The organism is Marinobacter sp. ELB17 (assembly GCF_000169375.1).
Classification (GTDB): Bacteria; Pseudomonadota; Gammaproteobacteria; order Pseudomonadales; family Oleiphilaceae; genus Marinobacter.
In genome coordinates this window covers 1-57,671 of record NZ_AAXY01000024.1, presented here as the reverse complement: position 1 = coordinate 57,671, position 57,671 = coordinate 1, and the positions used below count along the sequence as shown (strand labels likewise).

Genomic DNA, 57,671 nt, shown 5'->3' with positions numbered 1-57,671 from the left:
AGCGTCCAGGTCGAGCTCCCCATGGCTGTAGCCGAAGCTGCCATAGGTAACACCGCTGCCGCCAAGACCATCACGGTAGTCAAAAATAAGCGTAAGCGGAACGACGTTACTGGATTTGTCACTGCGCGTATCGGTCGCACCCTGTTTATCCAGAAGCTTCTTGTACTGATAGGTGCTGGCCAACGTAAGGTTGGCTTTTTGCAAACGAATCAGCGGGTAAGAAAGGCCTGCGCTTTTGATGTCGGCGGTACCGGTGGCGTCGAGGTTGGCAAACTCCTTGGTGAGTTCGTAGCTTGTGCGGGCATAGCCAAGATTACCGCGCAGACCTGATGAACCAATAGGTAAGCCGTAGCCAAGATTGCCCATCCACTGGCCTTGGTTACTTACGTTACCCCGCACAAAAATCTGATCGCCCAACATGAACGGGCTGTCCCATTGCAGATCCGCAAAAGCTCGGTATTCACCGGTATAGCGATTGCCATGATTGTCCCATCCAGCTGGCCGCGAAAGGTGGGTCCTGGTGCAACATCAACAACCAAGTCGCCAGTACCGGCTTCCTGGCCGGGCCGAATCAGAGGTACAATTTGCATTCCTGGTTGATCGGACAGGATCAAGGTAGTGCGCTCAAGGGCTGCGGTTTCAATCACAGCCCCGGGTGCCAGTGTCGCCAGGAAGAGCTGGGCGGCGGGTGAAAACCGGGCATCGCCCGTGGTGCTGACATTGCTATAGCGGCCCTCAACAAGGGCAATCTGGAAAACCCCATCAGCGAACCTTTGTTCCGGCACCAGAGCACGAGCGAACGGATAGCCTTCTGCCCGGTAATGCTCGCTAATGCGTTGGGCCAGGCCTTGCAGGCCGGCTAGGTCGTAAGGCTGGCTGGTCACATCACCGAGCACATCAGAAAGCGCTTCGCCGGTGAAAATGCTATTACCTGTAAAACTGACCGCTTTCAGCGATACCTTTGCCCCGCCGGGAAGTACCGTGGCACTCAATGGCGTTGCGATTTGAATGTTGGGACTGGCCTTGGGTAATGATGGCACTTCCCGCTCCTGTTGCAGCAACTGACCTACGTCAGGCGCAATTTGAGCAAAAGTGGGCAAGGCAAACAATGCCCGTTCCTGCCACTGTGAAGCGGCTTTTGAGGATGTTGATGTCTATCCCGCTGTAGGTACCCGCATTAATGAAATCAGTCACCGTGTTGCCACCGTATTGGAAGCTGTAGTCGGTTCCCAACGTCCAACCGTTATAGGTGGCGCCAAAGATGGACGATTCGCTCCAGTAGTCGTTCAGGAGGTAGCCGTTACCCTTATAAACGTAAGTACCTCCCAAAGCGGAAAGTGTGTAGTTGAGCGGCGTAATCGGCCCTGCCGTGATCAGCCACAAGGGCGAACCATTCGCCAGTTTTAGGCGCGGGTAGTAGTTACTGCCGGTGTCTGCAACATCTTCGGCGATATCCCAGCCTGCAGCACTGAAAGTGGCGAGCTGGTTCATCTCGGCAGTGCTTTTTCCAGTGACGTTGGTCAGAGTAATGGTGCCACTTTGAGAGCCAATGCCGCTGCTGGCATCCTTGCCACTGGTTTGGGTGTCCCAGAAGCTGTCGCTAATGCTGGCGCCCTCGACAGCTCCGACAAAGCCTCCGACATTGTTGACCATGCCTGTACCCGTGCCAGTGTTGTTCCCCACTAAACCACCCCTGCTGTTATCAATGGCTGTGACAACCCCTGCTGAATAGCTTCGGGATATGGTTCCATTGTTCTGTCCAACCAACCCACCAAAAATATCTTGTAGGAACATATCTGTAACAGATACAGTGCTGTAGCTGTCTGTCACAGTTCCCTGATTAACGCCAACCAGTCCGCCCAGGCGATTACCACCGCGTAAGCTCCCAGTCGAGTAGCTATTTTGAATGGTGCCCCCAGACGCGTTCCAACCGATCAATCCACACCCAAAATGTGCCACCAAAAGTACTACCCTTGGTGTAACTTGCGCTCACGGTTCCTTGGTTGGCGCCGGCCAATGAGTCAACACGCCCGCTCCCTGAAATGTTGCTCTCAATAAGGCCCAGGTTTTGAACCATGGCGCCTGCTCCCAAAAAACCAAAGAGACCGACGTATTCCCCTCGGTTAATGCTCAGACCAGTAATTGTGTGGCCTAGCCCATCAAGGCTGCCACTGAATCTGTTGTTGTTATCCCCGATCGGCAAAAAGCCAGCGCCCCCGTTCCAGCCGCTGGTAGCGCTGGCATCGATGTTGGAACCCAGCACGTAGTTGCCGCCGAGATCACCGTTGATCCCTTGCAGGTCTGTTCTGGTGGTGGAGCTTGCTATACCGAGGCTGGTGATAACCTTCCAAGGCGTTGCAACGCCGTCGCTACCTAGTTTAGTAACGAAGTTGTCGCCCGCTTCCAGGTTGATCGTTCCGCCACCCAAGCTGTAGCTGGCAGAGTTACCACTGGCCACTGCATCTTGGCCATAGTCGAGCTGCACTTGAGCATCTACATTTTGCGCCGTGATATTGGCGTTAATTTTGATGTTGCGGTGTGCCGAGAGGGTTAATTTGGTAGCGGCGCTCCAGCTGACAGCGTCGTTAACGAAAATGTCGCCGTTGGTACCTGTTCCTCCATTAGCGCAAGTCGCACCTACACAATGGGTGCCGCCAGCGCTGGTTTGAATGGTTACTGCATTACTGGCCAGCGCCTCACCTAGCACCGCACCAGTGATGTTGCCGCCGCTGGCAGCCACAGAGAAGTCTTCCGGGTCTATCAGTCATTGCCCGTTCTGACCGGCAGTCGCGGCCGTTGTGACATGCACAGTGTCATTGATTGTGACCGTGAGCGCCGATGTTTCAATAAAGCCGCCATTGCCATTTTCTGGGGTGCTGGCATCCAGTGTGCCAGCTACTTCCACCTTGCCAAGGGCCATATCACCCATCAGGTAAATCTCGCCCTTAGCTCCCGTAGACAGCGCGCGTGCCTCGGTTATACCGGTGTGGTTGATCACGCTTGCGGCCAAGTCGCCTGCTGCTTTGGCGGTGAGATACACCAGACCACCGTTGGCACGAACGGCTCCGCCTTGCTCTATCAGGGTGTTGAGCGCGCCCTCCTGCACTTCCAGTTTTACCGGGCCACCCAGGTTTAACCGCACGGTTCTTCCCGCGCCCATGAGCACGTTGCCTTGCGGGGCAGTGATACTGCCGGTGTTTTCAATACGGGCGGCTATTAGCGCCACGCTGCCATCGTTGGCGGTGGTAATAAGGCCCTCGTTTTTTACGCCGGCAGTGCTGTTGCCGCTGAAGAGATAGTTGCCGTTCATGAAATCTTCGGCTCGGATGTCTAATGTACTAGCCACAAGGCTGCCTACGTTGACCTGAGCGGTGGGCGAGAACAGTACGCCATTGGGGTTGACTAAAAACAACTGGCCATTGGCATTTAAGGCACCCTGAATCACAGAAACATCGCTGCCAAGCACGCGGTTGAGCGCAATGCTACTAGCAGAGGGCTGCAAAAAGTTGTGCGCCTATGGAGAAACTCTGCCAGTCAGCGGCCATGCGCTCGCTGTTTTGGGTGATCGTCAGGGTGTTGCCAGACTGTGTAATCGCGCCGCTGCCGCCGACGATTTGCCCGCCTTTGGGGAGCGGTTGGGCTTGAGCCAGGGCCGGCGAGCGCGAAAGCGGTGGTCAATGCCGAGAGGCGAGGCGACCCGGTTTACTGACGTGCCTTGCGCCCGTTATGTCCAGGGCCTTGAGCAGTGACGGTTTCAGGTACGGTCTGCCAAACAAGGGGTGAAGCGTTCCAAACAACTCGAAAGATAGGGTTCTTGGCACAGAGCCTCGGAAGGATGTCAGAAAATCGGTCGTACGTCGGCAGACGGATAGTTGATATAGCACTAGAAATAAGCGGCGCTACGGTTCAGGCACTTATCATATTTGAGTTTGTAGAAATCTACCTAGGAATATTGAGCCGGCCTTAAATCGCTTCACGGGGGCATCTTCATGGCAGCAATTTGCTCATTATCTTCACGTGTTATTGAGTTGTATGAAATTCGGAGCACCGCCGCTATGGTTCGTCGACATTTTCTAAAATTCAGAATCAAAAAAAAAGCGAGGACTCTCATTCCCGCCGTTTTTATTTAAAAATTTCTTTATTTATCAGCCAGATGGGGAGCCATTACCTGTTCTAGCTTATAACCTGTCAAGCGGCTGATGGTGCGCCACAAGTACCAGAAAATGAGCATCATCATTACCATAGAAGGAATGGCAATCATCGGATAGCTGACCAGCGTCATTCTCCCCAGTTCCTCGTTGAACGCTTGGGTGCCGGCGTCACTGGTCACAATCCAGCGTGCAAGCACGTAGTTCATGATGGATGAGAACAGAAAAGTAGCGGCAAAAAAGTAGCTGGCGTTCAGCAACCGGGCTTCAAATTCTGCGACTTTGCCTTTCTCTATCAACGTTTGGTGAATCTTATCCACGTCCAGCACGTTGGGGTTGTACAGCAAGGTGCGCACCAGTGGGTAACGGGTGCGTGTAGACACCAGCACTGCCAGACCAATCACCGCAGGCACCGCGGCTTCTTTGATGGCCAGCCAGCCGGCGTCCAGTTCCAGCAAGCCAATGCCGCCGGTGAGGGTTACACTGATTATCCCCAATAGGGCGATAAAGTTCTTTTTTCCATAGCGAATTAATTCAAACAGACCCCATCCCAGGGGGAACGCCAGGCCAATAATCAGCGCATTTACGCTGCCCAGGTATTCATCGCCGCTGAACTTCATCAGAATAACGGAAGGGATAACAATACTGACCAGCAGGTCTATCCAGGGCCTGGGTTTGTGATCGGATACAGCGGAAGTATTCGGTGACGTCATGATTCTGCCTGGTTGATGAAACGGCGACGAGGCTGGCAAAGTTACGCGAGCCTCACTGGGCACTGAGCGCAGTATACGAGAAATAAGGGCACCTAAGTAAATACGCCGAGCCTGGCACGGTCGATTCAATTTCTGGTGACTAACAGACACAAAAAAGCCGGGCGCGTGGCCCGGCTTATCAGCGTAAGCGAGTGCGGATTAGGCGCCAGCTTCTTTCAAACACTGCTCCAAAATGGCCAAACCTTCATTCAGTACCTCGTCTTCGATGGTAACCGGCATCAGAAAGCGCAGCGTGTTGCCGTACAAACCACAGCCAAGCAAAATCAAACCTTTGGCTTTGGCGAGTTTGGTAATGGCTGCGACCAACTCTGGCATGGGTTTACGGGTGTCTTTATTTTCCACCAACTCAAACGCAGCCATGGCGCCGAGGGTACGCACATTGTCGACGTGGGCAAACTGCTCCTGCCACTGGCTAAAGCGTTGGTTCAGTTTTTCGCCCAGGCGCTGGCTTTTGCCCAGAATATCCTCTGTCTCGAATACTTCAAACACTGCTAGCGCAGCTGCACAGGCAGTGGGGCTGCCGGCGTAGGTGCCGCCCAAAGAGTTGGGACCACACGAGTCCATGATTTTGTCGGTGCCCACAATGGCAGAAATTGGCATACCGTCGGCCATGCTCTTGGCCATGGTCATCATGTCTGGTTCAACGCCTGTGTGCTCAATTGCAAACATCTTGCCGGTACGGCCAAACCCGCTTTGTACTTCATCCACAATCAACACGATGCCGTTGTCATCGCAGATTGTGCGCAGGGCTTTCATAAAGCTGGTAGGTGCCGGGTAGAAGCCGCCCTCGCCCAATACTGGTTCAATGACAATGGCGGCTGTGTTGCGGGCCGGTGAGTCCGCTTTCATGGTCATGGCCAGGCCACGCAGCGCTTCGTCTTCGCTGACGCCGTGATAGGGCACTGGATAGGGAGCCCGGTACACCATTCCCGGCATGGGGCCGAAGTCGGTCTGGTAAGGAGCCGCTTTGCCGTTCATTGCCATGGTCATGAAGGTGCGGCCGTGATAGCCGCCATCGAAACAAATCACGTTAGTGCGACCGGTCGCTGCGCGGGCAATCTTCACCGCGTTTTCCAGGGCTTCGGCTCCGGAATTGGCCAGCATAACTTTGGCATGACCGCGAACAGGTACCACGTCGCTGAGTTTCTGCGCCAGCCGCACATAGCCCTCGTAGGGCATGACCGTCTGGCAAGTGTGCATTAGTTTGTCTAGCTGGGCTCTTATTGCTTCCACCACTTTCGGGTGGCGGTGGCCGATGTTCAGCACGCCAATACCGCCGGCGAAGTCGATCATGCGTTTGCCGTCTGCATCCCACAGTTCGGCGTTGGTGGCATGATCCGCAAACTGCTCGTTGGGGCTTGCGGCTCCGGCTGCTACGTAGCGTTCTTTGAGTGCTTGAAGTTCTTTGTTAGTCATGCGGTTATACTCCCTGAGTGGGTATATTTGGTCGAGCCTGGATTAAATTTCGCTCGATTTATTGCAAAATTATAAGAACTACGGTAGCACGAAACAACGCTATTCTCCAGTTTGGCTGCGGAACTGGAGCTGCGCCAGGCGCTGGTAGAGGCTGTTTTCCTGCATTAATTGCTGATGGCTGCCCACTGCCAGTAAACGGCCCTGGTCAAATACCGCAATGCGATCTGCATTCCGCACCGTGGCCAGGCGGTGGGCAATGACCAGCGTGGTACGGCCGGTTGTGAGTGCTGGCATGGCCTGCTGAACCAGGTTCTCGCTATGGGCATCCAACGCACTGGTGGCTTCGTCTAGCAGCAGAATGGGAGCATCCGCCAATAGCGCACGGGCAATGGCGAGGCGTTGCTTCTGGCCACCGGACAGACCCAACCCGCCATCACCCAGTCGGGTTTGGTAGCCGTCGGGTAGAGCCACGATAAACTCATGGGCGTGGGCAATGCCCGCGGCCTCTTCGACATCTGCCTGAGTCGCCTGCGGACGTGCGTAGCGAATGTTATCGGCAACCGTACCGTAAAACAACGCAGGGTTTTGTGGCACCAAGGCAAAGCAGCTGCGCAGGGCTTGCAGTGATACATCGCGAGTATCTGTGCCATCAATGCGTACGCAGCCGCCGCTGGGTTGATAAAAGTGTAGCAGTAGATCAAACAAGGTGGATTTGCCCGCCCCTGATGGCCCTACGATCGCTAACGTCTCTCCTGCCCGCACCTCAAGGCACACGTTGTGCAGGGCGGGCTGAGCACTGCGGCCAGGGTAGCTGAATGTCAGGTGTTCAAGACGTATTTCACCTTTTACCGGCTGAGGAAACTGCTCGGGTAAATCGATCGGGCGCTGAAACTCAGACTGGGTCTGCAATAGCTCGAATAGCCGTGCGGCTGACCCTGCCGCCCGTTGCAGTTCCCCAATCACTTCACTGATGGCGCCGGCGGCAACACCCACCAATAAGCTGTAAAACACAAAGGCAGCCAGCTCGCCCGGCGTAATGCGGCCGTAAATCACATCCAGACCACCAATCCATATGACCACGCCCACCGCTCCCATCACCAGAGTAATGGCCATGGTGGTTAGCCAGGCGCGCTGGCGAATGCGGGCATGGGCGATATCAAAGGCGTTTTCAGAAACTTCAGAAAAATGCTGGCGGTCGTGGGGCTGATGGTTGAACGCTTGCACGGTTTTTATCTGCGTTAAATTTTCGCCCACGTAGCTGCCCACATCGGCTACCCGGTCTTGGCTCAAGCGCGACAGCTGCCGCACACGGCGGCCAAAAATAACGATGGGCACAATCACCAGCGGAAAACCCAGCACTATGACTGACGCCAGCTTGGCGTTGGTGATAAACAACAACAGCAAGCCGCCGACCAGCATCAGCGCGTTCCGCAGCGCAATCGACACCGTGGAGCCAATCACTGATTGCAGCACCGTGGTATCAGCCGTAAATCGCGACTGTATTTCCAGCGCCCGGTTGCTCTCGAAAAATCCTGGGTTCAGATCAATCAAGTGGTTGAACACCCGTTTACGGATATCGGCGACCACCCGCTCGCCAATCCACGACACCAGATAAAACCGGGCGAAAGAACCCGCCGCCAGGCCAATAACCAAAACAAAAAACAGCCCCACAGCCCGCGCCAGATTGGCCGGTGACTCGGTGGCCAACCCTTGGTCCACCAGAATACGTAGCCCCTGACCTAATCCAAGGGTGATTCCCGCCGTAATAACTAGGGCCACTATCGCACCAGCAACGGCTTTGCGATAGGGATGAATAAACCCGACAACCAGTTTCAAAGCCTCGCGATGAACGGTGTTGATAGTGTGCCTCCTGATGAGTGGGTACTGTAAACTCCCGCAGACTTACGATCTGTATTGCCAAAGGGTTTATCATACGCCCCTCTGCTCTGTGACCATTAAGGAATCTCTGTGCGCCCCTACGCCGATAACGACTACCCCGCCAATCACAAGCCGGACTGGAAAATCATCGCCGGCCTATGGCCCTACCTGGCGGAATACCGTGGCCGGGTGATACTGGCGGTCAGCATGCTGATCATGGCGAAAGTGGCCATAGTCACTACGCCGATTGCATTGAAATACATCGTCGATTATCTGGATCAAAATCGCGGCGCTGACATGATGCTGTGGATTCCGCTGATGTTAGTGCTGGCCTATGGCGCGCTGCGTTTTGGTAGCACCCTGTTCAGCGAGCTACGTGACGCCATCTTCGCCCGTGTGGCCGAACGTGCCATGCGGCGGGTGTCATTGCGGGTGTTTAACCACCTTCACGCTCGCGAATTAGCGTTTCATCTGGATCGTAAAACCGGCGGCCTGGCGCGGGATATAGAGCGCGGCACCAATGGCATCAGTTTTTTGCTGCGTTTTACCCTGTTCAATATTGTGCCCACTCTGCTGGAAATCGCGATGGTGGCGGGCATTCTGCTGGTCGCCTTCAACGTCAGTTACGTTATAGCGATACTGGTGTCGGTGGTGGTGTTCGTGGTTTTTTCCATCCGCGTGACCGAATGGCGCACGGCCTTCGTGCGCGAAGCCAACAACCGCGACAACCAGTCTAACTCCCGTGCTATCGACAGCCTGCTGAACTACGAAACCGTTAAATACTTTAATAACGAGCGCTTTGAAGCCGAGCAATACGACGAAGATCTGGATTTGTGGGAGCAGGCGAGGCTTAAAAACCGCACGTCTATGGCGGTGCTGAACATTGGCCAGGCGTTTATTATTGGGTCCTCTATGGTGGCCATTATGGCCATGGCCGTACGCGAAGTGGCCAGTGGGCAGATGACCCTGGGCGACTTCACCATGGTGAATGCCTACCTGATCCAGCTGTTCATTCCGCTGAATGCTTTGGGGTTTGTGTACCGCGAAATTCGCCAGTCACTGGTGAATGTAGAGCGCCTGTTCGGCTTATTGGGCGACAAACCGGCGATTGAAGACGCCGCCGATGCCAAAGCCCTGGCGATTACAAAAGGTGAAGTGCAATTCCACGACGTGCGCTTCAGCTACCATCAGGAACGGGCCATTTTGAAAGGCGTGAACATCACCATACCTGCAGGCCACACCATTGCGGTAGTTGGTGCCAGCGGTGCTGGTAAATCCACCTTGGCACGGCTGCTGTTCCGCTTTTTTGATGTAAACAGCGGCAGCATCACCATTGATGGGCAAGACATTCGCAACATTACCCAAGATAGCCTGCGCTCGGCCATTGGTGTGGTGCCGCAAGACACCGTGCTGTTCAACGACACCCTTTACAGCAACCTGGCCTACGGCCGCCCCGGCGCGAGCGAAGCCGAGATACACCACGCGGCCCGCCAGGCCAACCTGGATGGGTTTATCCGTAGCCTGCCGGATGGCTATAGCACCAGAGTGGGTGAACGTGGACTGAAGCTTTCCGGTGGCGAAAAACAACGCGTTGCCATTGCTCGTGTATTACTGAAAAACCCGCCGTTGCTGATTTTGGACGAAGCCACTTCATCGCTGGACTCGATCTCTGAACAGGCCATTCTGGATGCCCTTAATGCGGTTACCCAGCAGCGCACTACGTTGGTAATCGCGCACCGCCTATCCACTGTGCGCGACGCCGACACTATTCTGGTGATGGACGAGGGCCAGATTGTGGAGAGCGGTGGGCATAATGAGTTGCTGGCGAAAGATGGTTACTACGCAAGGCTTTGGTTGCAGCAACAGCATAGCGATGATGAAGAGACGACTGAAAAAGAGTAAATGAACAAGGATTTGTTACACGTTTGAGTAAGCAAACCTCCGTGTCGGAGTTCCGAAAATCGCCCACAAGTACGTCCCTGTAGGGCTCAACTGCAGCCATTCATGGCTGCAGAAGTTTTCGGAACTCCGGCACGGAGGTCGGCCGATGCTTTTACGGCGACGGACACTCGTTCCAATGAACTTCTGCTCCCGGCGTCACTGTCAAAGCAGCATTATCAGTTCAAGGCCGCCCCACCCAGTACCGCACCCAACCCGGAAGCCCGCACCACTCTCTGCTCCACGCTGTCGCTGAATACGCTGGCGTCACCGGTTATCAGGCTGAACCAGTTTCTTGCCCGGGTAATGCCGGTGTAAATCAGCTCTCGCGTTAATACCGGGCTTACTCGGTCGGGCAGTATCAGGCAGGTGTGGTTGAACTCCGAACCCTGGGCTTTATGCACGGTCATGGCGTACACGGTTTCCAGCTGTTGCAGTCGGCTGGGTGAAATCCAGCGGATGTCGCCGCTGCCGTCGCTGGTGGGAAAAGCCACGCGCAACACTGTCTGTGTTTTCTCGTCATCGCTTTGCGGGCCCGTGACCGCGCCCATGGCCAAGGGAACGCTGAAGGTAATGCCGACGTCGCCGTTCATCAGCCCCAGGTTGTAATCGTTACCGGTAACCAGCACCGGCCGCCCGGCGTACCAGCCTTCGGCTCGCGGAATCAGCCGTTGCGCCAGCAGGTGATGGGCGATCAAGTCGTTCAGCCCTTCCACGCCCCAGGGCCCTCGGCGCAGGGCGCAGAGTATTTGAAAATCACTGAAAGCTTGCAATACCGATTTGGCCAATTGGTCCCACTGCTCGGTTGTGCTGTTGCTGTCCAGATTGTGATCCTGCATCAGTGTTAAGTAGCGGCGGTAACCCACCGGTGGCGGCAGAGGCTGGCCGTTGCCATCAACTCGTCCTTCCCCGTTATTATTGAACGCCTGCTGGCTACCACTGACCGCATGGCCACAGATCAGCGCTTGGGTGCTCTCCAGGGATGATTTTTTGCTGCGGCCATTCAGCCACACTACGTCCTCAAAGGTAGCGTCACGGGCCTGCTGCAGGGTGTCGGCGCTCAGCGTGTTGGTGTTAACCGCTTCGGCCAGGTGGCGAATGCCGCTGCCTTCGGCAAATCGATAACTCTTGCGTAGCATGGCCACAGCCTGGTCCAGAGGCTGGCCGTTTGAATCCTGCAAGACCGCTGGAATGTCGGTGTCGGTGATGGCTTTCAGCCATTGCACTGTCGCTGGCAGATAATGCCCGTCAGACGCGCGCTGGCACAGTTCGCCCAGCACCGCACCGGCATCTACCGAGGCTAGCTGATCTTTGTCGCCCAGAAGTATCAGCTGGGCGCTTGCCGGCAGTGCATCGAACACCGACGCCATCATATCCAGATCCACCATGGACGCTTCGTCAATCACCAGAATATCCACCAACAGGGGGTTATCGCGGTTGTGGCGGAACTTGCGAGTGTCCGGACGGCTACCAAGCAGCCGGTGCAGGGTGGTTACCTTGGTGGGTATATCCGCCAAGGCGACCTGCCCCGGTAATTGTGCCAAGGGCAGCCGGCTGACAGCGCCGCCGATGGATTCGTTCAGTCGCGCCGCGGCTTTGCCTGTCGGCGCGGCCAGGCGAATGCGGTACTTTCTACCTTTCTTCCCGTCCCGCCCTTCCCGCTCCGGTGACTCGCCTGCGACTGACTGCAAGGCCGCAAGCAGGTTGACCACAGTGGTGGTTTTGCCGGTGCCGGGGCCGCCGGTAATCACTGCAAAGCGGTTGCGGGCCGCCAGGGCACAGGCCAGCTTTTGGTAATCGACAGAGCTTTGGGGATTCTGAGAGTTTAAAGAACTTTGAGAATTTAAAGAGCCCTGCGGTTTAAACAGCACGTCCAGCGCCTTGCTCAAAGTGGCCGCCGCGGGCGATAGCGGGTCAGTCAGAGGGGATGGCTGCGCCAGTCGCTGCTGAATGCCGGCAGCAATGTACTGTTCGTAGCGCCAGAAGCGGCGCAGATACAGCCGGGTTCCACTCAGCACCAGCGGCGTGGTGTGCGAGCCATCACTGACCGCTAACGCATCGTTCAGCACGGTAAGGCACTCCTGCACGGACACCTGTGCCAACAGATCACTTGGCCGGGTTTGGCCAGGGTCGGTGTTTGTCGGATCTGCGAAAAGCTCTTTATCAGAGCTGGCCTGGTTTGCCTTGTTCTGGCTGCGGGCTGCCGTTGGCTCTTCCGGCGGCAGTGACAATGTTGTTGCGGCATCAGCCATCAGAGTTGCAAGGTCCACGCACACGTGGCCGCGGCCCACTTGATGGGATACCAGTGCGGCGAGCAGTAAAACCAGGGGTGCCGGTGCGTTCCCTTGTTCGTCTGATAAATCCCGGATCAGCTGCGCAAAGCGCACGTCCAGCGGGCGAATCCAGCCGGCTTGCTGCCATGCGTCCAGTTGTTCTATTAGAGCATCGGTGTGCTGCAGGGCAAGCCTGTTATCACGGGAGCTGGCGGTAACGGGTGCCGTTTCGTCCAAATCAAAGGCAAACTGGTTGTCGAAATTCCGGGTTTTGCTCATGCTGCCACCTCCGCGGCGGCGGCTTTGCCATCAAACATGGCATCCAGTTGCTCCATCAGTGCTTTCGGTGGCTTGTCGCAAAACGCCCCTGCTCCCGGCGCATGGATGCCGCGCAAAAACAGATAGACCGCACCGCCCACGTGTTGATCGTAATCGTAATCTGGCAAACGTGCCTTTAGCAGCCGATGCAGGGCCAGCAGGTAGAGTACATATTGCAGGTCATAGCGTTTGTCCAAAATCGCCTCGCCCATGGCCTGGTTGGTATAGGCGCTGTCGTTGTCGCCCAACACATTGGATTTGTAATCCAGCACGTAATACTGACCGTTGTGTTCAAACACCAGATCAATAAAGCCTTTGAGCATGCCGTTGAAGCGCCCGCCATCCACTCGAGGGCGATCAGCGCCATTGAGGGTGTTTTGGGTAACCAGCTTGTCCAGTGCCCGGGTGCTGACGTTGCGGCTTTCAAACCAGAACTCCAGTTCCGGGCGCAGCGTTTTCAGGCTGGCCAGGCTGGTGCTGTCGCCGCTATCACCCAGCGGCAGCGGCTGGCGGATCAGCGCGAGTATCCAATGTTCCAGAGTGTCTACCCAATCGCTCCAGCCCCGGGTACTGCAGCGGCGGGTGAGCTGTTCTCGCAGCAGCGGTGGGTTGTCCACAAGGTGTTGCAGGCCCTGTTGTACACACCATTCCAGAATATCGTGCAGAAAGGTGCCGGGGCCTGCGCCCTTGGGGAAATAGTGCAGGCTGTGGCTGAGCAGAATGGCAGCGTCTTCATCATCGTTGGTGTGCGTGCCTTCTTCGAGCAGGTTCTGGCTTTCAGCGTCTTCGAACTCACTGGCAAACACAATGCCGGTGCCAGACAGGCCGCTGTATTCCAGGGATGAGTAGCTGGCAATCCACCAGTCTTCGCGAGCCTCGCGGATAGACTCCCGTGCGAGCCCCAGGGCGCCAGGTGCCGGTTCTGCATAGTGCTGGCCGGTGGCTTCCGGTAACGATTCCACGAAGAGTTCGCTGTGGCCAACGGCCAGTTGCTGCAGGGCGCCACTCAGCGAGTGTTTGGCGGCAGGGTTACCGCTGAGCAGATACCCCAAGCCGCTAAGCTGCCAGTTTTCAATTTCGGTTACGCCCACCCAAGTGGCAAACCGGGCGCGAGTCAGGGCGACGTAGAGTTTGCGGATGTCTTCGCCCAGGCGTTCTTTGTCCGCCTGTTCGACGTCGTTTGGTGTGGGGTCGAACACGGTGATCAGCTGGTCGTTGTGGTCGTGATAACGCACAAACGCCTGTTTCTCGTTTTCCGCGCGGTAGGCGGTGCCAAAGGGCAAAAATACCAGCGGGTATTCCAGGCCTTTGGATTTGTGAATGGTGATCACTTTTACCAGCCCGGCGTCGCTTTCCAGGCGCAGGGTGCGATGTTCGTCTTCGTCGTCGGCGGCCCGCAGAATGGCGGTGAAGTGGTGCACCAGTGCGTGTTCGCCGTCCAGCTGCAAGCTGTCTTGTTGCAGCAGTTCGGCAATGTGCAGAATGTCGGTTAGCCGGCGCTCGCCGCCAACGCGCTGTAGCAGCCTGCCGGGTACGTCAAAGTCCATCAGGAAACTGCGCAACATGGGCAGCACTCCCTGGCTTTGCCACTGCTGCTGGTAGCCCATGAAGCGCTCGATTTCACGCTCCAGGGCCATCTCGTTGGTCAGTAGCTGGTCAAGATAGGCCCAGGGCAAGCCGAGGGTAGGTGTGGCCAGGGCCGCGCGTGCATAGGCCAACTGGCGGGGTTCGGCAAAGGCTTTTAGCCAACACAGCACTTCTTTTGACTCTGGAGACGCCAGTACCGAATCCCGGTCAGACAGGTACACGCTTTTTATTCCCCGTTGCCCTAGTGCATCTCGTACCGCTGCAGCTTCTTTACGGTTGTTCACCAGAATGGCAATGTCTTTGGGTTCTACCGGCTCGATGTCACTCAGGTCGGTTTCCAGCGCAAAACCGGCCAGACTTTGCTGCCCTAACGTCAGCAGGCGCGCAATTTCACTGGCGCAGGTGCCAGCCACATCAAGGGTGGCGTTGCCTTTGGCCAGGCCTTTGCGATTGCCGCTTTTGTCGGTGTTTTCGCTTTCACTGGCCCATAGCGTCAAGCTGGGTTGCAGCTTGCCGTTGGTGGCCCAAAGGCGCTTGGTGCCGTTGGCCTCTACCGCCTGAAATGGCAGCGCTGAGGCATCGCCTTTGCCGAACAGAAAAGCGCCTTCGGAGCTGTGTTGGTCGCCATACTCGAACACCCGGTTCACCGCCGCCACCATAGTTCGAGACGAGCGGAAATTGCGGCCCAGTGTCCATGTGCGCTCGTGGGCGCCGGTGCGGGCGTCCAGATAGGTGTAAATGTCGGCGCCGCGAAAGCCGTAAATGGCCTGTTTTGGGTCGCCGATCATGAGTAGGCAGGTATCCGGATGATTCTCTGCCACCCGGTAAATGCGGTCGAAGATGCGGTATTGAACCGGATCGGTGTCCTGAAACTCATCGATTAGCGCTACCGGAAACTGGCGACGGATGGTGGCCGCCAGTTGGTCACCACGGGGGCCGTGTAAAGCGTCGTCTAGCCGGGTGAGCAGGTCATCAAAACCCATTTCCGAACGCTTCTGTTTTTCCGATTCCAACCGCGCCGCAATCCAATGGGTCGAGTGGCGAAGAATATCGGCCTCGGCGCTGGGCAGGTTCTCGCAAAAGGCGATCAGTTCTGCAATAACGTCAAAAGCCTGGTGGTGTGGCACATCGCCATCGCCTTTGAGTTTTGTCGCAAGCACTTCTGGTGTCTGGTTCTGAAAGCCGGCTTTTTCCAGCCCGGCCGGGTAGAGTTCATCGGAGTTTTCCCAGTCTAGTAACGTGTCCCAGGCCGTAATCATCGGTTTCATACTGCCGCCGTGCAGGCGTTTGCTTTTGTTCAGTGCCAGCAGCATGTCGGTCACTTCGGGCTTCCAGTCCGCCCAGGGGTGGGCTTTCAGTGTTTTTGACTGCTTTTCACGCTGTTGTGCTTTGGCTTCGATCAGCTGTTCTACATCGCCGCTAGCCGCGTCGAGGGAATCAACAGCCAAGAGCAGATTGCGCACCGCCTTTTGCAGTTGGTCCGGGGTTTTCCAGTGGTCGATAACCTCGTCCATCAGCTCTGGAGATAACGGATAAATAAACGTGCGCCAGTAATCCCGCACTACTTCGTCCATCAGGCTGCTTTGGTCGGTTTCCAGGGTAAGCCGGAACAAGCTGCCGCTGTCGAAGGCGTGTTCGCTGAGCATTCGGTTGCACCAGGCGTGAATGGTAGACACCGCGGCTTCGTCCATCCACTCCGCTGCCAATAGCAGTTTTTTGCGGCAGTCCGGCCAGGTGGCCGGGTCTGGATAGCTGTCATCCCGCAGCTGGTGAATCAGCGCGGTTTCTGCCGTAGGCGTGGTGTTGCCGGCAACATTGGAAAACACTTCGGCGGCTTGGGTCAGCCGAATGCGAATGCGATCCCGAAGCTCTTTGGTGGCAGCGTCGGTAAAAGTTACTACCAGCAGGTTTGGCGGTACCAGGCCCGCGGCCAGGGCGCCGCCTTCAGGTTGACCGTGGCCCAGTACCAGGCGCACGTACAAAATGGCAATGGTGAAGGTTTTGCCGGTGCCGGCGCTGGCTTCAATCAGGGTGCTGCCGTTCAGGGGTAGCACCAAGGGGTCAAGATTGGGGTTTGGTTTTTTAGTAGCTGTCATACCTTGTCCTCAAATTGACCAGCGGCGGATTTGTTTTGCTCGGCTTCCCACAGGGGCACATAGAGTTGGTGCAGCAGGGCTTCAAATTCGCCGCTTTCCAGCAATAATTCAGCGCTTTCAAAGGCGCCGCGTAGGTAGCCGGTGTCGCGTTCTAGCGCCAGTGTGTAAGCTTGCTCGGCGTCGCTGATGGCGTGCTCGTGTTCACCAAGAAATTTTTTGCTTTGATAAAAGCTGTAAATCCAGGCGAAACCGGCTTCACAGTGCACCGGTAATGCGCGCGTGTTGGCGTCCATCCAGCGCGCCAATATGGCGTCCAGGTGCTTACTTGCCGTTTCCTTTGCCAGAGGTGCGAAGCGCACATTGCGCTTTTCTTCTTTGCCCAGAATCAGGGTTTCAAAGGGCTGCGCTGCGATTTGCCCGGCCAGGTGAATCACCCAGTCGCGCATCAGATTGGCGTAGCGAATTTTTTTGGTATTGCCGCTGCCAGTGAGCAGGCTGGAGCCCGCGATGACCAGTCGGCAGATATTGCCTTCGTGGTTGCGGCGCAGGTGATCAATCAGGTCCAGCACCTCCACCGAGCCGGTGCTGTTGGCCAGACGATATTCAAACGCCAGCGGTTCGCCGACTTCCTCGGGCCATTCGGCCAGCGCGCTTTGATAACGTTCGAACAAATTTGGCAGGCGGCCAGACAGCTCGTTGCGCAGCCGGTGCTCGGTGGTGCCCATGCCCAGGTCACCGCGCCGGGCCATGCAATCCAGGGTGGTTTCCAGGCGGTGTTCCAAGTCTTCCTCGCTACTGGCTTTTAGCAAACCCTGCTCAATCAGTTCGGTGTCTAGGCGCCATCGGTCAAGGCCGTTCAAATCAAAGTTTTCGGTGTCGGTATCGTCGTCTTCCACGTCTTCAAAGCGCACCTGAAGGCGGCGCTGGTAAAACGTGTCTATCGGTTTTTTCAAAAAACCGGACAGGTCATTCAGGGTGACGGGTTCTTCCGGCTGCTGGTACGCCAGAGCCTTATGCTGCGCGTCCGTCGAGACAGTGCCGTGGGCACGTCGCCATTCGTGTTCGTAGGTGAACAAGCTGCGGGCGTGTCGGCTTTGGGGAAAATAGTCGCGGCTGAACGGTTGTAGCGGATGGCAGGTAGTCAGTGCATCGGTTACCGCGACATCGGGTTGCCCTGGCAGTTGCCACAAGCCGTTCAAGTGATCCTGCAATTGGCCCACCAGCACCGATGGCGGCCTTGGTGAGTCGTCGCGAATGCTGCGCCCTACCCAGCTGATGTAAAGCTGTTCGCGGGCAGACAGCATGGCTTCCAGAAACAGATAGCGATCGTCTTCCCGGCGGGAACGGTCACCGGGCCGATAGTCCTGCGCCATCAGGTCGAAATCTACCGGCGGCCGCGAGCGCGGGTAATCGCCGTCGTTCATGCCCAGCAGGCACACAGTGCGGAACGGTATGGCGCGCATGGGCATCAGTGTGGCGAAGTTCACTTTGCCGGCCAGAAAACGCTGGTTCAGGCCGCCTTCATCCAGGCCGTCCAATAGCACGTCTTTGACAATGTTTAATGGCAGTAGTTGGTGCTCCAGCCCAGCGGCCAATGTGTCGTCCAGCCATTGTTCCAGTTGGCGGCGAAAGCGGTTCAGCAGCAAAAGGTCATGGCCTTCTACTTTGTGGAAAAACTGTTCAAGCATGGCTGCAAACAGCGCTTCCCATTCTTGCGGTGTGCGGCTTGCCTGTAGGTCTTGCCACACTTTTTCCAGGCGGTAAACAAAGTCGCCAAGGCGCCCGGCCAGGCTGGCCTGCAAACCGCCAATCTCGCCGTAGGGCTGAACGCCAGCCCAGGGCTCGTCGTCGCCCATGCCGTAACCGAGCAGCATGGAACGCAGGCCAGATTGCCAGGTGTTGCGGTCCAGATCGGCTGGCAGTTCCAGGCTTTCCCGGTGGGCACCGTGCAGGCCCCAGCGAATATTGGCACCTTCTACCCAGCGCCGCGCCAAGGGGATTTCCTCTTCGGCAATCTCAAAACGATCGCGAATGCCGGGCACTTCTAACAGACTGATGATTTCGCTCACCCCAAAGCGGTGGCGCGGCAGCGACATCAGGGTTTCCAGAGCTATCAATACCGGTTCGTGGTTGCGCTGGCCTTGGTCGGAAATGGTAAACGGAATATGGCGTTTGCGCCCGGCGGTATAGCGGCCAAACACCGCCTGAATGTGGGGTGCATACACGTTGATGTCGGGCACCATGACCATGATGTCGCGGGGGCGCAAGGTGTCATCGGCGTTAAACGCGGCCAGCAGCTGGTCGTGCAGTATTTCCACTTCACGCTGTGGGCTGTGCGCATTGTGGAAGGCAACGGAGCCATCAGCTTTTGGGAAGCCCTCAGACGATAAAGAGCCCTCAGCAGGCAGAGAGCCCTCAGCGGACAGAGAGCCCTCAGCGGACAGAGAGCCCTCAGCAGTTAAAGGATGCCCTTGGCTCAGATCAAGCTTGCGTTGTTCATCGCGAATTTCTTGCAGCGGCGTCAGGTTGTAAATATCGTTCTGCAATTGGTGAAGCAGGCAGGTTGTCTGACCTGCACCGTGCTCGGAAAAAATGTCGATCTTCTGATCCGGCGTCTGGAAGCTGTTGCGGTACTCGTCGGGATTGTCGAATTCGTCCAGCAGGCGAATGTAATCCCGACCCTGTTTACCCCAGGCTGCCAACAGCGGATTGGCGTGTTGGTGCAACTGGTCGGCATCGTCAATCTGCGACAGCGTGGGGTGGCTGGCACCGCGCTTGCGCTCAGCTTTGAGCAGTTCGCGATCGCTGACAATATCGGCCCAGTAGAACTGCGAAGGGTTGTGAACGCAGAGCACTACCTGGCTAAAACGGCTAAGCACGTACAGGGCCTCAAGCGCCTGGCGTGGCAAAGACGATACACCAAACACCACAATGCGTTTTGGTAAGCGGCTCGGATGGGAAGGCGCGGCAACCTGTTGGCCCTGTTTCATAAAACGGGTGTGAATCTGCGAGCGACTGGTGTGTGCTTCGGCGCCGGTGTCTTCCACCAGCTTGCGCCACAGCATTGGCTGCCAGCGGGTATCTTGTTCAATCGGTTTTTCGCCGTTACGGGTGCTAATCACCACATCCCGGCCCTGCTCCCAGGCAGCCAGCCAATCAGCGCGGAACACCTGGTACTGATCAAACAGATCCGCCACTTTCTCTGCCAGCTGGAATGCCCGCAAATCGGTGTCGCTGCCGTCCAGAAAACGCGCCAGCGGGTTGAACGCCTCATCGGTAAGAACAAGTTCTGGTAATAGCCGGTAAAGCCGCCACACCAGCCGGCGTTTATCAAAGGGGGATTGCTCTGGCACGTCGCCGTCCGGCAGCACGGCGCGGTAGGCCTGCCAGATGAATCGCGCCGGAAACAGAAAATCCATACCGGCGGCAATGCCCAAGCCACCTTCGCTGCCATTCTCTGAGCGCTTTTCCGCCAGCGCCAGCTTTAGCCACTGGGCAATACCGTTGCTTTGCACCAGAAACGTCTCGCTTTGCAGCGGCGGCAACGGGTTTTGTTGGCAAATAAACACCACGGCCCGGCGCAGGTCTTCCAGATGGTTGGCGTGAATCGCGTGAAAACCGGGGGTAATATGTGGGTTATCACGGGTGGCACTTGTTAAAGGAGCGGCCATGGTCTTCCTTGTCTGGTATGGGGTTTAATCCCGATGCGTCAGCTTAGCGTATGTGACCACAGAAGCGGACAATCTGAAACCGTGCGTGATAGAAAATTGTCGCAAGGTAAATACCTTACTGAACGAATGATCATGAGCAGAATAGAGTGGGTCAAAAGCGCCGTAAATGAACAGTTGAACGACAGTTACGATCTGCTGGCTATGCGACTGCTGTTCCCGCCGGAACACGTGGTTGTAAACATACAGAAGGAAATCAAGGATTTGTATGTTTATCCCGAAAGGCTTGAAAGCGGTTATTGCGATGAGTGGCGCGCCATTGCGACGCGGGCTCTGTTCCGAAATGCCTTCGGCGAGCACTGGCGGTCGGATGAAGAAAACCTGCAGCGTTACCTGAAATATCTGCGTAGCCAGGCCATTCCGAAGTGTGTGCACCAGAACGTTGAGTTGTTCCGCATGCTCGGTGAGGCGCTGGCGATTGCCCGCTCAGACAATACCATTGCCTTTCCTGATCGACGACGACAGGCACTGATTAACATCATTTGGCCAGAAAAATCCGCTCGTGATTAAAGCCGCGCTTGCACGTGGGGAGTCTGCAGCACCTTTTTACCCGTATTGATTAAAATATGGTCAATAAGAGGGTTTTGACATGGGACAGCAACTTACCCGTACGACAAAGAGCGTTGTTCTGTTTTTGATAATAAGTTTGGGCTTTGCGTTTGCGTGGGCATCCCAGTCTTTTGCTAGCGACGATAATGACGAAGAAGCTGAAATTCACGACACGATCCTACGCCAGATCGAAGCATTTGCTAACAACGACGGTGAGCAAGCTTGGGCCTATGCTTCCGAGGGCATTAAGCGCCGCTTTGGATCGTCACAGGTGTTTGTGGATATGGTGCGCGAAGCCTATCCTGCCGTACACAGTGCCATCCAGATTGAATTCACTGAAAGCGTGCCCCACGGTGTTTTTCACATTCAGGTCGTGAAGCTCAAAGGCCCTGAGGGCAAATCCTGGGACGCCTATTACAGAATGGTACAGGTAGAAAACGTGTGGAAAGTCGCTGGGGTGCGCCTGCAACCGGCTGACATAGGTATTTAAACGTTGGGCGGTTGAACTACAGGTGTTTGAACTATTATAAAGTCTGTGCGTATGCCCATAAGCAATCATCACCTGAATGACAGGCCCGCCGCGGCGAATCTTGAAAACCCCCTGTATTACCTGGAAAACATGGAAACGGTGGTGGCGTGGGTGGCTAATCACCACTTCGACCTGCTGTCGGCGCCGGAGAATGCCCGGCTGAGCGAGTTCTTTGAGTTGCCCCGTCCTTCCCGCGCTTTGTTGACCCGAATGGTGATGCGCAGCGGTGATCTGTTCCGTGCTGATAAGCTGAAGTACCCAGAGCTGGGAAGTTCGGAAACTGAGGCGTTAAATGATTTGGTTGAGAGTGATTGGCTCGATGCCGATCCGCTGGTAACGCTCGACGACCTGTTTCGCCTATTCACTCTGGCCGAACTCCGCCCTGCGTTTGCGCCGGTTCTGGTACAAGCCGGTTTCGCCAAAAACCTGGCCAAAGCCCAGATGCGCGAGGTTTTGAAGGGCATCTACGCCGATGCCCGTACCGTAATGGACTGGCTGGGTGACCCTGGTTCGCCGGTAGTGCGGGTGAGCCCAATGGCCCTGTTCGACCGCGTTCGTTTGATGTTCTTCGGCAACCTGCGCCAGAGCTGGTCGGATTTTGTGCTGGTGGAGTTGGGCCACCACCGCTACGAGCAGGTGCAATTCACCTCTGAAGCCCGGGCTTTCTCCGAACGCAGCCAAGTGGATACCTATCTGGCCATGCACCATTGCCGCGAATGTCTGGACACAGGAATGTCGGCCGCTGACGTGTGGGCCCAGGTGCCGCAACCTTCCGACAATCCATGGCTGACTAGTCGCCGTGACCGCCTGTTACTGGAGCTGGGGCGGCAGGCCGAACGTCAGGGTGAGCGGAAATTGGCTTTGGAAGCACTGGCCGCCAGCGGTCATCGGGAAGCCCGATTGAAACAATTGCGGCTGTTGGAGCGAATGAAACGCTTTGATGAAGCCTGGGCTATTGCCGTCAATTGGCCGCACGCTGAACTCAGCGACGCCGAAACCCAGGGCCTGGCGCGGATTCTGAAGCGGCTGGCGGCCAAGGTAAAACAGCCCGCTCCTCTGGCACCACAACTGCCGCCGCTTCGCGAGTTTACGTTGAAGCTGCCGCAAACGGGTCGCTCTGTGGAGCGGGTGGTACGTGACCACCTGTCGAGTCCCGAAGCACCGGTGTTCTATATGGAAAACACCCTGATTAACAGCCTGTTTGGCCTGCTGTGCTGGAACACCCTCTTCAAGCCCATACCCGGTGCTTTTTTTCATCCGTTTCACACTGGCCCAGCGGACTTGCTGAGGGAAGATTTTGTCAGCCGGCGCCAGGCCGCGTTCGACCAGTGCTTTGCAATGCTACACGATGGCGGCTATCGCCAGCAGATACTGGATAGCTACGCCGCCAAGCAGGGCATTACCAACCCCTTTGTGACCTGGCCGGCGTTGAACGAAGAGCTGATAACGCTGGCGCTGGACTGCATTCCCGCGCTGGATTTACACATTCTGTTTAAGCGCCTTTTGCTGAATATTCGCGAACATCGCAGCGGTTTCCCCGATCTTGTCCGCTTTTACCCCGAAAACTCGCCCCCTGAGCTGTGCTACGAGATGATTGAAGTAAAAGGCCCCGGTGACCGCTTGCAGGATCACCAGGTCCGCTGGCTGCAGTTTTTTGCCAGCCAGGGCATCGCCGCCAGCGTGTGTTATCTGCGTTGGCAAACCAGCGAGGCCACGCCATGAAGGTGGCGGTACGCACACTCTGCGAGTTTGCTGCCCGTGCAGGCGATCTGGATTTTCGTTACACCCCGGCGCCCAGCGCCGAAGAGGGCATTGCCGGCCACCAGGCGATTCAGGCCAAGCGCGGATACGGCTATAAAAGCGAGTACCCGGTCAGCGGCGAATGCCTGGGCCTGGCGCTGTCTGGCCGCGCCGATGTGTATAACCCGCACTCCGGACTGCTGGAAGAAATCAAAACCCACCGTGGCGACCTGTCGCGTATTCGCGCCCATCAGCGCGCGCTGCACCGCGCCCAGCTGCGGGCCTACGGTGCTCTGCTGTGCCGTCAGGAAAATCTCAAAACGTTAAAGCTGGCACTTGTGTACTTCGACATCGGTAACAACCGCGAAACGTCGACCAGCGAAACCGCGCGCGCCAATGAGCTTTGGCAAGAGCTGGAAGTGCTGTGTGATCGCTACCGGCTGTGGGCAGAACGCGAAGCCCATCACCGGGAGCAGAGGAATATTCGCCTGTCTGGACTGCGTTTCCCGTTTGCGCAGTTTCGCCCACGCCAACGCCAGCTTGCAGAAACTGTTTACAAAAACACCTTAAAGGGCGGCACCTTGCTTTTGGAAGCGCCTACCGGCCTGGGCAAAACCTTGGGTACTTTGTTCCCCGCACTCATGGCTATGCCGGCGGCGAATCAGGACGTGCTGTGCTACCTCACCTGCCGCAACACCGCCCGTCAGCTGGCGGTAGACGCGGTAGATCGCCTAAGGGCTGCGCAGGAAGCACCGCAAATCTGGCCTTTAAGAACGTTGGAGCTGGTGTCTAAAGCCGATGCTTGCGAGCACCCAGACAAAGCCTGCCACGGCGATGCCTGCCCCCTGGCCAAAGGTTTTTTTGACCGCCTGCCAGACGCCCGTGCTGAAGCCTCCCAGGCCAGTTCCACATTGACTCAGGAGGCGCTGGCAAAAATCGCCGCCGGCCATAATATTTGCCCCTACTTTCTGGCCCAGGAAATGGCGCGCTGGTGCGACCTGGTGATTGGTGACGTAAACCGGATGTTTGATCAGTCTGCCCTGCTCCACAGCTTGACCCGGCAGAATCAGTGGAAAACGGCCGTGCTGTTGGATGAAGCCCACAATCTGGTGGATCGCGGCCGCGGTATGTATTCGGTGCAGCTGGACCAACAGCGGCTTTTGAAGCTGCGTAAAACCGCGCCCAAAGTCTTGAAATCCCACTTGGACCGCGCCGCCCGGGCGTGGCAAGGAGTGATTCGTGACCAAGCCGCAGCGGGCACATCACCGGTGTTTCTAAATACCCTGCCTGTGTCGCTGACTGGCAGCCTGCAGGGCCTGGTGTCTGGGCTCACGGATTATCTGGCGGATAACCCGCCTGACCTGGCATTGCAGGAAGTACTGTTCGAGTCCGTTGCTTTTATGAAACTGGCGGATTCCTTCGCCGATCATTCCTTGTGTGAATTTCGCCGCGAAGGTCGCGGTCGCGCCAGGCTGACTATTCAGAATCTGGTGCCGGCGGATTTTCTGCGCGACCGGTTTCAGGCCGCAGCCTCGGTGTTGCTGTTTTCCGCGACTTTAAGCCCAGGCGTGTATTACCGGGATTTACTGGGGTTGCCGGAAGACAGCTGTTTTACCTCCCTGCGCAGCCCGTTCGGCGCTGATCAGCTACAGCTGAACTTCACGCCCAAGATCAGCACCCGCCAGGCTCATCGTGAGACGTCGGTAATGCCCATTGCCGAGCTGATCGCGCAGCAATATCGACAGCGGCCGGGTCATTATTTGGCGTTTTTCAGCAGTTTTAAATATCTGAATGAGGTCAATGTGGCGTTGAGCAGCAGCGCCGCAGATGTGCCCCAACGTTCACAGCAGCCAGGCATGAGTCCACAGCAGCGCAAAAATTTTCTGGCAGGGTTCCGCGAAGAATCCGGCAGTGTGGCTTTTGCGGTTCTGGGGGGCGTTTTCAGTGAAGGTATTGATTTACCGGGGGACCAGCTGATTGGCGCGTTTGTGGCCACCCTCGGCCTGCCGCCTTTTGATGCCTGGCACGAAATTTTGAAACAGCGCCTGCAACAGCGTTTTGGCGCAGGTTACGACTACACCTATCTGATCCCTGGCCTGCAGAAAGTGGCTCAAGCCGCGGGGCGTGTTATTCGGACGCCAGAAGACGAAGGGGTGATCTGGCTGATTGACGACCGATTTTTACAGCCGCAAATTCGGGAGTTGTTACCGCGATGGTGGTTTGGAACCGAGACCGCCGATTAAAGCGGCCTCAGCTTATGGCAGGGCTGAATCAGCCGAAGTGGTAAAAGGCCACTTTGTTGCCGTCTGGATCTTTCACGTAGGCGCCGTAGAACTGATCGGGAATACGCTGGCCGGGTTCGCCGCCACAGCTTGCACCCAATTCGATGGCTTTGTGATAATAGGTATCAACCGCCTCTTTCGAGCCTGGCTGAAACGCCAGCGACCGGCCGCGCTATCGCCGTTTCAGTTTTCAGCGCCTGATGGCCTATGGCCGCCGCGAAACCCGCGAGCTGCGGCGTGACCCTATCCGCATGGCATTTGCGTTCATTGGTTCGGCCTTGCTGATGATGATTCTGGGCTAAGGCATTGCCATGGACGTGGAAGACCTGACCTTCGTGGTGCTGGACCAAGACCAAACTCCGCAAAGCCACGACTACATCACTGCCGTATCTGGTTCCCGCTACTTTTTAAAGCAACCACCGGTGGCCACCATGGCCGAACTGGAACAGCGGATGAAATCCGGCGAATTGAGCCTGGTTCCGGCGATACCGCCGGGTTTTGGCAAAAACCTGAAACGCGGCCGGCCTACCGAAATCGCCGTGTGGGTAGACGGCGCCATGCCCTTTCGCGGTGAGACCATACTGGGGTATATGCAAGGCCTGCATTTCAGCTACCTGAAAGATCTGGCCCAGCGCACCTACGGCAGCGTACCGGCCCTGACCCTGGTAACCGTTGAAGCCCGCTACCGCTATAACCAGGATTTTCGTAGCCTGGACGCTATGGTGCCGGCGGTGATTCCCATACTGCTGACTTTCATCCCCGCTATTCTGATGACGCTGGGCATAGTGCGGGAAAAAGAACTGGGTTCTATTACCAACCTGTATGTAACCCCGGTAAACCGGCTCGAATTTCTGCTGGGTAAACAGCTGCCCTACATCGGCTTCAGAACGGTCAGCTACGCCAGCCTGGTGCTGCTGGCGTTCGTATTAATGGCGTTTACTTTGATGGTGTACACCGCAGGCTCTGTCGCTTCCATGGAACTGCACAATGCGCCTGTGGTGGATGAAGACCAGAGCGCATTGGCTGGCCACATGATCGATTCCCTGCAATCGCCCTGGTTTATGCCAGCGGACCAAATCCAGTATGGCCAGATTGACGAGGTTCTGGACAAAGGCAGTCACACGTTCGTTCTGGTGATTCCCGACGGTTTCGAGCGCAACATCTGCCAGGGCCGGGTGACCAGCGTACAGCTGAATATCGACGCTACCCGCATGACCCAGGCGTTCATCGGTTCGCGCCACATCGAACAGTTGCTGACCACCGAAGTGGCGGAGTTTATGCGAACCGGCAGTGCCGGCGGTGCCCTGCCCATCAATCTGGTAACCAGGGTGAGCTTTAACCCCAATCTGCATGGCACCTGGTTTGGCGGCGTGATGGAGCTGATCACCATGATCAGCATTATACTGACCGGTGCCGCGCGGATTCGCGAACGTGAACACGGCACCGTAGAACACCTGATGGTGATGCCGATAAAGCCGTTCGAAATCATGGTCGCAAAAGTGTGGGCTAACGGCCTGGTTGTGATGCTGGCGGCCATTCTCTCGGTAACCCTGGTGATCCAGCAGATACTGGATGTGCCGGTGCAGGGTTCAATATGGCTGTTTATGTTCGGCACCCTGATTCATCTGTTTTCCACCACCGCCATCGGCATTCTGATTGGCACCGTGGCTCGCACCATGCCCCAGTTCGGCCTGCTGCTGATACTCACCATACTGCCCCTGCAAATGCTTTCTGGCGGCATAACTCCGCGGGAAAGCATGCCCGAATAGGTGCAGAAAATTATGCTGGTGGCGCCCACCACCCACTTCGTCAGCCTGGCGCAAGCCATCCTTTACCGCGGTGCAGGTCTGGACGTGGTGTGGCCGCAAATGCTGGCGCTGGTGGCCATAGGTGTGGTGTTTTTCAGTGTTGCGCTGGCGCTTTTTCGGCGGCACTTGGCGGTTTGAGGGCAGTATTCCAGGAAAGCGTATGACTGATTGGGCTAACCCTTGATCTGCTCAAATCGCCCAGGCGGATGAAAACGCCACGGAACGCGAAGCGCTGCCCCACCCATTAAACGCTCAGACTGGTCCATTATGGCCGGCCACCAACGGACAATCTGATGCGCCTTCTCCCAGTAACGAGCACTGCTCCAATGTTTGGCCAAACAAAATACTGTTAAACCTGCCTGACGAAACGCCTGTTTTTCCAGATCGCTTTTTCTGAATTGATCCTGAGAAACAACGACCCAGTCGCCCTCTGCCTTCAGAATACTAATCCATTCAATATCGGCGGTGTCGCGGGGAAATTTCTCACTCAAGTGAATAACCGTGTGGCCGTCGGATGCCGACAGCTCATGGAGCGCCCTTGCCAATGGTGGAGGGAGATTATTATCCAATAAAAACTTCAAGCGGCGGTCCTTTGCTCAAACTGAATGGCTGCCTCCACTTCAGCCACGGGCACTTCATAAAGCGCTGCGACACGCCTTACATCACGCTCTTCGCCGTGCCAGGCACTGACAATGGCATCTACTGTCATACCGGTCTCAGCGAGAACAGGTTTACCAAAATTGCGGGCCGGGTCTAATACCACGCGACGGTTGCGGTTGAGGGGATACCAGCGCTGGGCTGAGTCATTGTGGTATTCAATACCCCGGTAAAGAGACGGGGTCATCACTTGTTTGAAGGTGTATTGTTTTTTCACGAGATCCAAGAGGGTGTCATCGCCAGTTTCCTCAAGAACGGTGGCGAAAATACTGCGACCATCCGTTTGGAATCGCTTGCAGGTAAACGGGTATGGCTGGTCGTACAGTTCTCTGGCATGGGCAGAGGCTCGGCGAATGGCCTGCAGACTGACGCCGTAATTCCGGAATGCATGCACAAAGCGAATTTCCAACAAGTCGTGGAATCCTAGAGCTTGCGTAGCCCTGCCTTCAAGTTGAGGCCGCCAAAGGCCCGCATAATGTTTGCTGCCAGACGTATAGCCGAACAGCCACCGACGGATCTGCGCTACTGGAATCCCGGTATAGGCCGCCGCTTCAGCGGGCGTGTAAAGGCCAACTCCCAGAAGGTTTGCCTCTGAATCATTGATATTAATATGACTTCCCACAAATCACCTGCGTGCTATGGTTTAACCCGATATACTGCCAAAAGCTTAGCATACCGTGGCTCAGGTCAGAGATATTATCCTCTTTGGTTTGCAGTGGCTGATCCACTCGGCTGCCGAACCTAGATTATTGAAGCATGACAAAAAATAATTTTGTGACGCCACGAAAATGGTCAGCTATATGCGTGTGAGACCGCAACCTTAATCATGATGAAACCTTTTCCGGGTTTTCTTCGCCGGCGTCATAGCTGCCCGCTCGGCTTTGATTCTTCCCAGCAGCGCTTCGGCGCTGTTGTCGCCGCTGATCAGTTCGGGGTTGTCTTTACGCCACTGCTCGGTCAGTTCGCCTCGAAATGCCTTAGCCAGGATGGATTGGGTCAGACTGTTGACCCTTGCCAGGGCGTTGTTCACCTGTTTCTCAATGGTGTCGGCGTAGGCGAAGAGTTGGTCTACGCGGCGGATGATTTCGGTTTGCGCACCTTTGGATGGGGCATGAATATGAAATTCCTCTAATAGAGATGTGTTTAAATACGGCTGGTCAGGGCGCAGCTGCTTTTGAGCAAAGTTAAAGATAGACGTTACAATTTGATCTATTATCACGCGCTTTAATCAGTAAACAGGAAGTATCGAAAGTGGATGTTCCGCTGAGCTGGCAGTTGGCCAAATTGGTTATCTCTATTGGCATTGTTCTGGGGCTGTCGCTGGTGGCTGAACGTGTGAGTGCGCGCATGGCGGGGATGCTAGCGGGCTATCCGCTGGGTACGGCCATCGCCCTGTACTTCATCGGCCTGGAGATTTCCCCGGCCTTCGCCACCGAAAGTGCGGTACATACGTTGGCGGGGTTCTCGGCCACCCTGGCGCTGAGCGGGGGCTACCTGCTTGGCGCCAGGCGTGATGGCCTGCCCGGCGTGCTCAGCGCTACGGCCCTGGGTATTCTGGCCTGGCTGTTGACCAGCCTGGTACTGACCAGTATCGACTTCACCCGAATCACCGGCACGCTGACTACCTTCGTCGCCATTCTGATATTCGTTCGCCTTTATCGCCGGGTGCCTGATGTGGCGGTTGGCGCCCGTCGCAGCCTCTCATGGCCGGCGCTGGTTTTGCGTTCCGGTCTTGCTGCGGGCATTATTTTTGTGATCACGGGCCTGGCTCATGTGTTGCCCCCGGCTTGGGCCGGCGTCATGGCAGCTTTCCCGGTGACCATGTATCCCTTTCTGGTGATTCTGCACCTGACCCACGGGCGAGCCACGGTGGCCGCGGTGATCAAGCACTACCCCGCAGGCCTGGGTTCGCTGCTTTGCTATGCCCTCTGCATCTCGTTGACTTACGACAGCCTGGGCCTGAATATGGGCACGTTTATTGGCTTTGGGGTGGCGACTTTATGGCTGGTGGGCTGGATGCGAGTACAGGTCTGGCTGCGCGCAAGAAGCGTCGCTTTGGCTTAGCCAGGCGCATTCTAGCGGAAGGTTTTAGAGTAGTGGGTACGTGTTTTCTTTACGGAGGGTACTTGCTTTTTCGCGCTTGATTTTGCAGGAATTTCCACACAGTATTACTTTCTTTTCTTATTATTTCATCGAGTTGCAAGTAAATTTTTCGTTTTCCCTCGCTATGTGTTTATGAGCGTAAATTTCCGTTCAGACTCAAAAAAAGCAGCGGTGACTCGAACGCCTATTAAATCAGAACCATGGCCGTCTCTCTAACGGCTACGTTAGTGGTTGGGGCGGGTTATCGATAACTTTCATGCCCGAAAATCCGCCACGGCACCTAATCAAAGTCAATAAGATCCCGATTAAACTTGGAACGGGAAACGTACCTCATCCGCAAAACTCTCCGTCAGTGTATCAAACACTTTTCTTACCCGGCGTGGGACAGGCCCCCGCTGTGGTCGATAAACATATAGGGGCAGCGGCGGCGGCTCGAACTGGCGCAACACTGGAACGAGCAGGCCCTCGCGAATGTAAGGAATCACCAGAAAGGCGGCAATTTGGCCAAAAACCCAGCCGTTAAGCACCGCTTGCAGTTCCGCTTCCGGGTCATCGGAGACAAACCGGGGCGACGAGGGCGTGTGATTTAAACTATTAAATCGCCACGGCCAGATTCTCCCAGAATCTCGATCAATACGACCGGATACCGGCTTCTGAATTAGATCTGAAATCAATTGTGGCTCTCCAACCTGTCGCACCAACTCCGGTGTTGCCACCACAATTAGGGGCACTAGGGCCGCCTGGCGAGCAACATAGCGGTTATCTCGAAGCGCACCAACACGAACGCCGATGTCGATCTGGGCGCCCACAGTGTCCGTCACCTCATCTTCCAGCCGAAGATCAATCAGGCATTCTGGCGCCTCCCTGATCAGCGGCCCCAGTAACTGCAGGACATGGCCACGACCTACAGAATGAGGCGCCACTATGCCAACTCGTCCTGCGTAGGGTTCTGTTTCAGGAGACCGTGAATGCTCGAAAAGAAATTCCAGCTCCGAAATCAGACTGTTCGAATCGCGCAGGAATGTGGCGCCAAATTGTGTGATCTGAATCTGGCGGGTGCTTCGGTGGAACAACAACTCTCCGAGCTGGCCCTCTAGCTCCTTCACGGCGCGGCCAATGGTTTGTGGCGAAGTGCCCAGCTGGCAGGCCGCCTCCCGAAAGCTGCTGGATCGGGCCGCCGTCGCAAAAATTTTCAGCAGCTGGAAACGGTCGTGCATAGTAGCCCCTCAAGCGCAGCCAAACGCGACTACTTTATTGTTCCACTTTGTGGAATTAAGAAAACCAAAAACATTGATACCAAACAGAAGTTTTTCGTGTTTAGTATAATGGAACTCCAAAGAAAACTTAAAACCACAACAACAAACTGGGGCTGAAGCTGCTGTTACGCGCAAAGAGACCGGCGTAGGCCCTGCAGGAGTAATCATGCCAATATCGCGTAGAAATTTTCTCAGAAACAGCAAAAACGTCCTGATCGGCACCCTAGCTTTTAGCAACGGTGCCATCGCGCTAATAGCTCCGTCCAGAGCATGGTCTATGCCGTTGAACAGCCTCACCAGCGCTGAAGGTGAAACTCTTCTTAAGGTTACTCGGCACATTTTTCCACACGATACACTTGAAGACGCGGTCTACGCCCTTGTTGTTCGGGACTTGGACGTAGCATCTCCGTTGCTTCCAGATGGCGTGCGGGAGCTAAACCAACTTGCCGGTGGGAATTGGGCCGGGCTCGACGAAACCGAACAATTTCGCCACGTTGAAGCAATGGCCAAAACTCCATTTTTCGAAAAGATCCGCAGCACCGCAGTAGTTTCTCTGTACAACAATGAGCTGGCGTTTGCGCATTTCGGATACGAAGGTGCTATCGGTGACGGTGGCTACGTGAATGCCGGGTTTGATGATCTCGACTGGTTACCAGACCCGAAGCCGGAGGACAGCGGTATAAACCCACGCTGAATCTTAGTCTCACTCATCAATAGAAACCTCATAAAAACAAAAGCTCGGAGAAACCCCATGTCATTGACTGAAAATCAAAAGACGTTTTCCCATGATGATGACAGCGTTGTTGTTGTTATCGGATCTGGTGCCGGCGGCGGAACTCTAGCAAATGGGCTCGCTCAGCAGGGCATTAATACCGTGGTTCTTGAAGCTGGCCTTTTGCACACCACGGCAGACTTTCTGGCCGATGAATGGGCATCTTTTGGTCAGCTTGCGTGGCTTGATCCCCGCACCACTTCGGGCAGCTTTCGCCTCGCCAAAGATTTCGCAGGCCTTCCAGCCTGGATCGTGAAAGCGGTGGGTGGCACCACCATTCACTGGGCGGGCGCCAGCCTGAGAATCCGACCCTACGAGTTTAATGCGCTGACCACATACGGGAACGTAGAGGGCGCCAATCTACTTGATTGGCCTATTGATTATGATGAGTTGGCGCCCTACTACACCAATGCTGAAAACCGCATGGGGGTTACCCGCACCAACGACATTGGCGGTTTGCCGGGCAACAACAATTTCAAGGTAATGCATGCCGGAGCCCAGAAGCTGGGCTACAGTTGTAACACCGGCCACATGGCAATCAACAGTCAGCCCCGCGATGGTCGACTGGGCTGCCAGCAACGCGGTTTTTGCTTCCAGGGTTGTCGGTTTGGCGCCAAATGGTCAACACTCTATACCGAATTGCCAGACGGTATTGCGACGGGGCACCTGGAGCTGCGCCCCGAGTCCCATGTTGCTCGCATTGAACACGATAGCAAGGGCCGTGTAACCGCAGTAGTGTACTTCGACAAGCATGGAAAGGAACAGCGTCAGAAAGCGCGAGTGGTTGCCGTTGCCGGCAATTCAATTGAGACTCCACGCTTGTTGTTGAACTCAGCCACCAGCATGTTTCCGGACGGTCTTGCGAACAGCTCCGGACAGGTTGGTCGCAACTACATGCGGCACATGACGGGCTCGGTATACGCAACCTTCGAGCAACCGGTCCACATGTATCGTGGTACCACCATGGCGGGGATCATTCAGGATGAAGCGCAGCACAACCCGGCTCGCGGTTTTGTGGGCGGCTACGAGATAGAAACGTTATCTCTCGGTCTGCCGTTCATGGCCGCATTCCTTAATCCCGGCGCCTGGGGGCGTGATTTCACCCATGCCATGGACCAATACGACCACATGGCGGGTATGTGGCTGGTGGGTGAGGATATGCCTCGTGAAACCAATCGTATCACCCTTAACACCGACGTCAGAGATGCCTTTGGTATGCCAGTTGCCAACGTCCACTATGATGATCACGAGAATGACATCGCCATGCGCGAGCATGCATTCGAGCGGGGTGAAGCCATCTACAAAGCGGTTGGCGCGTTGGAAACCATTCGCACTCCTCCGTATCCGTCCACCCATAACCTTGGTTCCTGTCGTATGAGTGCGAAAGCTCAGGATGGCGTGTGTAATGGTTTCGGACAAACTCACGACATTCCCAATCTGTTCATTTCCGATGGCAGCCAGTTCACCACCTCAGCGGCCGAAAATCCGACGCTGACGATTGTGGCACTGGCATTGCGACAAGCTGAAAAAATGGGACAAATGCTGAAGCAGGGGGTTGTGTAATTTACTCCCTACCACCAACAGGAATAATAGAGGAAATTGAATATGAGTTTCACTGGTGAGAACTACCCCGGAGTCAAGGCCCCTACAAAGGAATCAGCGGGCTTTCGTCTTAACCACACGATGCTTCGTATCAAGAATCCGGAAAAGTCACTTGCTTTCTACACCCACGTTTTGGGCATGACAGTCCTGCGTCGAGTTGATTTCGAAGAAATGCAGTTCTCACTTTATTTCCTTACGAAAATGCAGCCAGACCAAATCGTACCCGAGGACAAGAGCGACCGAACCGTCTGGACCTTCAGTCAGACTGGCATTCTCGAACTGACCCACAACTGGGGAACGGAAAATCAGGACGGCTTCGCTTACCACGATGGCAATGCGCAACCCCAGGGGTTTGGCCACATCTGCTTCTCTGTTCCCGATTTGGATTTAGCTATTAGCTGGTTCGATGCAAATAATGTGACCTACGTTAAACGTCCAGAGCAGGGCAAAATGCGCGACGTGGCCTTTATCAAAGACATAGATAGCTACTGGATCGAAATCGTAGAGGCCGCCCGGTTGAGTCGTATGGGAGATTAAGTGCTCACGACCTTGATGATTTTCAACCCAGCTGTTTAAACAGTTTGTCAATTTTTGCAGTGAGTAAACTGCTAAGGCCCCAGCGGTCGTAATCGCGATTATCTCCTAAACCTAGCCACCGCGTTGCGAGCACTGGGTGACGATGACCCCCATGTGTTCGCGCTTGAGAGCTATCTGCGCTGAATCCCTCAGCCGTAGAGTTTCGGGTTGACTCAGCGGTGTAGGTCTCATCGCCCTATAGGAGTAATGATGAATAGCACGCCAATACCCCGTTTTGGTCTCATCCTCATTGGTGACGAGCTGTTGAACGGCCGCAAGCAGGACGCCCATCTGGCCGCCATGATTACGCGGTTTGAAGAGCGCCGACTGGAGTTGTCGTGGGTGCGCACGATTGCGGATGAGGGTGAGTTGATCACCCAGACGCTGACGCAAACCTTTGCTAGCCCGGACGTGGTGTTCAGCTTCGGCGGCATTGGTGCGACTCCGGACGATTTGACCCGCCAGTGCGCGGCCGCGGCCCTGGGACTAGACCTTGCCCTGCATCGCGAAGCCGAGGCGGAAATCCGGTCACGGCTGGGTTCACGATTGAATCCGCTGCACCTGCGCATGGGGGAGTTTCCGGTTGGCAGCCGAATCATTCCTAATCCGATCAATGGCATTCCCGGTTTCGCCATTCATCACCATCATTTTGTGCCCGGCTTTCCCAGAATGGCCTGGCCGATGGTGGAATGGGTGCTGGATCATGATTACGTCGACTACCAGGCGGCCAATCGCACCGTGAGCCAGACTCTGGTGCTGACCGATACGTCGGAAGGGCCGTTGATTCCATTGATGGAGTTGCTGCTGGCGGAGTATCCGGATTTGCGCCTGGCCTGCCTGCCCCATGCGGACGGTCGACGCGAGGTGGAGCTGAGCCTGAAAGGCGATCCTGCACAAGTGGTTGCCGGAATGAGCCGTCTGCGAGTGTTATTGCAGGAGCTGGCGGGTTGATACCGGTGCCGGAGGGGCGATAGATATTCACCATTTGGGCGCCCTCAGGCCATCGAGCGTGACACTAGACAGCTAGAAACAAAAAAGGGCTCACCCGAAGATGTGCCCTAAGTCATTGAATTCTGGTCGGCGTGGCAGGATTCGAACCTGCGCCCCCTTCGTCCCGAATAAAATAGCTTAGTGTTTCATTTCGGTTTATTCAGGTCTATTTCGTTTCCGTTTTAGTCTATTAACTGTATGTTTTTAATAAGTTTTTATAGAATTCATTGGTGTTGGTTGAGTCCAGGGCGTGGCAAGTCGTTTTACAGGTACCCAACAAGTACCCAGGCCAGAACCTGCCCCCAGCCAGTACCCAAGATTCTTTAAAATTAGCTATAACGGAGTTGGAAAATGGCAGTAAAAAATAAGGAGCTCCTTCCTGGCCAACAATTCTGACCCAACTTATCGAAGACAGGCCAGCGGCGAGTCGCGCACGTCTGGTCGGCACCGACCACCCGTTCAAGAAAGAGCGGGACGAAGAGGCGCTGCGTGCACTCTTTCCGTCGAACTATTAATCAACCGTCCGGCAGCTCCGGAGGAAACCACTACCGGGCCAGCTCACGGCCGCCCGGTCGGTAGGCTTTTATCTTGAACTGGGACGGATACAACAGCACCTCAATACGTCGGTTTTTCCGACGACTGACGGTATCGATTTCTTTAACCAGCGGTCGGGCATCTGCAAAACCCACTGCCTGCATCCGGCTGGGGTCGATACCGGCCTCTCTCAACACCCGCACCGCTGACGCAGCCCGTGACGCCGATAACTCCCAGTTGGTTGGATACAAACTCTGCAAGGCAGGAGCAATGGAGCGGCTGTCGCTGTGCCCCTGAATACTGATCAGGTGATCCGGAAAGCTTTTCAGTGCATCAGCGAGCAACGTCAGGGTGTGCTGGCCGGCTTTGCCGATTCTGGCAGAACCGGAATTAAACACGATGCTCTCCGGCAGCTTGATCACGGTGGTGCCATCTTCCAGTCGGGACACCAGACTTTCCTTCTCATGACTCAGGGATTGCAGCCGCGACTGAAGGTTATCGGTTGCCGCTTTTTCCTGTGCCATCCGGGCTTCCAGCACGTTGATGGTCTCGGTGGCAGACTGGCTGCGAGCTTGCTGTAGCGCGAGCTGCTCACGTGCTTGTTGGTATTGCTCGGCAACAGACTGGCGCTGCTCGGTCGCCGACGCCAGTGCGGATTGATGCTGCCGGACTTCCTGGCGCGCATCGGCAAGCGCGGCGTTGGCTTCCGCCAGCTGTTTTTCAAGCTCGGCAATGCGGTTCTGCGCATCGGTCTGCTGTGCGTTCGCGGCGCTCTGAGTGGCAGTCAGCGTGGCGGTCAAGTCGTCCCGCTGCTGCGTCAGGGTGTCCGCCTGCCCGGTCGCTTGCGTTAACTGCGTCGTCAGCTCGTCAATCTGGTTTTGGGCGTCACCTTGTTTTGCCAGCGCAGCGTTCAGGTCTGACGTCAGTGCGTCGCGTCGCTGGGATAAGCTCTCAACGTGCTTGGTGGCTGCAGCCAGCTGCGCCGTAAGAGCAGCGATCTGATCCCGGCTCCGTTTGAGCTGACCACCCTGCTCGGCGACCTGCTCCTCCCGTTCAGCCAACGCCGTCTGCGCTGTTTCCAGCTGGGCCTTGAGCTTCTCAACCTGCTGTTGCGCAGTCTGCAAGTCGGCCTTGGCCCCGGCCAGCGTCTGACGCAGGCGGTCGAGTTCGGCTTCCAGTTTACCCGCACTGCTGGTGCGATGTTCGAGCCGCGCCCGAGCTGCCGTCAACGCCTGCTCGTTTTGTTGCAGTTGGCTACGCAGATCTTCCGCATTGGATTCAGCGGTCGAGCGTGCATCGGTCAGCTGCGTTATATCCGACTGCAGGGAGCGGTAGCCGTATAGTGCCAGCCCGCCTGCGAGAATCAGTACCACCACCAGTCCACTGTTTACCCAACCTCTGCGCGACATCACTCACCCTGCCTGCGTTTTATGACGACATATCGGGAAGTCTAGCAGAGACTATTGAACAGCAATGAGGTAAGCGCCAATAAATTCGCACCTGTATCCAGAATCCAGAGTTCGCCACACTGATTTCTGCCTGTCACCCGAGGAGGAATCTCGTATGAACAACCCCGCCCTACATCCGTTCTGGGACCAGACACTATCTGACTGGCAGGCCTCTGGCTTGTCCGGTGCTGCTTTCTGCAAGGAACAATCGCTCAGTTACCACCGGTTTGTCTACTGGCGCAAGAAGCTGACAGAGTCTGATCACCACCCGGATGAGAAGTCCGCAGTCACGGGATTTGCCAGGGTGGCGCGCATTCCGCGTTTGCTCCCGGAGAGGAGCTAACCGTGTCATTGCCCGGCGGCATCTCGATCACCGGATTGCATGCGGGCAATATCGAGTTGCTGGGCGCGGTCCTGAGGCAGTTGTGATGCGTCGCCGGTACCTGCGCCCGTCATTGGCATTGCCGGAGATTTATCTGTACCGGGCGCCGATTGATTTCCGCAAGCAGGCCAACGGCCTGGCCCTGCTGATCGTTAAAGATGATGTTGGTTTCGCAGCACCACTGCATCTTTCACTAGTGTTGATTCACGTCTGGCACCAGACCTACCGTTCCGGCTTCTGCGCATAAATTACTTTATCCTTATACGCAGCCCGATGGTCCTGGCGGCTTGGTCCAACAGACATTTAATGGTCATGCTGCGCACGACCATTAAATGCTTAGGATGAAAGGCATGCGGAGAGCTTTGCAAAACGATGGATCAGCTTCCGGGAAGATACCAGTCGTTCTTCATGTCGAAATCAATAGCCATATACTGCCGGTCTGGCTCATCGATGCTCCAGAAAAGTTCCACGGTAGCCATACAGTTCTCCCAGCGTAGGTGGAAGATGAGATGTATCTCACTGATATCCGGATCGGCTGTTAGGATTGTCTGGAGTATTTCTGCCTGTTTCTGAATTTCCATAATATTACCTCGCAAAATGGAGTCCGGCGTCCCTGCCAGATACGTCGTTCAAGCTACCCTGAACCAGGCGTTTTTCTTGATTGAGCCCAGCTGATCACCAATATCCTGAGGAGTCCCTGCGAGTAGGTTGGCGTTGCTGTGCTCATTAAGCTGCTGTTGGATTACGAACTCCTGTCCCTGGGTTTTGTGGCAGGTCAGCACCACCTCGATCTCTTTAAACAGATCAATACTCTGGGCGAGTGCGAGGGCTTGATTCACCAACTCGTTGATTTCTTCAATAGTGTTCGTCATACAGGTTACCTCTAATGATTTCAGGTTAATCCCGGTATCCGGGGTACACCTTGAAACTATCGGAAATCATCGGAGGTGCAAGAGGTAGATTTGTTACAAATTAATGTTTTTAATAGCTTTTCTTAGTCGATTCTCGATGAAGAAGAACGTCTCTGTCGGAAGTCGACAAGGTAGAGAGACCACTGCTGGAGAGATAAGGCATCTCCAGCAGGGTTTTTTGGCGGATAACGACTGTTTTGGTATTTCGGGCCATGCATGTTGCCTCTTATATTACCTGGTAACGAGACTCACCCCATAACCTGCCAATCCAGACGAGTTCTTTGCCGCTAGGTGCAACGTTCACTCCGTGAGCGCGGTCTCATTCCGACGAAGCACCTCCTGATCGAACTTTTCGATATCTGACTTCAGCCATCGGGTGGATCCCGAACTCAGTTTCTTGCCACGAGGAAATTTGCTCTCGCGAACCCAGCGCCAAATCGTGTGTCGGGATACTGAGTAGTAGTTCCCCACCTCCGTATCTGTGAAGTGCATCTTCGTCTGCGAAATTTTCATCTTCATCTCCGTTTAGTTTTGAGTGCAATTCAATGCTACGGGGATGCAAGCGGTAGTTGGGCGCTGTAATTGAGTGATTACTGCAATAAGAGAGGGATGGCGTGGTAAAATGCAAATTAACGGGAACAATAAGGTGCGCAGAAGAGGCACTTTGAAATGACTTTGAATGAATTATTGTGAATCAGAAGGTGGTGACGGGTTTATGTACCCAACCTGTACCCAGCCAGAAACGACTTAGGGCCCACCCGAAGATGCGCCCTAAGTCGTTGAATTCTGGTCGGCGTGGCAGGATTCGAACCTGCGACCCCTTCGTCCCGAACGAAGTGCGCTACCAAGCTGCGCCACACGCCGATCAACGGCAAGCATTATACGGATACGCGCTTATTTTACCAGTCTCTGCCGGATAAAAACGCATCGGTAAAGCTGCGCAGGTTGTTATAGACGAGCACTTGGGCAGATTCCGCCAGCGGCCGGGTTTGCAGCTCCTGTTCGGTGTCAAGGCCGTTGCCGGTGCGCACCAAAATCGGCTGGCAGCCTTTTTTGGCGGCGGCTTCCAGGTCTTTTCGGCTATCGCCGACCATCACGCTACCTGCCAGTGTTTTTAAATTGAAATGTCGTTGGATTTGCTGCAGCAGGCCAGGCTCAGGCTTGCGACACGCACAGTGTTCGTCCGGGTGGTGGGGGCAGTAGGCAATAAAGTCGATGTGGCCGCCGGCAATTCTTAACAGGCGGCCGAGTTTGCGGTGCATGGCGTCTAGCGTATCGCGGTCGTAGTAGCCGCGGGCAATACCGGACTGGTTGGTGGCAATGGCAATCCGATGCCCCGCGCTACACAGGCGGGCAATGGCTTTGATGCTGCCGGGAATGGGGTGCCAGTCGTCCGGCGAGCAGATATACCCGCCTTCGTACTGGTTGATCACCCCGTCCCGGTCCAGAATGATGAGCACAGCGCTATTTCACCTCTATCCTGTTAGCTGGCGCTGGGTAGCAGGGAAATATCCGCTACCCGCAGGAACAGATTGCGCAGTCGGTTCAGTAGGGCCAAACGATTGTTGCGCACGGCTTCGTCGTCTGCCATCACCATCACTTCATCGAAGTAGCGGTCTACCGGTTGGTGCAGATCGGCTAGCGAATGCAGAGCGGCTGTGTAGTCACCCTTTTCGAACAGCGGCAGCACGGTGTCGGTCTGATGCTCAACCTGTTCGGCCAGGGCGAGTTCGGCGGCGTCTTGCAGCAGGCTGGCATCGACTGTGTCGTGCACTGTGCTATCGCTCTGTTTGGCCAGAATGTTGGACACCCGTTTGTTGGCAGCGGCCAGCGCTCCGGCCTCAGGCAGCTGGCGGAAGGCTTCTACCGCTTTTACCCGGCGGTCGAAATCCAGTGGGCGGGTGGGCCGGCGAGCATGAACGGCCAGATACACTTCAGCGCTAATGCCCTGCTCGTCATAATAGGCGCGGAAGCGTTCCAGCATGTAATCCACCACGCTGGTGGCGGGGTTTTCTGCTGGCAGGTCAGTGAACTGTTGCGCCGCCCAGTCGCAGCAGGTTTGCAGGTCCAGCGGAAGTTGACGCTCGATAATAATGCGCAGCACACCCAGGGCGGCACGGCGCAGGGCGAACGGGTCACGGGTGCCAGACGGCGGTTGGTTGATGCCAAACAGGCCGACCAAGGAGTCCAGCCGGTCGGCAATGGCCACGGCGCAGCCGGTCAAGGTGGTGGGCAGGTTGTCTTTGGCGAAGCGCGGCATGTACTGCTCGTTCAGAGCGCTGGCCACGTCGGCGTGTTCGCCGTCGTTGGTGGCGTAGTACTGGCCCATGATGCCTTGCAGATCGGTAAATTCCAGCACCATTTCGGTGACCAGATCGGTTTTCGCCAGCATGGCGGCGCGCTCGGCCAGCGCCGGGTCGCTGCCAATGGCTTGGGCAATCTTGCCGGCCAAAGCGGCGACGCGTACAGATTTGTCGTAAACGCTGCCTAGTTTATCCTGAAATACGATGGGCTTGAGCCGATCAATGCGCTGGTCCAGGCGCTTTTTGCGGTCGGTTTCGTAAAAGAACGCCGCGTCGGACAGGCGCGGGCGAATCACTTTTTCGTTACCGGCAATTACCTGTGACGGATCTTTGCTTTCCAGGTTGGCGACGGTGATGAAAAATGGCTGCATCTGGCCGTTGTCATCCACCAGATGGAAGTACTTCTGGTGTTCTTTCATGGACGAAATAAGTGCTTCAGCAGGCACTTGCAGGAAACGCTCTTCAAAACGCCCCATTAGCGGCACCGGCCATTCGTTCAAGGCGGTCACTTCGTCCAGCAGGGCTTCATCAATCACGGCAACGCAGTTCTGTTGCAGTGCCAGGGCGTTCACGCCCTTGCGAATCTGCTCCCGACGCTGGGCAAAATCAGCCAGCACGTAGCCTTCCTGACGCAGCACCACTTCGTAGTCGGCCGGGGTAGGAATGATCAGTGATTTCGGGCAGTGGAAGCGGTGGCCACGGGTTTTGTTGCCGGGCTTCAGGCCCATGATCGGGTGATCAATCACTGTGCTGCCATACAGCATGACCAGCCAGTGTACCGGGCGCACAAATTCGGTGCGGTGAGCACCCCAGCGCATACGCTTGGGAATCGGCAGTGCGGCCAGTGACTGCTCTATCAACTCTGGCATCAGCTCAGCGGTGGTCCTGCCCTGCTCTACGGTGCGGAACACCAGCCAGGCGCCTTTGTCGGTTTCCAGGGTGTCGAGTTCGTCGGGGGTAACGCCCAGCGACGTGGCAAAACCGGTCAGTGCTCGGGTCGGGTTGCCGGCGTCGTCAAACGCGGTTTTTACGGCTGGGCCGCGCTTTTCCACCGGCTTGTCGGGTTGGGCGTGGGCCAGGTCGCGAATGCGCAGGGCCAGGCGCCGTGGTGCGGCGAAAGGTTCTACCGCGCCAAATTCAATGCCGGCGGCTTGCAGGCCACTGACAATGCCTTGAGTGAACGCATCAGACAGCTGCTTCAGGGCTTTTGGCGGCAATTCTTCGGTGCCCAGTTCAACGAGAAAATCCTGTGTTGCCATCATCATGCCTTACCTTTCTCCTGCTGTGCCTGCTTCGCGTTTTTTGCTTTCTTACCTTTGCCGTCGGCCTTGTTGTCTACTTTGCCTTCTATCTTGTTTGCGGCTTTCGCTTCGGCGGCTTCGGCCGCGGCCAATACTTCCGCGCGAATGCTGTCGCTGGCCAGCGGGAAGCCAATCTTGCGGCGGCTGTCGAAGTACGACTGGGCCACGGCCCGCGCCAAAGTGCGTACCCGCAGAATGTAACGCTGACGCTCGGTTACGGAAATAGCGTGGCGGGCGTCCAGCATATTAAAGGTGTGGGAGGCTTTTAGTACTTGCTCGTAAGCAGGCAGCGGCAGGCCGGCTTCAATGAGCTTGGCGCTTTCGCGCTCGTACACGTCAAAGCTGTAGAACAGGAATTCGGTGTCGGCGTATTCGAAGTTGTAGGTGGACATTTCCACCTCTTGCTGGAGGAACACGTCGCCGTAGGTCACAACGCCGTTGGGGCCTTCGGTCCACACCAGGTCGTACACGCTGTCTACGCCTTGCAGGTACATGGCAATGCGTTCAAGGCCGTAGGTCAGCTCGCCGGTGACCGGGTAGCATTCCAGACCGCCAACCTGCTGAAAGTAGGTAAACTGGGTGACTTCCATACCGTTCAGCCAGATTTCCCAGCCCAGACCCCAGGCGCCCAGGGTGGGCGATTCCCAGTTATCTTCCACAAAGCGGATGTCGTGAACCAGCGGGTCCAGTCCCAGTGCTTTCAGAGAATCCAGGTAGAGTTCCTGCAGGTTGTCTGGTGACGGCTTCAACACCACTTGAAACTGATAATAGTGCTGCAGACGGTTGGGGTTTTCGCCGTAGCGGCCATCGGTAGGTCGGCGGCTAGGTTGCACATAGGCGGCGTTCCAGCTTTCCGGGCCTATGGCGCGCAAGAAAGTGGCGGGGTGAAAGGTGCCAGCGCCCACTTCCATATCCAGGGGCTGCAGAATAACGCAGCCGTGCTTTGCCCAGAATGTCTGTAGCTCCAGGATCAGCCCTTGAAACGTCTTGATGTGTGGCTTAGGGGTGTTCGTTGCCTTGTCTGTCACGACGATTGCCTGCTGTTCAGTCTGTGTGTGGTGCCCCGGCGCCCTGTTTTGCTGATGGGCACGCTGAAAACGGGGGAATTATACGCTGGTCACGCCAGCATTTCTAAAGGCAGATCAGAAAAAGGTCAGCCCTACCTGGAACAGTTTTTCCACTTCGTTGATTCGCGACTTGTCTACCAAGAACAGGATAACGTGATCGTCTGGCTGCACCCGCAGGTGGTCGTGGGCGATCAGCACCTCGTTGTGGCGCACAATCGCTCCGATAGTCGTGCCCTGGGGCAGGTTGATTTCGTCCAGTCGCCGGCCGACCACTTTTGATGAGCGGTGGTCGCCGTGGGCAATGGCTTCAATGGCTTCGGCAGCACCGCGACGCAGCGAATGCACGTTCACCACGTCGCCGCGGCGAACGTGGGTGAGCAGGCTGCCGATGGTGGTTTGCTGGGGCGATATGGCAACGTCTATTTCGCCGCCCTGAATCAGGTCTACATAATCCGGGTTGTTGATCAGGGTGAGTACTTTGCGAGCGCCCAGGCGTTTGGCCAGCAAGGAAGCCATGATGTTGGCTTCGTCGTCATTGGTCACGGCGCAGAACACGTCGGTGTTCTCGATGTTTTCTTCCAGCAGTATGTCTTTGTCGGCGGCGTTGCCTTCCAGCACCACGGTTTTGCGCAGGTTTTCCGACAGCATGATGCAGCGCTCGTGGTTGCGCTCCAGCAGTTTTACTTGATAACGGCCTTCTAGGGTTTGCGCCAGGCGCTGGCCGATGTTGCCGCCACCGCAGATGAAAATACGCTTGTAGGGTTTTTCCAGCGGTTGCAACTCGCTCATCACCGAGCGGATGTGGTTGGCATCGGCAATGAAGAACACTTCGTCGCCGTCTTCAATCACCGTGTCGCCCTTGGGCATGATGGCGCGGTCTTTGCGGAAGATAGCGGCTACACGGGTCTCAATGCGCGGCATGTGGGTGCGCAGGTAACCCAGTTCCTGGCCCACCAGCGGCCCGCCTTTGATGGCGCGAATAGCGACCAGCCTGGTGCGGCCTTTGGAGAACTCCAGCACTTGCAGGGCGCCAGGGTTTTCAATAAGCCGGGTAATGTGGTGGGTAACCAGCTGTTCCGGGCTGATCAATACGTCAATTGGGAAGCCGTTGAGGTTTTCATTGTCTTTGCCAGAAAACAGTTCCTGATAGGCAAGATAGGAGGCGGCCCGTACCCGACAGATTTTTGTCGGTGTCTTGAACATGATGCTGGCAATCTGGCAGGCCACCATGTTGGTTTCATCGCTGTTGGTGACCGCGATCAACATGTCGGCGTCTTCGGCGTTGGCTTGTTTTAGAACCGACGGATACGAGGCCTTTCCCTGCACTGTGCGTATGTCGAGCCGGTCCTGCAGTTCCCGCAGGCGCGCGCCATTGCTGTCGATTACGGTAATGTCGTTGGCTTCGTTGGCGAGGTTCTCTGCCAGCGAACCACCGACTTGTCCGGCTCCGAGAATCAAAATGTTCATAGCACAGGTTTCTCCAGAACGGCGTAGAAAAAGCCATCGTGCCCGTCGTTCAGCGGCAGTAGTTGGCGCCCGGCGGGCATGGTGCGGCCCCACAGAGCCTCAATCGTAATCAGTTCAGAGTCGGTCTGCTGTTTGCAGAAGCGCTGCACAATGCGGTGGTTTTCCTGTGGAAATACCGAGCAGGTGGCATATACAAGGCGTCCGCCCGGTTGCAGTATGCGCCACATGGCAACCAACAGACCCAGCTGGATTTGCGCCAGCGGTACTACGTCGGATTCACGCCGCAGCAATTTTATGTCTGGGTGGCGGCGAATCACGCCGCTAGCGCTGCAGGGTAAGTCCAGCAATATGCGGTCAAACGGCTGGCCGTCCCACCATTGATCAATATCGGCGGCGTCGGCTTGCAGCAGGCTGGCGTGCAGATCCAGTCGGTCGAGGTTCTCCTGCACCCGCGGCAAGCGCTGGGCGGACTCGTCAATAGCGACGACTTCCGCTGCCTGGGGGCAACTTTCCAGTATGGCGCAGGTTTTGCCGCCGGGGGCGGCGCAGGCGTCCAGAATGCGCTGGCCCGGGGCCAGGTCCAGCAGGGTAGTGCACAGCTGGGCGGCTTCGTCTTGCACGCTGACGGCGCCTTCGGCAAACCACGGCAGTGCGTCCACCGGTACCGGCCGTGCCAATTGAATGCCGTGTGGCGCAAAGCGCGTGGCGCTGGCGTCAATGCCAGCGTCTAGCAGCAGTTGCAGATATTCGTCGCGGCTGAAACGCAGCGCATTTACCCGCAGTGTCATTGGTGCCTGGGTATTGTTGGCGTCAACAATGGCCTGCCAGTCATCGGGCCAGTTGTGGCGCAGTTTTTCGATCATCCAGCCGGGGTGGCTGTAACGGCTTGTGTCTTTGGCCGCCGCCGGGGCACCTTCACGTTCGGCGCTGCGCAGTACGCCGTTCACCAGGCCGGTCAGGTGGGGTTTGTCCATGGCGCGGCAGGCTTCTACGGTTTCGTTCAGCACCGCATACGTTGCTTGCTGGCTGAAGCGCAGCTGGAACAGCGCTACCAGCATCAGGTGGTGCACCACCCGGTCGTGGTTTTTCAAGGGTTTTTTCATGCGCCCCTGAAGCTCATCGTCAAGCCGGTGAAACCAGCGGCAGGTGCCATAACACAGAGCCTGCAGTTGCGGCCGCAGATTCAGCGGCAGGCGCAGCAGCGAAGGCGGTAAGCACTGCGACAGCGACTGGCCCTGTTCTACCGACAGCAAAACCTCGGCAGCAATGGCACGTAATGGGGCGTGTGGTTGCATGTTATTGCAGCTCCTGGCCGGGCAGCAGAATCTGTTTGCCACCGTTTATCAGGTCGTTCACGCTTTGCGCACGTGCGCCGGGCAGCTGCACCTGGCTGACCCGCAGAACGCCTTCGCCGCAGGCGATATCAATGCCCTCACGCTGGCGCGCTAAAACGGTACCGGGGCTGGCTTTTTTGCCGCTCTGCTCCTGTTTATGTTTTTGGGCCTGAGCCAGATGCAAGCGGATACGCTGGTCGCCCAAATCGGTAAAGGTGCCAGGCCAAGGATTAAATGCGCGAATTAGCCGTTCGATGCTCTGAGCATCGCCGTGCCAGTCAATCTGGCCTTCCTGCTTCGCCAGCTTGTGGGCGTAACAGGCCTGTTCATTTTGCTGTGCTTGCGGTTTCAGCGTGTTCTGCTCCAGCAATTGCAGTGCGCCTACAATGGCCTCGCCGCCCAGATCGGCCAGCCGGTCGTGCAGGCTGCCGCCGGTGTCTTCAGGGTGAATGGGTGTAGACACTTTCAGCAGCATGGCGCCGGTGTCCAGACCTTCATCCATCTGCATAATCGTTATGCCGCTTTCAGGGTCGCCTGCGGCGATAGCACGCTGAATGGGCGCCGCACCACGCCAGCGGGGTAACAGGGAGGCGTGAATGTTCAGGCAGCCATGAACCGGAATGGACAGCACCGAGGCTGGCAGAATCAAGCCATAAGCGGCAACAATCATCACGTCTGGCTGCAAGCCGGCCAGCTGCTGGCGGGCGTCTTCCATTTTGAAGTTGTCGGGCTGAAAAACCGCGATGCCGGCATCCAGCGCCGCCTGTTTTACCGGCCCCTGGAGCAGTTTGCGGCCACGGCCTGCTGGCCGGTCTGGCTGGCTATACACGCCCACCACGTTGTATTTGGCGGCAAGTAGGGCTTTCAAGGCCGTGGCGGCAAAATCAGGGGTTCCGGCAAAAACAATACGCACAGTGTTTGGCTCTCTGTTGGACTTTTCGTCGAATTCTCTGATCCATTCAATACAAAAAACCGGGCGCAAAGGCCCGGTCATCAGTTTTATGGCTGTTGTGGCACCCAGACCACCTTAATAAATGCTGGCTCAGGCACTCGTTTTAATCGCTTTCTAAACACTCTTTAAGCACTCTTCTTTTGCAACTTTTCCAGCTTTTTGCGGATGCGTGTACGCTTTAGCGAACTCAAGTAATCCACAAACAGTTTGCCGTTCAGATGATCCATCTCGTGCTGGATGCACACCGCCAATAGCCCGCGGGCTTCTATTTCAAAAGCTTCGCCATTGCGATCAAGAGCTTTGATGAGGCAATGCTCGATGCGCTCAACCTCTTCATAAAATCCCGGTACCGACAGGCAGCCTTCTTGCATGGCTTCCAGGTCGCCGTCGAGTATCCCGATTTTAGGGTTGATGAACACCTTGGGTTCGCTGTTGTCCTCCGACAGATCCATCACGACGATCTGCTGGTGCACGTTAACCTGGCTCGCCGCGAGGCCAATGCCAGCCGCATCGTACATTGTCTCGAACATGTCGTCGATCAGGGTGCGAATCTCGTCAGTTACGGTGGTAACCGGCTTGGCAAGAGTTCGCAGACGTGGGTCCGGGTATTCAAGAATGTTTAGAATCATAGTACGTTACTTTTTTAAATGCGTGCTTTGGACAGTGAATGCCAACGTTCGTTCGCGTACAAAGGATGTCTGAAATGCGACCTTGTACTGCGCTTTTCAACCCCGGGGTGTTTATGATGCGGGACATACTTACCCGACCGGGGCATTTGCGTGTTGGCTCTATGTCCACATTATCTAACAATTTGGCGATTGAGTACAAACTGATCAGTCAATTGAGAAAAACTATGGAAGATACCTGTACGGGTGGGCAAACGTTAAAAGTCCCCGGCGGTGAGTAGATAACACTACAATTAACCGAGCATCTTCTATAGTAACGGGAATAACAACAGATTAAGCTAAAAATAGCAGGCGAAAGCCAACCGGACTTCGGGCGCCAGCCGACCGAATTTAAGCATCAAAGCACGGGATCAAGGACTTAAACCATGAGGAAACTGCTGTACGCTCTGGCAGCTACAACGCTGTTGTTTACCGCTTGGGCCCAAGCAGCACCGGAGCTGCGGTCGGATCATCCCGAACGTTATACCGTTGTTAAAGGCGATACCCTGTGGGATATCTCCGCCCGCTTTTTGAACAACCCCTGGTACTGGCCGGAAATCTGGCAGGTAAACCCCCAGGTGGCCAACCCTCATTTAATTTACCCCGGTGACCGCTTGGCGTTGGTGTACATTGATGGCCAGCCAAAAATCATGAAAATGGCCAACGGTGACGGTGTGATCAAACTGTCGCCGCAAGTGCGCTCCGAAGCCATTGATACGCCGATCCCGGCCATACCGCTGGACGCCATCGCCAGCTTTTTAACCGATACCCGCATTGTTACCCCGGAACAGATAGCGGCTGCGCCTTACGTGCTGGAAGGTGAAGACGGCCGAATTGTTACCGGCGCTGGCGATCGCGTTTACGCTCGCGGCCAGAAGCCGGCGAACACGGTTGGCGTTTTCCGCCGTGGTAATGAATTTGTCGATCCGAAAACCGGTGAATTTCTGGGCCTGGAAGCCCGTAGTATTGGCACCGCCAAGGTTACTGCCACCAACGGCGATGTATTGACGCTGCTGCTGAGCCAGTCCAACGAAGAAATTCGCATTGGTGACCGTTTGCTGGTGAATGCCAGCCGACCCCTTTCTACCAGCTTTGTGCCCACCGCGCCGGCGAAACCGGTAAGCGGGCAGATGATGGCGGTAGATGGCGGCGTTAACCAGATTGGCCAGTACGATGTTGTTGCTATCAATCTGGGCCTGCGTGAAGGCATAGAGCCGGGCAACGTGATGGCCGTGCTGCAAAGTGGCAATCTGGTGCGCGACCCGGTCACTGGCGAAACCATTGAGCTGCCGTCTGAACGCGCCGGTCTGCTGATGGTGTTCCAGGCTTACGAAAAAATGAGCTACGGTCTTATGCTGCAAGCCAGCCGGCCGCTGGCGGTGGGTGATCAGGTAACCAACCCCTGATAACCCGGTAAAAACCCGAGCCGGGCACGGAATGCCCGGCTTTTTTCTGCGCGCAAGGAAAATGCCCGTGCCTCAGGTACCCCTTTTTTCGTTCGATACGCCGCCCGGCGCCGACCTTACTGACCCCGCCGTTGACCAGATATGTGATGACAGCCCGGAGCGGGCCCGGCAATGGTTGTTTCTGAGCCAGCTGCCGGGTTTTGGCCTAAGAGTGCGGCGCCGGTTAGCGGCGCACGTTCCGCAACTGCCCGACCTGCTGAACCTGGACAGCGCCCGCCATAAAGCCATGGGCCTGCCAGCAGAGGCTTGTGAAGTCCTTGCTGCCTGGCGCCGTGATGACGCTGAACACCCGGCATTGGTGGCTTTGCGCGTTATAGAAAGCGCCTGTGAGCGGAATGGTATTGGCATTGTGCACTGGCAGTCGTCGGCTTATCCGCTGCCGCTGCGCCACATTCATAACCCGCCTTTATTATTGTACATTCGTGGCGATACCAACCTGCTCAGCCGTGACCAACTGGCGGTTATTGGCAGCCGCCACGCCACTCGTGCCGGGCTGGACCACGCCCGGGGCTTTGCTGCAGCGCTTGGCGAATGCAATCTGTTAGTCAGCAGCGGCCTGGCGCTGGGTATCGATGGTGCTGCCCACGCCGGTGCGCTGGACGCCGGCCATCCTACCTTGGCGGTGATTGGCAGTGGGCTTGATAAAATCTATCCGCGCCAACATCAGCGTCTGGGGGAGCGGGTGATTGCCAATGGTCTGCTGGTGTCCGAGTACCCGCCGGGCACCCAGGCTCGCCCCGCACATTTCCCCCAGCGTAATCGCATCATCAGCGGCTTGAGCCGGGGTGTTCTGGTGGTAGAGGCCGGTTTCAAGAGCGGCTCGCTGATTACCGCTCGGCTGGCTTCAGAACAAGGCCGCGATGTGTTCGCCATACCGGGGTCGGTACACAGCCCGGTAGCCCGTGGTTGTCACCAGCTGATTCGGCAGGGCGCTACGCTGGTAGAAAGCGTGGCCGACATCCTGCAGGAACTGGGGGGCTGGTGGAGTGAACCGACAACACCGGGCGCAAGCGTACAAAGCGCTGCTACCGAGGGTCTGGGCGCCCGTGAAATCGCCGTGCTGGAGGCTTTAGGGTATGATTCGCAATCAACCGATGTACTGGGTTCGAGCACCGGGCTGAGCGCCGATCAACTGATGCAGTCCCTGCTTTTGTTAGAGCTTCAGGGCCTGGCTACAGCGGCGCCCGGCGGATATGTCCGCATTGCCTGAACCCGGTGCCAACAGTGATTTTATTCAGGCTCGACTCCCCTATGGCAACAGACCACCCGCTGACCGACTGGCAATTACACTGCGCTCGCCGCACTCTGCACCAAGGCGGAGTGCTCGCCTATCCAACGGAAGCTGTTTGGGGTCTCGGCTGTGACCCTTGGAACCAGGTTGCGGTGCAACGCATTCTGGATCTGAAACAGCGCCCCGTGCACAAAGGCATGATTCTGGTGGCGGCTTCGGTCGAACAGATTGTTTTTTTGCTGAACCCCCTGCCGCAAGACCTTCAGCAGCGAGCCCGACAGCATTGGCCTGGTCCCGTTACCTGCCTGTTACCCGATGTGCACCAGCAGGTGCCCGAATGGGTACGTGGCGAGCACAGCTCGATTGCGGTGAGAGTGAGTGCACATCCGGTGGTCAAAGCCCTATGCAACGCTGTAGGCAGCCCGCTGGTTTCCACCTCGTGCAACCCCGCGGGCCGCGCCCCAGCCCGTTCGCCCTGGCAGGTTCAGGGCTATTTTCATGGCCAGCTGGACTGGGTGGTGCCCGGTGCGCTGGGTGGAAATCGCCAACCCAGCCGTATAATTGATATCGTTACCGGCCAGCAGCTACGTTAGGAGAAAACATGCCACAGCAACCAGACCCGCAGGCGGTCAAACACTATCTGTTACAGCTGCAAGATACCCTATGCCAGCGCCTGGCCGTGACCGACGGTGGCGGTGAATTTATTCACGACGCCTGGGATCGCGTGGAAGGCGGCGGCGGTATTAGCCGAGTGATCGGCAGCGGCAAGGTGTTTGAAAAAGGCGGTGTGAACTTTTCCCACGTGATGGGCAACACCATGCCGCCTTCGGCGACGGCCCACCGTCCTCATTTGGCAGGCGCGCCCTGGCAAGCTATGGGTTTGTCGCTGGTGATGCACCCCCACAACCCCCACGTGCCGACCTCCCACGCCAACGTGCGATTTTTTATCGCTACGCCGGAAAACGCTGAACCGGTTTACTGGTTTGGCGGCGGCTATGATTTAACCCCCTATTACGGCGTTAACGAAGACTGCGAGCATTGGCACCGCACCGCCGCGAACGCCTGTGCGCCCTTTGGTGACGACGTGTACCCACGTTATAAGCATTGGTGCGACGAGTACTTTTTTCTGAAACACCGCAACGAGCCCCGCGGCGTGGGCGGGCTGTTTTTTGACGATTACAATACTGGTGATTTTGCCCGCGATTTCGAATTTATGCGCGCCATCGGCGACAGTTACATTGACGCTTACGAACCCATTGTCCAGGCCCGCAAAAATCAGCCCTACAGCGACGCTCAGCGTCAGTTTCAGCTCTATCGCCGTGGCCGCTACGTGGAGTTCAACCTGGTGTACGACCGCGGCACCCTGTTCGGGCTTCAGTCCGGCGGCCGCACCGAATCTATTCTGATGTCGCTGCCGCCTCTGGTACGCTGGGATTATAATCAGGTGCCGGCACCTGGTAGTGAAGAAGCGCGCCTGCTGGAGCACTTTCTGACTGGCCGCGACTGGCTCACAGCTTCCTGAGGGGGCAACGATGAAAAATGATCTGTATGCGGTGATTGGCCACCCCGTTAGCCATAGTAAGTCACCGCGGATTCACGGTCTGTTTGCCAGCCAGACTGGCGAAGCGCTTGAGTACACGGCGATTCAGGCGCCCCTGGACGGTTTTGAAAACACCGTAACCGAGTTTTTTGCGCGCGGCGGTAAAGGCCTGAACGTGACTGTACCGTTTAAGGAAGCGGCCTGGCAGATGGCTGGCCGACACAGCGCCCGCGCGCTCAAGGCTGGCGCGGCCAACACTCTGTACCAGGACAACGGCGTGTTGGTGGCAGACAACACCGACGGCGCAGGCTTGGTACAAGACTTGCTGCACAATCACCAAGTAGCATTAAAGGGCACCCGTGTTTTGATATTGGGTGCTGGTGGCGCGGTACGCGGTGTTCTAGCGCCGCTGTTACTTGAACAGCCGCACACGCTGGTGATTGCTAACCGCACGCCGGCCAAAGCGCAGAATCTGGCGGCGCTCTTTGCTGACGTTGCCGGTATTACCTGGCTTGGCAGCCAAGCGTACGACAGTATCACCGGCGATTTCGATGTCATTATCAATGGCACTAGCGCTAGCCTGCAGGGCGATTTACCGCCGTTGTCTGTAGAGTTGATCGGCGCTGGTACGGTGATTTACGACATGATGTATGCTGCCACAAATACCACGTTTAACCAGTGGGCTCTGGATAACGGGGCAGAGCGCGTATATGACGGCCTGGGCATGCTGGTAGAGCAAGCGGCCGAGGCATTTGAAGTATGGCGCGGAGTACGGCCGCAAACTGCTCCGGTTATTGCTAGTCTGCGAACCCTTACAGCAAACTAAATCAGGCGCAAATCAAGCGAAGAAAATAGTCAACATGAAGGTTAACGCATGGACATACTAACGCTGGTCGGACTGGTTGCTGGGATGCTGGTGGTGATATTGGCCATGCTGGCTAACGCCACCCTGCTGACCTTTCTTAACCTGCCCGGGTTGGCCATTGTGCTGGGCGGAACCTTTGCGGTAACGCTGATCAAGTTCCGCCTGAGTTCGTTGATGAGCGCTATTCGCCTGGCGTCACGCGCGGCCTTTATGGACCGCGTAGAGCGCCCTGACGAGCTAATTCGCGAAGTGGGCGCGTTGGCCATGGTGGTGCGTAAAGAGGGTATTTTGGGCCTTGAAAACCACACCACCGACAATGTGTTTCTGGAGAAAGCCATTAATCTGTGTGTTGATGGCCATTCGCCAGAACTTGTGGAAGAAGCCCTGCACCACGAAATCCAGCAATGCTCCGAACGTTACGAGGTAGCAGAAAGAGTGTTCCGTGGTATCGGCGAATCGGCTCCGGCCATAGGAATGCTTGGCACTCTGGTAGGCTTGGTGCAAATGCTCAATACCCTTGATGACCCTTCCTCTATTGGCCCGGCTATGGCGATCGCCCTGCTGACCACGCTTTACGGTGCTTTTATTGCCCAGCTGATCGCCTTGCCCCTGGCGGATAAACTGCAGTTAAAAGCCGAAGACGAAATGCGCAACCAACTTTTGATTGCCACTTCAATTCAAAAAATCCTGCAAGGTGAAAATCCGCGGGTAATGACCGAACTGCTGTCATCGTTCCTGAACCCCGAGCAGCGCGACAGTCTGAAACGCGAGCAGGGGGCCTAAGCCTTGGCCCGCCTAGCTCTTGCAACTCTGCCCAAGCGAAAAAAAGCAGGCGCTGCCGGTGCGCCAGCGTGGATTGTGACCTTTGCCGACCTGACCACTTTGCTGCTGACGTTTTTCATACTGCTGTTGTCGTTCGCCGAACTGGATATTGAAAAATACAAAGCGATGGCCGGCTCGTTGTCGGTTGCGTTTGGTTCAGGCAATTTGATCGCGGATGACGGTGGCAGCTTGCCGATCAAGATATCTGACGGGAACAGCAGCTTAGATCCAGACAAACAGTTGCAGGCTGAGCCTGAATTGATCGACGAGCGCTCGACCAGCGACGGCGTTACTCCGGTGTCTGAAGGCGTGATTACTTTGGCCAGCAGTTTGATTCGGGAGCTGGAAAACGAAGTGGCTAGCGGCGCCCTGAACGTCGACTACGACGAACACCAGGTGATCATCCGTTTCTCTGAAGATGCCACATTCATGTCGGGCGACGCCACTATCAAGAAAGAAATGCTGCCTATTATCGAGCGGGTAGTGGACGTGCTGAAAAATTGCCGTGGCGATGTGGTGGTGGCCGGATATACAGACGACAGGCCCATCGCCAGCAGCCGTTACCGTTCCAACTGGGATCTTTCAGCGGCGCGGGCGGTGTCGGTGGTACACGAGTTGGTTCTGAACCGTGATGTGCCTGCCGATCGGGTGATTGCCGCCGGCCGTGCTGAAACCAACCCGCTGGTGCCCAACAACAGCCCGGAAAACCGTGCCGTGAACCGGCGAGTGGAAATTGCCATTCGCGGCCCAATATGCAAGGAAGACGTGCCGATCGAGCAGTTTCCGGCAGAAGTCAAACCTTAAACAGGTGAGCTACCGCGAGATTAGCTCAAGGAAAGACCCGGGCACTAGGTTGACAGGCTGTTTACCACGACATTGGATCCAAGCAGCAAGGTTGTGAGAGACGGGTCTAAGACCAAACTTCACATCTGATTGAGGTGCTTTGGATGCAGTTGCAATAGCGTGAACAACACAAGCTCGATCAGATTCATGAATTTGAGTAAGCCAATAAACAGCCCATTTGCCTTCAGTCGAACTGCGCACTTTTTAACATCAGTCGGTTGGTAAAGGCATAGAACGCCCTTGAGAGCAGGCTGCGACCAAACGTCAGCACTACCAGCAGCGCTAAGCCGTTGCCAGATTGGGCACAACAGGTGCGGACATGTGGCCGCTTAGATCAATAATGGTAGTCGTTGGCTTTTTCGGCCAGATATTCATCTTTGAGCTTTACATAGTTGCTGGCGGTGTATAGAAAAAAGCCGCGTTCCTTATCGGTCAGCGCCCTTGCCTGCTTACACGGCGAACCTACATAAAGATAGCCGGAGTCCAAACGCTTGCCTGAGGGTACCAGGCAGCCCGCGCCGATAATCACTTCGTCTTCCACCACCGCACCGTCCATGATGATACAGCCCATGCCCACCAGCACCCGGTTGCCCACAGTACAGCCATGCAGTAGTGCCTTGTGGCCGATGGTAACGTCATCACCAATAATCAGCGGCCAACCGCCGGGGTTGAAATCACTGGCGTGAGTGATGTGCAGCACAGAGCCGTCTTGAACACTGCAGCGCGCGCCAATGCGGATTTTGTGCATGTCACCACGCACAACCGTCATCGGCCAAATCGAACAGTCTTCGCCGGTAGTCACATCGCCAATCACGACTGCGCTGGGGTCTACCCAGTTGCGCTCGCCAAATTGTGGCGTGCTACCCTTGTGAGAACGTACATTCGCCATTACATAGTCCTATTACGGGGAATAATCCGAAGTTGGAGGGTGATCAGGGAGTTTGCTTTGCAAAACTGGGCGAAGCCAAGGAATGTGGAGTTCAAACCGCACATGACATTTTGAGGCGTGTTTTGAAAAGCAAACTCCCTGATCGCCTTGCTCCATAGATATTCTTTTCAAATTACCCGACATTTGAACCGCTGAGAAGGGGAACGATGAATAATCCACTACTGACCAACGACTTGCTACCCAAATTTGAACACGTGCGCACTGAGCATATGGAAGGAGCGATCGACCAGATTCTCAGTGAAAATCGCATGAAAATTAACAGCCTGGCGCAGAACGAAGAACCCGACTGGGACACTCTGGTGCAGCCCATGCAGTCGCTTGAGAACAAACTGAGCAACGCTTGGTCGGTAATCTCACACCTGAACGCGGTGATGAACAACGACGACCTGCGCAAAGTGTACAAAAACTGTCTGGAAAAGCTCACCGAGTACAGCACCGAGCTGAGCCAGAATGCGGTTTTGTGCGAGGCCTACAAAAAGCTGGCAGTCCGCGATGATTTCAGCAAACTAAGCGAAGCCCAGCGAAAAGCAGTGGAAAACACTCAGCGGGACTTCCACCTGGGCGGCGTTGATCTGCCCGATGATGAGAAAAAGCGCTACGCCGATCTGGCCCGCGAGCTCTCGGAGCTGTCCAACAGCTTCAGTGACAACGTTCTGGACGCCACCCAGCACTGGTTCAAGCAAATCACCGAGAAAAGCGAGCTGGCCGGCGTGCCTGAAAGTGCGCTGGAAGGCGCCAAATCGGCGGCCAAACAGAAAGGTCTGGATGGTTATGTCATTACTCTGCATTTCCCCAGCTTCCACCCGGTAATGACTTACTGTGACAATCGCGAGCTGCGCCGTGAAGTGTATGAAGCCTTTGTCACCCGCGCTTCCGATATGGGGCCAGACGCTGGCAATTGGGACAACACCCCGGTGATGGCGGAAATCCTAAAACGCCGCCACGCCCTGGCACAACTACTGGGCTTTAATAACTTTGCCGAGCGCTCGCTGGTCACAAAAATGGCCCGCGATACCGATGAAGTATTGGGCTTTTTGACGGATCTGGCGAACAAAGCCAAGCCGGTGGCAGAGCAGGAATTCGCTGAACTCAAGGCCTTTGCAAAAGACGAACACGGCCTGGATGACTTGCAGGCCTGGGACATTGGTTACTACAGCGAAAAATTACGCCAACAGCGCTACGACATTTCTCCGGAAGCCCTGCGCCCCTGGTTTCCGGTGGACAACGTGGTGCCTGGCCTGTTCCGCGTGACAGAAAAGTTGTTCGATATCCAGATTGAAGCCAAGCCAGACGTAGAAACTTGGCACGATGACGCCACCGCCTACTGCATCAGCCGTAACGGCGAGCCCATTGCCTGGTTCTATCTAGACCTGTTTGCCCGCCAAGGCAAGCGTGGCGGCGCCTGGATGGCGGATTGCCGGGTACGCTGGCGTAACCTGCGCGGCACCCTGCAGCTGCCGGTGGCTTTCCTGACCTGCAACTTCACCCCACCGGTGAACGGCAAGCCGTCGCTGCTGACCCACGATGAGGTCACCACCCTGTTCCACGAGTTCGGCCACGGCCTGCACCACATGCTGACCCAGGTGGAGGTAATGGACGTGTCGGGCATTAATGGTGTGGCGTGGGACGCGGTCGAACTGCCGAGCCAGTTCCTCGAAAACTGGTGCTGGAACCCGGAATCGCTGGCGCTGATTGCTGCCCACCACGAAACCGGTGAGCCGCTACCGCAGGACATGTTGGAAAAGCTGTTAGCCGCGAAGAACTTCCAGTCGGGCATGGGGTTGGTGCGTCAGCTTGAATTCTCGCTGTTCGATTTCCGCCTGCACGCCGAGTTCGTCGACACAGCGCCAACCAATCCGCTGGATATGCACCGCCAGGTTCGTAGGGAAATTGCGGTGGTGGAATCACCAGAGTTTAATCGCTTCCCCAACTCTTTTTCCCACATCTTCGCCGGTGGTTACGCAGCGGGCTATTACAGCTACAAATGGGCCGAAGTGCTGGCGGCGGATGCGTTCTCGCTGTTTGAGCAAAACGGCATTTTCGATCCGCAAACCGGCAAGTCGTTCTTGCAAAATATTCTGGAGAAAGGCGGTTCACAAGAACCCATGGAGCTGTTCAAAGCCTTCCGCGGCCGCGAACCCAAGGTAGACGCACTGTTGCAGCAAACCGGCATCAGCCCGCAAGTCGCCTGACTCCATTTGCCATAGGCAATCCGCCCCGCCGGCCAAGGCTGGTAGGGGCCATTTAATATGGAGTTATCAAATGCCAAGCCCAAAACGTTTCATCGCCGGAGCCGTTTGCCCCCGCTGTTCGGAAATGGACAAAATTACCATGTACACCGACGACGCCGGTGAGCAAATCCGCGCATGCGTGGTTTGCGGTTTCACCGACGGCATCTCTGACGTAGAAGCTCCGGCTGCCCCGGAACTGCAAACCCGCGTGAACAAACGCAAAAACGAAGACGACCATACGGTTAAGCAGGTGGTGTTTTTCAAAGGTGGGGATTAGGTGACTAAGCACAAGCTTACGTAACCTGATACTGAGTGGAGGGTCGAGGATGTGGGGTGTCTTT

Annotated in this window: 50 protein-coding genes, 1 tRNA gene and 3 pseudogenes (1 of these 54 running past the window's edge); 24 read left to right on the top strand and 30 right to left on the bottom strand. The window is 56.2% G+C overall.

The window, feature by feature from the left end; genetic code table 11:
- From MELB17_RS25160 to MELB17_RS18545, 9 genes and pseudogenes are all read right to left on the bottom strand, one after another.
- Positions 1 to 441 carry the 5' portion of a ShlB/FhaC/HecB family hemolysin secretion/activation protein gene (locus MELB17_RS25160; protein WP_227498970.1) on the bottom strand. The gene continues 498 nt to the left of window position 1, outside the view, so the window shows 441 of its 939 coding nt (coding positions 1–441); the start codon lies at positions 439 to 441; its stop codon lies off the left edge, out of view.
- Positions 384 to 1,109, bottom strand: a complete 726-nt coding sequence (locus tag MELB17_RS25155) for a POTRA domain-containing protein (protein ID WP_007351870.1) — start codon at positions 1,107 to 1,109, stop codon at positions 384 to 386. Before MELB17_RS25155 ends, MELB17_RS25160 begins: the two co-directional genes overlap by 58 nt.
- On the bottom strand, positions 1,072 to 1,683 hold the full coding sequence (locus MELB17_RS18565; RefSeq protein ID WP_227498972.1) for a hypothetical protein: 612 nt from the start codon (positions 1,681 to 1,683) through the stop codon (positions 1,072 to 1,074). Before MELB17_RS18565 ends, MELB17_RS25155 begins: the two co-directional genes overlap by 38 nt.
- A gap of 126 nt (positions 1,684 to 1,809) precedes the next feature.
- Positions 1,810 to 1,959: pseudogene (locus MELB17_RS26545) on the bottom strand (GLUG motif-containing protein); the annotation flags it as partial.
- Positions 1,898 to 2,740, bottom strand: coding sequence for a hypothetical protein (locus tag MELB17_RS23355; RefSeq protein WP_007351868.1), 843 nt, complete (start codon positions 2,738 to 2,740; stop codon positions 1,898 to 1,900). The pseudogene MELB17_RS26545 and the gene MELB17_RS23355, both read right to left, overlap by 62 nt.
- A gap of 24 nt (positions 2,741 to 2,764) precedes the next feature.
- Positions 2,765 to 3,502: a filamentous hemagglutinin N-terminal domain-containing protein gene (locus MELB17_RS23350; protein ID WP_007351867.1), complete on the bottom strand. Its 738-nt coding sequence runs from the start codon at positions 3,500 to 3,502 to the stop codon at positions 2,765 to 2,767.
- Between the two features lie 636 nt (positions 3,503 to 4,138).
- A complete protein-coding gene (locus MELB17_RS18555; RefSeq protein WP_007351866.1) occupies positions 4,139 to 4,861 on the bottom strand; it encodes a VC0807 family protein in 723 nt (240 codons plus the stop codon).
- A gap of 198 nt (positions 4,862 to 5,059) precedes the next feature.
- Positions 5,060 to 6,337, bottom strand: a complete 1,278-nt coding sequence (gabT, locus tag MELB17_RS18550) for a 4-aminobutyrate--2-oxoglutarate transaminase (RefSeq protein ID WP_007351865.1) — start codon at positions 6,335 to 6,337, stop codon at positions 5,060 to 5,062.
- A gap of 99 nt (positions 6,338 to 6,436) precedes the next feature.
- On the bottom strand, positions 6,437 to 8,173 hold the full coding sequence (locus MELB17_RS18545) for an ABC transporter transmembrane domain-containing protein (protein WP_007351864.1): 1,737 nt from the start codon (positions 8,171 to 8,173) through the stop codon (positions 6,437 to 6,439).
- 132 nt (positions 8,174 to 8,305) lie between these two features.
- On the opposite strand from MELB17_RS18545, the gene MELB17_RS18540 reads away from it, so the two are divergent.
- Positions 8,306 to 10,117 (top strand): ABCB family ABC transporter ATP-binding protein/permease, encoded by a 1,812-nt coding sequence (locus MELB17_RS18540; protein ID WP_007351863.1) that lies wholly within the window; start codon positions 8,306 to 8,308, stop codon positions 10,115 to 10,117.
- 215 nt (positions 10,118 to 10,332) lie between these two features.
- Here the strand turns inward: MELB17_RS18540 and recD are convergent, their stop codons facing one another.
- From recD to recC, 3 genes are read right to left on the bottom strand one after another with little or no spacing between them, the layout of a single operon-like run.
- The gene (gene recD / locus MELB17_RS18535) at positions 10,333 to 12,705 is read right to left on the bottom strand and encodes an exodeoxyribonuclease V subunit alpha (protein ID WP_007351862.1); all 2,373 of its coding nucleotides are present in this window, start codon (positions 12,703 to 12,705) and stop codon (positions 10,333 to 10,335) included.
- Positions 12,702 to 16,427, bottom strand: a complete 3,726-nt coding sequence (gene recB, locus MELB17_RS18530; RefSeq protein ID WP_007351861.1) for an exodeoxyribonuclease V subunit beta — start codon at positions 16,425 to 16,427, stop codon at positions 12,702 to 12,704. The genes recD and recB overlap by 4 nt, the downstream gene beginning before the upstream one ends.
- Positions 16,424 to 20,098 carry an exodeoxyribonuclease V subunit gamma gene (gene recC / locus MELB17_RS18525; protein WP_007351860.1) on the bottom strand — a complete coding sequence of 1,225 codons (3,675 nt, stop codon included), beginning with the start codon at positions 20,096 to 20,098 and terminating at the stop codon, positions 16,424 to 16,426. Before recC ends, recB begins: the two co-directional genes overlap by 4 nt.
- 132 nt (positions 20,099 to 20,230) lie before the next feature.
- On the opposite strand from recC, the gene MELB17_RS18520 reads away from it, so the two are divergent.
- The 4 genes from MELB17_RS18520 to MELB17_RS18505 all read left to right on the top strand — a co-directional run bounded on the left by MELB17_RS18520 (position 20,231) and on the right by MELB17_RS18505 (position 25,216).
- Positions 20,231 to 20,665, top strand: coding sequence for a hypothetical protein (locus MELB17_RS18520; RefSeq protein WP_036185491.1), 435 nt, complete (start codon positions 20,231 to 20,233; stop codon positions 20,663 to 20,665).
- A 79-nt stretch (positions 20,666 to 20,744) separates the two neighbouring features.
- The gene (locus MELB17_RS18515) at positions 20,745 to 21,194 is read left to right on the top strand and encodes a DUF4864 domain-containing protein (RefSeq protein ID WP_007351858.1); all 450 of its coding nucleotides are present in this window, start codon (positions 20,745 to 20,747) and stop codon (positions 21,192 to 21,194) included.
- 51 nt (positions 21,195 to 21,245) lie between these two features.
- Positions 21,246 to 22,955 carry a VRR-NUC domain-containing protein gene (locus MELB17_RS18510; RefSeq protein ID WP_007351857.1) on the top strand — a complete coding sequence of 570 codons (1,710 nt, stop codon included), beginning with the start codon at positions 21,246 to 21,248 and terminating at the stop codon, positions 22,953 to 22,955.
- Positions 22,952 to 25,216 carry an ATP-dependent DNA helicase gene (locus MELB17_RS18505; RefSeq protein WP_007351856.1) on the top strand — a complete coding sequence of 755 codons (2,265 nt, stop codon included), beginning with the start codon at positions 22,952 to 22,954 and terminating at the stop codon, positions 25,214 to 25,216. Before MELB17_RS18510 ends, MELB17_RS18505 begins: the two co-directional genes overlap by 4 nt.
- A 28-nt stretch (positions 25,217 to 25,244) precedes the next feature.
- Here MELB17_RS18505 and MELB17_RS18500 read toward each other — a convergent pair.
- Positions 25,245 to 25,406: pseudogene (locus tag MELB17_RS18500) on the bottom strand (VOC family protein); the annotation flags it as partial.
- A 160-nt stretch (positions 25,407 to 25,566) separates the two neighbouring features.
- Here MELB17_RS18500 and MELB17_RS25820 point away from each other — a divergent pair.
- Together MELB17_RS25820 and MELB17_RS25815 are read left to right on the top strand one after the other, a co-directional pair.
- Positions 25,567 to 27,024 (top strand): ABC transporter permease, encoded by a 1,458-nt coding sequence (locus tag MELB17_RS25820; RefSeq protein WP_007351853.1) that lies wholly within the window; start codon positions 25,567 to 25,569, stop codon positions 27,022 to 27,024.
- 12 nt (positions 27,025 to 27,036) lie between these two features.
- Positions 27,037 to 27,201 (top strand): ABC transporter, encoded by a 165-nt coding sequence (locus MELB17_RS25815; protein ID WP_157133348.1) that lies wholly within the window; start codon positions 27,037 to 27,039, stop codon positions 27,199 to 27,201.
- A gap of 35 nt (positions 27,202 to 27,236) precedes the next feature.
- On the opposite strand, the gene MELB17_RS18490 is transcribed toward MELB17_RS25815, so the two are convergent.
- From MELB17_RS18490 to MELB17_RS18480, 3 genes are all read right to left on the bottom strand, one after another.
- Positions 27,237 to 27,644 (bottom strand): hypothetical protein, encoded by a 408-nt coding sequence (locus tag MELB17_RS18490; RefSeq protein ID WP_007351851.1) that lies wholly within the window; start codon positions 27,642 to 27,644, stop codon positions 27,237 to 27,239.
- A complete protein-coding gene (locus MELB17_RS18485; protein ID WP_227498966.1) occupies positions 27,641 to 28,225 on the bottom strand; it encodes a DUF433 domain-containing protein in 585 nt (194 codons plus the stop codon). The genes MELB17_RS18490 and MELB17_RS18485 overlap by 4 nt, the downstream gene beginning before the upstream one ends.
- A gap of 315 nt (positions 28,226 to 28,540) precedes the next feature.
- Entirely contained in the window at positions 28,541 to 28,939 is a 399-nt protein-coding gene (locus MELB17_RS18480) for a restriction endonuclease subunit S (RefSeq protein ID WP_007351849.1), read from the bottom strand.
- A 32-nt stretch (positions 28,940 to 28,971) separates the two neighbouring features.
- Here MELB17_RS18480 and MELB17_RS18475 point away from each other — a divergent pair, with 32 nt between their 5' ends.
- Positions 28,972 to 29,784, top strand: coding sequence for a hypothetical protein (locus tag MELB17_RS18475; protein WP_007351848.1), 813 nt, complete (start codon positions 28,972 to 28,974; stop codon positions 29,782 to 29,784).
- Positions 29,785 to 30,128: 344 nt separating this feature from the next.
- On the opposite strand, the gene MELB17_RS18470 is transcribed toward MELB17_RS18475, so the two are convergent.
- Complete coding sequence (locus MELB17_RS18470) at positions 30,129 to 31,040, bottom strand: LysR family transcriptional regulator (protein ID WP_007351847.1); 912 nt, start codon at positions 31,038 to 31,040, stop codon at positions 30,129 to 30,131.
- Between the two features lie 205 nt (positions 31,041 to 31,245).
- Between MELB17_RS18470 and MELB17_RS18465 the strand changes: the two genes are divergently transcribed.
- The 5 genes and pseudogenes from MELB17_RS18465 to MELB17_RS18450 all read left to right on the top strand — a co-directional run bounded on the left by MELB17_RS18465 (position 31,246) and on the right by MELB17_RS18450 (position 34,980).
- Entirely contained in the window at positions 31,246 to 31,773 is a 528-nt protein-coding gene (locus tag MELB17_RS18465) for a hypothetical protein (protein WP_050774961.1), read from the top strand.
- Positions 31,774 to 31,830: 57 nt separating this feature from the next.
- Positions 31,831 to 33,414, top strand: a complete 1,584-nt coding sequence (locus MELB17_RS18460) for a GMC family oxidoreductase (protein WP_007351845.1) — start codon at positions 31,831 to 31,833, stop codon at positions 33,412 to 33,414.
- A gap of 42 nt (positions 33,415 to 33,456) precedes the next feature.
- Entirely contained in the window at positions 33,457 to 33,990 is a 534-nt protein-coding gene (gene gloA / locus MELB17_RS18455; protein ID WP_007351844.1) for a lactoylglutathione lyase, read from the top strand.
- Between the two features lie 87 nt (positions 33,991 to 34,077).
- A pseudogene (locus MELB17_RS24015) lies at positions 34,078 to 34,173 on the top strand (gamma-glutamylcyclotransferase); the annotation flags it as partial.
- A 66-nt stretch (positions 34,174 to 34,239) separates the two neighbouring features.
- The gene (locus MELB17_RS18450) at positions 34,240 to 34,980 is read left to right on the top strand and encodes a competence/damage-inducible protein A (protein WP_007351843.1); all 741 of its coding nucleotides are present in this window, start codon (positions 34,240 to 34,242) and stop codon (positions 34,978 to 34,980) included.
- Positions 34,981 to 35,564: 584 nt separating this feature from the next.
- Here MELB17_RS18450 and MELB17_RS18445 read toward each other — a convergent pair.
- A complete protein-coding gene (locus MELB17_RS18445; protein ID WP_007351842.1) occupies positions 35,565 to 36,962 on the bottom strand; it encodes an OmpA family protein in 1,398 nt (465 codons plus the stop codon).
- A gap of 154 nt (positions 36,963 to 37,116) precedes the next feature.
- Here MELB17_RS18445 and tnpA point away from each other — a divergent pair, with 154 nt between their 5' ends.
- Both tnpA and MELB17_RS18435 read left to right on the top strand, forming a co-directional pair.
- The gene (gene tnpA / locus MELB17_RS18440; protein ID WP_007351841.1) at positions 37,117 to 37,344 is read left to right on the top strand and encodes an IS66 family insertion sequence element accessory protein TnpA; all 228 of its coding nucleotides are present in this window, start codon (positions 37,117 to 37,119) and stop codon (positions 37,342 to 37,344) included.
- Between the two features lie 82 nt (positions 37,345 to 37,426).
- A complete protein-coding gene (locus MELB17_RS18435) occupies positions 37,427 to 37,630 on the top strand; it encodes a hypothetical protein (protein ID WP_157133347.1) in 204 nt (67 codons plus the stop codon).
- A 130-nt stretch (positions 37,631 to 37,760) separates the two neighbouring features.
- Here MELB17_RS18435 and MELB17_RS18430 read toward each other — a convergent pair whose 3' ends face one another.
- The 11 genes from MELB17_RS18430 to def form a co-directional block, all read right to left on the bottom strand.
- Positions 37,761 to 37,964, bottom strand: a complete 204-nt coding sequence (locus MELB17_RS18430; RefSeq protein WP_007351838.1) for a hypothetical protein — start codon at positions 37,962 to 37,964, stop codon at positions 37,761 to 37,763.
- A gap of 48 nt (positions 37,965 to 38,012) precedes the next feature.
- A complete protein-coding gene (locus tag MELB17_RS18425; RefSeq protein ID WP_007351837.1) occupies positions 38,013 to 38,255 on the bottom strand; it encodes a hypothetical protein in 243 nt (80 codons plus the stop codon).
- Positions 38,256 to 38,594: 339 nt separating this feature from the next.
- Positions 38,595 to 38,786: a helix-turn-helix transcriptional regulator gene (locus MELB17_RS18420; protein ID WP_157133351.1), complete on the bottom strand. Its 192-nt coding sequence runs from the start codon at positions 38,784 to 38,786 to the stop codon at positions 38,595 to 38,597.
- Positions 38,787 to 39,081: 295 nt separating this feature from the next.
- Positions 39,082 to 39,158, bottom strand: a tRNA-Pro gene (locus tag MELB17_RS18415).
- A gap of 35 nt (positions 39,159 to 39,193) precedes the next feature.
- Positions 39,194 to 39,754 carry a D-glycero-beta-D-manno-heptose 1,7-bisphosphate 7-phosphatase gene (gene gmhB / locus MELB17_RS18410; protein ID WP_007351835.1) on the bottom strand — a complete coding sequence of 187 codons (561 nt, stop codon included), beginning with the start codon at positions 39,752 to 39,754 and terminating at the stop codon, positions 39,194 to 39,196.
- Positions 39,755 to 39,777: 23 nt separating this feature from the next.
- Positions 39,778 to 41,856 (bottom strand): glycine--tRNA ligase subunit beta, encoded by a 2,079-nt coding sequence (gene glyS / locus MELB17_RS18405; RefSeq protein WP_036185505.1) that lies wholly within the window; start codon positions 41,854 to 41,856, stop codon positions 39,778 to 39,780.
- Between the two features lie 2 nt (positions 41,857 to 41,858).
- A complete protein-coding gene (gene glyQ / locus MELB17_RS18400; RefSeq protein ID WP_007351833.1) occupies positions 41,859 to 42,926 on the bottom strand; it encodes a glycine--tRNA ligase subunit alpha in 1,068 nt (355 codons plus the stop codon).
- Positions 42,927 to 43,040: 114 nt separating this feature from the next.
- Positions 43,041 to 44,432, bottom strand: coding sequence for a Trk system potassium transporter TrkA (gene trkA, locus MELB17_RS18395; protein WP_007351832.1), 1,392 nt, complete (start codon positions 44,430 to 44,432; stop codon positions 43,041 to 43,043).
- Entirely contained in the window at positions 44,429 to 45,727 is a 1,299-nt protein-coding gene (rsmB, locus tag MELB17_RS18390; RefSeq protein ID WP_007351831.1) for a 16S rRNA (cytosine(967)-C(5))-methyltransferase RsmB, read from the bottom strand. Before rsmB ends, trkA begins: the two co-directional genes overlap by 4 nt.
- 1 nt (position 45,728) lies before the next feature.
- Positions 45,729 to 46,679 (bottom strand): methionyl-tRNA formyltransferase, encoded by a 951-nt coding sequence (fmt, locus tag MELB17_RS18385; RefSeq protein WP_036185503.1) that lies wholly within the window; start codon positions 46,677 to 46,679, stop codon positions 45,729 to 45,731.
- 164 nt (positions 46,680 to 46,843) lie between these two features.
- A complete protein-coding gene (gene def, locus MELB17_RS18380) occupies positions 46,844 to 47,347 on the bottom strand; it encodes a peptide deformylase (protein ID WP_007351829.1) in 504 nt (167 codons plus the stop codon).
- 422 nt (positions 47,348 to 47,769) lie between these two features.
- Here def and MELB17_RS18370 point away from each other — a divergent pair, with 422 nt between their 5' ends.
- From MELB17_RS18370 to MELB17_RS18340, 7 genes are all read left to right on the top strand, one after another.
- Entirely contained in the window at positions 47,770 to 48,789 is a 1,020-nt protein-coding gene (locus MELB17_RS18370; protein WP_007351828.1) for a LysM peptidoglycan-binding domain-containing protein, read from the top strand.
- 67 nt (positions 48,790 to 48,856) lie between these two features.
- Positions 48,857 to 50,059, top strand: coding sequence for a DNA-processing protein DprA (gene dprA / locus MELB17_RS18365; protein ID WP_198136520.1), 1,203 nt, complete (start codon positions 48,857 to 48,859; stop codon positions 50,057 to 50,059).
- 41 nt (positions 50,060 to 50,100) lie between these two features.
- Positions 50,101 to 50,673, top strand: coding sequence for an L-threonylcarbamoyladenylate synthase (locus MELB17_RS18360; RefSeq protein ID WP_007351826.1), 573 nt, complete (start codon positions 50,101 to 50,103; stop codon positions 50,671 to 50,673).
- A gap of 8 nt (positions 50,674 to 50,681) precedes the next feature.
- Positions 50,682 to 51,602 carry an oxygen-dependent coproporphyrinogen oxidase gene (gene hemF, locus MELB17_RS18355; protein ID WP_007351825.1) on the top strand — a complete coding sequence of 307 codons (921 nt, stop codon included), beginning with the start codon at positions 50,682 to 50,684 and terminating at the stop codon, positions 51,600 to 51,602.
- Positions 51,603 to 51,612: 10 nt separating this feature from the next.
- Positions 51,613 to 52,446: a shikimate dehydrogenase gene (gene aroE / locus MELB17_RS18350; protein WP_007351824.1), complete on the top strand. Its 834-nt coding sequence runs from the start codon at positions 51,613 to 51,615 to the stop codon at positions 52,444 to 52,446.
- Between the two features lie 48 nt (positions 52,447 to 52,494).
- Complete coding sequence (locus tag MELB17_RS18345; RefSeq protein ID WP_007351823.1) at positions 52,495 to 53,268, top strand: MotA/TolQ/ExbB proton channel family protein; 774 nt, start codon at positions 52,495 to 52,497, stop codon at positions 53,266 to 53,268.
- A gap of 3 nt (positions 53,269 to 53,271) precedes the next feature.
- Positions 53,272 to 54,111, top strand: coding sequence for a flagellar motor protein MotB (locus MELB17_RS18340; protein WP_007351822.1), 840 nt, complete (start codon positions 53,272 to 53,274; stop codon positions 54,109 to 54,111).
- Between the two features lie 373 nt (positions 54,112 to 54,484).
- On the opposite strand, the gene MELB17_RS18335 is transcribed toward MELB17_RS18340, so the two are convergent.
- Positions 54,485 to 55,039, bottom strand: coding sequence for a gamma carbonic anhydrase family protein (locus MELB17_RS18335; protein ID WP_007351820.1), 555 nt, complete (start codon positions 55,037 to 55,039; stop codon positions 54,485 to 54,487).
- Positions 55,040 to 55,245: 206 nt separating this feature from the next.
- Between MELB17_RS18335 and prlC the strand changes: the two genes are divergently transcribed.
- Both prlC and MELB17_RS18325 read left to right on the top strand, forming a co-directional pair.
- The gene (gene prlC / locus MELB17_RS18330; RefSeq protein WP_007351819.1) at positions 55,246 to 57,291 is read left to right on the top strand and encodes an oligopeptidase A; all 2,046 of its coding nucleotides are present in this window, start codon (positions 55,246 to 55,248) and stop codon (positions 57,289 to 57,291) included.
- A 70-nt stretch (positions 57,292 to 57,361) separates the two neighbouring features.
- Positions 57,362 to 57,607, top strand: a complete 246-nt coding sequence (locus tag MELB17_RS18325; protein WP_007351818.1) for a YheV family putative zinc ribbon protein — start codon at positions 57,362 to 57,364, stop codon at positions 57,605 to 57,607.
- The last annotated feature ends 64 nt before the right edge of the window (positions 57,608 to 57,671 follow it).

What these genes read in the sequence shown, in the direction of transcription:
- MELB17_RS18555 (WP_007351866.1), bottom strand. Translation starts at nt 4,861, where the DNA reads ATGACGTCACCGAATACTTCCGCTGTATCCGATCACAAACCCAGGCCC.
- gabT (WP_007351865.1), bottom strand. Translation starts at nt 6,337, where the DNA reads ATGACTAACAAAGAACTTCAAGCACTCAAAGAACGCTACGTAGCAGCC.
- recD (WP_007351862.1), bottom strand. Translation starts at nt 12,705, where the DNA reads ATGAGCAAAACCCGGAATTTCGACAACCAGTTTGCCTTTGATTTGGAC.
- recB (WP_007351861.1), bottom strand. Translation starts at nt 16,427, where the DNA reads ATGACAGCTACTAAAAAACCAAACCCCAATCTTGACCCCTTGGTGCTA.
- recC (WP_007351860.1), bottom strand. Translation starts at nt 20,098, where the DNA reads ATGGCCGCTCCTTTAACAAGTGCCACCCGTGATAACCCACATATTACC.
- MELB17_RS18520 (WP_036185491.1), top strand. Translation starts at nt 20,231, where the DNA reads ATGAGCAGAATAGAGTGGGTCAAAAGCGCCGTAAATGAACAGTTGAAC.
- MELB17_RS18515 (WP_007351858.1), top strand. Translation starts at nt 20,745, where the DNA reads ATGGGACAGCAACTTACCCGTACGACAAAGAGCGTTGTTCTGTTTTTG.
- MELB17_RS18510 (WP_007351857.1), top strand. Translation starts at nt 21,246, where the DNA reads ATGCCCATAAGCAATCATCACCTGAATGACAGGCCCGCCGCGGCGAAT.
- MELB17_RS18505 (WP_007351856.1), top strand. Translation starts at nt 22,952, where the DNA reads ATGAAGGTGGCGGTACGCACACTCTGCGAGTTTGCTGCCCGTGCAGGC.
- MELB17_RS25820 (WP_007351853.1), top strand. Translation starts at nt 25,567, where the DNA reads ATGGACGTGGAAGACCTGACCTTCGTGGTGCTGGACCAAGACCAAACT.
- MELB17_RS25815 (WP_157133348.1), top strand. Translation starts at nt 27,037, where the DNA reads ATGCTGGTGGCGCCCACCACCCACTTCGTCAGCCTGGCGCAAGCCATC.
- MELB17_RS18470 (WP_007351847.1), bottom strand. Translation starts at nt 31,040, where the DNA reads ATGCACGACCGTTTCCAGCTGCTGAAAATTTTTGCGACGGCGGCCCGA.
- MELB17_RS18465 (WP_050774961.1), top strand. Translation starts at nt 31,246, where the DNA reads ATGCCAATATCGCGTAGAAATTTTCTCAGAAACAGCAAAAACGTCCTG.
- MELB17_RS18460 (WP_007351845.1), top strand. Translation starts at nt 31,831, where the DNA reads ATGTCATTGACTGAAAATCAAAAGACGTTTTCCCATGATGATGACAGC.
- gloA (WP_007351844.1), top strand. Translation starts at nt 33,457, where the DNA reads ATGAGTTTCACTGGTGAGAACTACCCCGGAGTCAAGGCCCCTACAAAG.
- MELB17_RS18450 (WP_007351843.1), top strand. Translation starts at nt 34,240, where the DNA reads ATGAATAGCACGCCAATACCCCGTTTTGGTCTCATCCTCATTGGTGAC.
- MELB17_RS18445 (WP_007351842.1), bottom strand. Translation starts at nt 36,962, where the DNA reads ATGTCGCGCAGAGGTTGGGTAAACAGTGGACTGGTGGTGGTACTGATT.
- tnpA (WP_007351841.1), top strand. Translation starts at nt 37,117, where the DNA reads ATGAACAACCCCGCCCTACATCCGTTCTGGGACCAGACACTATCTGAC.
- MELB17_RS18430 (WP_007351838.1), bottom strand. Translation starts at nt 37,964, where the DNA reads ATGGAAATTCAGAAACAGGCAGAAATACTCCAGACAATCCTAACAGCC.
- MELB17_RS18425 (WP_007351837.1), bottom strand. Translation starts at nt 38,255, where the DNA reads ATGACGAACACTATTGAAGAAATCAACGAGTTGGTGAATCAAGCCCTC.
- MELB17_RS18420 (WP_157133351.1), bottom strand. Translation starts at nt 38,786, where the DNA reads ATGCACTTCACAGATACGGAGGTGGGGAACTACTACTCAGTATCCCGA.
- glyS (WP_036185505.1), bottom strand. Translation starts at nt 41,856, where the DNA reads ATGGCAACACAGGATTTTCTCGTTGAACTGGGCACCGAAGAATTGCCG.
- trkA (WP_007351832.1), bottom strand. Translation starts at nt 44,432, where the DNA reads ATGAACATTTTGATTCTCGGAGCCGGACAAGTCGGTGGTTCGCTGGCA.
- rsmB (WP_007351831.1), bottom strand. Translation starts at nt 45,727, where the DNA reads ATGCAACCACACGCCCCATTACGTGCCATTGCTGCCGAGGTTTTGCTG.
- def (WP_007351829.1), bottom strand. Translation starts at nt 47,347, where the DNA reads ATGATTCTAAACATTCTTGAATACCCGGACCCACGTCTGCGAACTCTT.
- MELB17_RS18370 (WP_007351828.1), top strand. Translation starts at nt 47,770, where the DNA reads ATGAGGAAACTGCTGTACGCTCTGGCAGCTACAACGCTGTTGTTTACC.
- MELB17_RS18360 (WP_007351826.1), top strand. Translation starts at nt 50,101, where the DNA reads ATGGCAACAGACCACCCGCTGACCGACTGGCAATTACACTGCGCTCGC.
- hemF (WP_007351825.1), top strand. Translation starts at nt 50,682, where the DNA reads ATGCCACAGCAACCAGACCCGCAGGCGGTCAAACACTATCTGTTACAG.
- aroE (WP_007351824.1), top strand. Translation starts at nt 51,613, where the DNA reads ATGAAAAATGATCTGTATGCGGTGATTGGCCACCCCGTTAGCCATAGT.
- MELB17_RS18345 (WP_007351823.1), top strand. Translation starts at nt 52,495, where the DNA reads ATGGACATACTAACGCTGGTCGGACTGGTTGCTGGGATGCTGGTGGTG.
- MELB17_RS18335 (WP_007351820.1), bottom strand. Translation starts at nt 55,039, where the DNA reads ATGGCGAATGTACGTTCTCACAAGGGTAGCACGCCACAATTTGGCGAG.
- prlC (WP_007351819.1), top strand. Translation starts at nt 55,246, where the DNA reads ATGAATAATCCACTACTGACCAACGACTTGCTACCCAAATTTGAACAC.
- MELB17_RS18325 (WP_007351818.1), top strand. Translation starts at nt 57,362, where the DNA reads ATGCCAAGCCCAAAACGTTTCATCGCCGGAGCCGTTTGCCCCCGCTGT.